This window comes from Calothrix sp. CBUCES-K 9914, assembly GCF_059640475.1.
This window is the reverse complement of the sequence record NZ_JBXXZH010000064.1, coordinates 1-40,983: the sequence shown is the minus strand read 5'-3', so window position 1 is coordinate 40,983 and position 40,983 is coordinate 1. Positions and strand designations below refer to the sequence as shown.

Sequence of the window (40,983 nt, the reverse complement as noted above, 5' to 3'; positions counted from 1 at the left end):
GCGTTGTGTTAAACATCCGCGCAGCATGAATCGTTTCATCTTGACTTAAAGCAAATCCTCCAAAAACTTTGCCGTAAAATGCTATAAGTCGCTTAATAATAGGCGCAAACTCTGGGTCTTCTAACTGCAATGGGTGATTCGTCACAACTCTATATAGTGCCGGACTTTCACGCGCGCAACTTCTATAGGTATAAGCAGCAGTTTTCAATAACTCCCTTTTATCCTCAATGCCTTCAGTACTCTGAAAGTACACATCCAAAAATTGGTGCCAACCTTCCAAGACTACCGCGCGTCGCAATGCTTCGTTTCCAGAAAAGTGATTATATATAGCGCCTGAATTCCTAGCTACCTAGCAACCCGGTTTACCCCTAATCCTGATTCACCTTCTTTATGTAGACAAGCAATGGCAGCTTCTACAATATCTTTCTGTGTTAGCGTTTGCCCTTTCGGACGTGGCATATTGTGATTTGACAATAAAAAACTAATGCTATTAGTTTAAACTAATAGCATTAGTTGTGTCAAGTTGTAGCATAGGCTTCTAGCCTGTGCAGTCTGCACACGGAGAATAGAGTTAAAAGGAATGAACCACAAAGACACAAAGGACACAAAGAAAGAGGTAGGAGGAGAGTCAATTAATCAAACACGTATTTTTCGGCAACTTTCCAGTAACGCGAGAAGCGCTTGAGGTCGATGTAACCGTCGTAGTCAAAGAAGGGGTCTACTTCAAACACTTCTAATTCGAGACTTTTTTCAATTTCATCACAAATCTTGTTAAACCGAGGACTGGGACTATCTGTGGTAACAACTTGAGTCGCGTTGTTTTCCTTGGCAAATGCTAAAACTTCTTTTGCCACGTCACCGCGTCGAATAGTAACAGGTAGTTCTAGCAAGCATTCGTAAATAAACGTAATACGCTTGAGAGAAATTTGCCATTCGTCAAGCAAAGCATCATCCCATACCCAGATAGCAGGGGCGCCTGGGTATTCTTGAAGTGCAGGGTTTTTGGGACTAAGACAGTCACCGTTTACCCAGATTATTGGTTTTGCCATGAGGTCAGTTAAGTAATTGCTACCGGGGTGTTATTGAATTTTAAGCTTGGTAAAAACAAACTTCAACGGTGCCAAGCTTTGAGCGTGTTAAATGCTGTGTATTTACGAGTTGAACTACCACAACAGATTCAGCAGGGTTTCTTGGTGGAGGTATTAAAAACGTGCGGAAAAGTTAGGCACTGCCGCATGTGTCGCTCTTAAACAAAACCTGTTAAAGTAGTATAAAATAAAGTACATTTAATAAATATGCCTGAACAAGTAAAAGAGAAAAAATTATTACAAAGTAACTGGACTGAACCGTCTCAAGACTCTCTTGCATCGATAGTGCTAGAAATAGAAAAAATACCTCAAGAACACTGGTCAAACTTACTGCAAATTATTCGTTTATTTCGTGAAAGTGTAATAAATAAAACACCACCAGCAAATACCACTTCAGAAGTGATAAGTCAATTAACAAATCTAGACCCAGTAGTCAAAGCAGCACGACAGCAAGCGCTTTCCCAACTTCTAGAAACATGGGCTTCAAAAGGAGATGAACAAGAGCAAAAAGAAACCTGGGCAATTCTAAGTCAAGCTTTAGGTGTGAATGACAACAGCATTTCTACCTAACTGAGTCTTGTATGAGCAGGTTTGTTTTATTAGATTCTGGACCTTTGGGAATGTTAACTAATCCCAAAGCAACACCCCTATGTGAAGAATGCAGGCTGTGGTTTACTAATCTAGCATCAAAAAACTACGAAGAGATTTTGCCTGAAATTACCGACTACGAGGTGCGACGTGAATTACTTCGTGCTGGGAAATTAGCTGGGGTCAGACAACTCGACTTACTTAAAACACTGATTCCATATTTGACTATTACCACAGAAACAATGCTTAAAGCTGCTGAATTGTGGGCAGAGTCACGACGTTCTGGAAAGCCAACCGCAGACCCAAAAGAACTTGATGGTGATGTGATTTTAGCAGCACAGGCGATAATAGATATACAAACAGGCACCTTTAAACAATCTCCAGTTGCAGCCTAATTCAATAAATGTTAATGGTGATTCAGGGTTACAATATGTAACCCCAACTAATTAATACTTAGCGTCTGCGTTTGCCTTTTTGCCAGCTTTGACTGTTGTCTTTTTGGACAAATTCACCTTTGGGAAATATTTTGGCTTCTAGTTTTTCGTAGCTGCCTTCAAAGTCGCATTTTCCGTATAGTGGGCATTTTTTACAGTAGACCCCTTCGGTGTAACGTTCTAGGTTCTCGCGGTTGAAGAAGTAGGGTTTGTGGCTGAAGGTGCTTGCTACCCATTGCCATGACATGTTGTTAGAAGCTGGGTCGCCGTCTAATAGGTGTTCGAGAAACCATTTGGCGCCTGCTTGCCAGCGAATTCGGCGCCAGTGAACGATATAAGCGGCTAACCACATTCGCATATGGTTATGTAAGTAGCCTACTTCTCGGAGGTCGCGACTAAAACTATCTATACAAACTAGTCCAGTTGTTCCTTCACGGATATCTTGGGGTAATTCTGTGGCGTATTCGTTGGCGCCATATCCGGTTTTATATTCTTCTTGGTCTTTCCAGATACCGTCACCAAGTTTCATGTAAAGTCTTTGCCAGTAGTCACGCCAGCCTAATTCGTTGACAAATTTAGCTGCTTCGTCTTGGTTGCGAATTTTACTAAAGGCAAAGTCTCTGGCTTCGCGTAACCCTAATACACCGTAACGGATGTAAGGGGATAAACGAGTTACGGCGCCTGTTAAAAAGTTACGTGATTTCGCGTACTTAACGGGTTCAACTTTTTGAAGTGCTGTTTCCGCAGCTTGGCGCCCACCAACAAGTTGACTAATATGGTCGTCGCGTTCTGCTGCTTCAGGAAATTGTTCTTTTAAATATGCTGCCAACTCTTCGCGGTTGGCAAAGTCGCGTCGCATGTCGTTAGTCATTAGTTGATAAATTGGTGTGTAAGTCCTATTAGGGGTAAACTAAAAATAAGTGTTTCGGTTAGTTTAGTTATATTTTTTACCATTGTTGGCAAAAAAGTGAACAATTACTTTGCAAAAAGTTTTATACTCCGTGTTCTCCTAGTTTTTTCTCCGGTTCCATTATTATATTTACTGCTATCGAGGTTTGGTTACGTCATTCCAATTACTGATTTGCCAGGAATGTTATGTATAAACGGTTGTACTTCGCAGTCGTTTGTTCATACACCTATTAGAGGGTATGAGATGCTTAATACAGATAAAGCTTTAAAGGAGTTAATTAACGAAACGATAAATAAAAGCAAAACTTCGATTTTGATTGAAAAATCAAAGTACCGTTTAACGCTTTACTATAACCAAGTGCCGATTAAATCTTACCCAGTCGTATTTGGTGGCAACCCTGTGGGAGATAAATTACACGAAGGGGATAATCGTACTCCCGAAGGATTACTTAAAATTAAAGACTTGTACCTGCATCCCCAGTGGTCAAAGTTTATATGGTTAGACTACCCAAATAGGGAATCTTGGAAAAAACATCTGTTAGCAAAATCAGAAGGAGAGTTTGATTGGTTTTTGCCTGTTGGTGGACAAGTTGGAATTCATGGTGTTCCTCAAGGTAGTGACGGAATTATAGATAAACGCCAAAACTGGACTTTGGGATGTCCTTCGTTAAAAAATAAAGATGTTGATGAATTATACGAAGTTGTGCAGCGAGGTACTGTAGTAGAAATATTACCCTAACTCCGCTCCTCAGCACTCAGCACTCAGCACTATTATGAATTTGTGTATAAACCCTAATTGTGATAAGCCGCAAAATTCTGATACTAATCGCTTTTGTGCGAACTGCGGTTCTGAATTGTTACTTGCTGGACGTTACCGAGTATTGAGGCAACTTGATAACTGTACTTCTGGTGATACATATGAGGTTCGTGAGGTTGGCAGTGATATATGTAAGGTGTTGCAAGTCTTGACTGTTGAAAAACCTCAAGTTATAGAGTCGTTTGAGAAAACAGTAACAGCACTCAAAGCTATAAATTATCCTGGTATCCCAAAAGTTGAGGCAAACGATTATTTTATTTATTTCCCGCGCGATAAATCTGCTCGGTTACACTGTTTCATAATGCAGAAAATCGAGGGTTTAAATTTATATGAATATTTAGCGCAATCAAATAATAACCATATCAACGAACAGCTAGCAGTTAAATGGTTACAACAAGTGGTGAATATTGTCCAACAAATTCATAATGATAATTTACTGCATCTACGCATCAATCCATCAAACTTGATAGTTAAACAAGACGATGAAAATTTAGCATTAATTGGTTTTGGTCAACCTTATATACAATCTGAAAATGTAACTTATAAACCGATTATTGCTTACATTCCACCTGAACAGTTTCACGGTAATATTGTTCCACAATCTGATATTTTTGCCATAGCGCGCGTTTTTGCTTTCCTTGTCACAGGTAAAGACCCTAGTAAACATCTTGATATTTACGAACCGACTTCAAACGAACCAAGCTCAAATGCAAAAACTTGGCGCCATTATGCATCACAAATATCACCAAAATTATTAGATTTACTCGATACGATGATGGACGAAGTGCCTAAGCAGCGTCCAGACACGCACTCAATATTAAAGATATTAACATCGCAGCAGGCGCCATATATAGAATTACCCAACTCAGTTAAACCGTCTTTGTCAACAAAATGGGGAAAGTTTGAAATTAACTTTTTACTATCTTGGATACTGGCAACTATTACAGGTATAATGATTGGTGGTTTAATTGGTTTTATAATTGGCTTCGCAACAGAATTTATGGTTGGCGCCATAACCAAAAATGTAACTATTGGCTATATCTCTGGTGGCGCCATATTTGGTTTGATAACTGGGATATTAGTAGGAGCAGCACAAAGTCTAGTATTGCATCAACATAACTATAAATATAAATGGTGGATGCTAGTAACAATGTTAGGGTTTACAGTTGAAGGAATTTTGAGTGTGTTGACCGGGTATGGTGCCAAAGGTGAAATGATTATCATACCAAGTATTGCAGTTGGATTATTCCAGTGGTTAGTATTGCGGCAACATGTAAGACGTGCGTATTGGTGGATACTAGCAAGTAGCGGTAGTGGTGTTGTTGGAATTGCCGCTTATAAAGGTGTACAATATTCTCTGGGTAATGCTTACAATATTTTCGGTGGTATTCTAGGTTTAGTAGGTTTTGGCTTAATAACAGGAATTTTTATTCTCTTGTGGTGGAAACCTTAACCAAGAATGTAGGGTGCGTTACGGCATGTAACAGCTAGGAACGAAGCGATAATATAATGCCGTAACGCACTATGTAATGATAGTATCTTAGGAATTGATATTTACAATAGAATAAAGCATTTATTAGATAATGCCTCCAGTATATTTGCAAAAATTAATAAATAATCAAAAATACTTGTAGCTCTTGACACAGTAGCTATGTCATAGGTTATTTTAGGTTGATATTTTACAAATGCTTCTTTTTCCTACTTTTTAGGAATTTTAGAATCAAATTTTGGTATCATGTAGAACTACTATATCAATGTTTAGTACTAATTAATAGTCAGGAGTAAGCTATGAAATACACAGGCTTTTGGAAACGATTTGCAGCTGCATTTCTTGATGGAATAATATTATATATTATCTCTTTTCTTGCTGGATTTGCGATTGGTGTAGTGGTTGGACTAACCAGTCGAAATACAGAAGGAGCGCAAATCCTTGGTGGTCTAGCAGGTTTAGTGATAGGTTGGCTTTACTATGCATTACAGGAAAGCTCTCCAAAACAAGCTACACTTGGCAAACAAGCATTAGGTATTTATGTTACTGATATCGAAGGTAAAAGAATTTCATTTGCACGAGCCACTGGTAGATATTTTGCCAAGTATCTTTCTAGTTTAATATTACTAATTGGCTATATCATGGCAGCGTTCACTGAGAAGAAGCAGGCTTTACATGACATGATTGCAAGTACTTTAGTCGTAGAAAAAGGTTAATAGCTTATATTTAATAAGGAAAGCGCAAAGGAGAAAGTGTAAAGCTTTCCCCTTTTCTTTTCATTATATCTTTACTTTTTAAATCGCTGTACCATTTCAGCCACGCGCGTTCCGAGTTTGTGTGCTGTTAACCTATCACCTGGGTCGAGTTCAGCAGGTTTACCACTCATATCTAATACGCTTTGTCCCATTACTCCTAAATATGAACCTAAGCGGTTAATACCGTCATCTTTGCCTAAAAGGAAACTAGATAATTCACCAGGATTAATCCATGTCATACTGTGTTGTGCAGCATTAATTGTCATGTACAATAAAGTACCTTGTTTGTCACCACTTGGCGAACTAGAATATTTACTTCATTTGCGTATTAACCCATCTAACTTTATAGTTAAATCTGATGATGAAAATTTGGCATTAATTGGTTTTGGGTAACCTCATATACAATCTGAAAATGTTACATATAAACCAATTATTGCTTATACACCACCTGAACAGTTTCATGGTAGTGTTGTCCCACAATCTGATATTTTTGCTGTCGCGGGCGTTTTTGCTTTTCTAGTCACAGGTAAAGACTCTAGCAAACACCTCGATATTTACGAACCAAGTTCAGACGAAAAAACTTGGCGCCATTATGCATCACAAATATCACCCAAGTTATTAGACTTACTTGATAAAATGATGGACGAAGTGCCTATGCAGCGTCCAGATACAAATTCAATATTAAAGGTATTAACACAACAGGCGCCATACATAGAATTACCTAACTCTGTCAAACCATCAGTGTCAATAAAATGGGGAAAGTTTGAAATTAACTTTTTACTATCTTGGATACTGGCAACTCTAACAGGTGTAACAATTGGTGGTTTAATTGGTTTTATAATTGGCTTTGCAACTGAGTTTATGATTGGCGCCATAACTAAAAATGTAACTATTGGCTATATATCTGGTGGCGCCATATTTGGTTTGATAACTGGAATATTAGTAGGAGCAGCACAAAGTCTAGTATTGCATCAACATAACTATAAATATAAATGGTGGATGCTAGTAACGACTTTGGGATTTACCGCTGAGGGAATTTTAAGTGTAGTAACTGGATATGGCGCCAAAAGCGAAATGATAATTATACTAAGTTTTGCACTAGGGTTATGCCAATAGTTAGTACTGCAAAAACATGTGAGACGCGCTTATTGGTGGGTATTAGCAAGTAGTGGTGGCGTGATTGGAATTGGCGTTTATAAAGGCGTACAATACTTTTTGGGTAATGCTTACAGCTTATTTGGTGGTATTTTGGGTTTAGTTGCTTTCGCAGTAATTACAGGAATTTCAATTATTGTGCGGTTAAAGTAGGCGAAGAACAATGAATGCGTCCTGAACCGGAAATGTAGAGACCGTACATCAACGGTCTCTACATACTTGTTTCTATGAAATGATGGGCTAGCTAGATTTACTAGATATACTTTCAAGTTTTATTTTGTCTCTACATACTTGTTTCTATGAAATGATGGGCGCCACCCCCCAAATAGCGCTTCTGTATGCTTTTAAGCTGCCGTTCGCTTCTGGTAAGCGCGTTGGATGATATTATTCGCTTGTATGGGAGCTTCAACGAATATCGCGTCCCCAGCTAGGAGGGTGAGAGTACCGTTAGTAGCTGTAATCCGTCTAAGTACTTCCAGATTGTCATTTTCCACGAAGTTGCCGGAATTGGGAGTATCTAGGGCGGTAATGGTGATATCCCCGTTGTTGGTGACAATTACGCCCGTATTTTTGAAGCCGCCGCCACCAGAAGTGAGTTTAATGAGACCTTGGAAAGCAAGAATGGCGCGGAGTTGGGTACTACCAACAGCTAAAGAACCTGTGGTAAACAGTGACATACCATTCTCGACTAATGCGTCTTTAAGGATTAAATTGCCCGTGTTGTTAATCCACACTCCGTTGAGAGAGTCAATCCTCTCGATAGTTCCCACTTGGGTTTTGAGCGGATTGGCGGCGGTGCCAATACCTCGGAATTTAGAAATACCTAGTTGTGCCACTTTTGCTGTCAAAGCTGCACCGTTAGGATTGGCATCTTGGAGATTATTCCCCTGAATCGTGACGGTGCCGTTGGGAGCTTTTACGTCACGCAAGTAGAGATTTGTAGTTCCTGTAGCATCTAGGTTGATGTCGCCTGTGTTGGCAGTGGCATTGATGTAAGTTTGTGAGTTGATTAACTGGCGCTCATTTGTCGATAATACTGCGTCAACATTTCCTCCTGTCGAAGTTAAGTTGATATTGTACTGGTCTACCTTGTTGCGTTCCGGAGTTAGAGGTGTAGCGCTATAGAAAGGTAATCCTTTGATATTCAAAAATAGGCTGCCACGAGCAGTAACATTTAAATCAGCGGTATCAACATTGGCAGCTAATGGCGGATTAGCTGGGCGGAAATTACTAGGTACGAGATTGAGTTGTAGGCGTGTAGTCGCCGAGCCAATTTCAGCATTGGCAGCGGTGAGGTTGAATTTACCCGCTGTGAGAGCGACGTTAGCATTGTTGGCTTTAATCGCACCAGCTTGGTTAAATATGGTAATTTCTCCTGCCTCGGCGTTAATCGTCTGATTAAAGATAATGTTAGATGCACTACTGGTATTGGAAATTGCCAGACGGGCATTTACTGGTAGCAAGCGGGTCAAGCTGACATCATAGCTATTGCCACCATTAGTCGGGCTGCCGAAGGTGCGGGCAGTCTTGAAGACATACTCAGTTGTGACTGCCTCAGCGGGAGTGGTTGCTAGCAGGTTAACTCGATTAATTACCAGGTTTCTCGCAGATTGATTGGTAATGGTGACATCGCTCAACCGTACCGGATCTGCTTGGATGAAAGTGAGTCCGGTTAGTAAGCCTCCTGCTACGTCGAATCTGGCTACAGGCTTCTGTCCTGCTGGTACGGTGATGTCGTCTACCACTACATCGTTGCCGACGATACGAGCGGTGATATTACTGTTCGGCTCTAAGGTGCCATCGGCTCGGATGGTGAGGTTGCGTGTTTGCTTGGCTCCGGTAAGGAAGACGTTGCCATTAAAGTTGATGGTGTCGTCCGGCAGGATGGGATCGGGTTTACCAAAGGGATAGGAAGAGGGTAGAGATTTTGCTGTCACATATAAGTTGCCTGTTGTCAAGTTCATGTTGCGGCTGGATTCAACCGTCGCCACATTTTGGACACTATCGGTCTTTTTGGGTGCGGTGTTGCTGAAGGACAGGTTGTTGCGAGCAGTAATGTATGTGTTTTTACCGACGTTGATGATGGCATCGCCGATGGAAACCTTACTGTTACTCCAGTTACTATTGAAGCCTTGAATGCGCTCGCTACTCGTTAAGGAGCTGCCCGTAGCGCTGGAAACCGTATCCATTAAACTGTAGCTATCAATACTCAAGTCACCCTGAGCAACGAGGTTAGCGTTATTCTCGATCCGGGTGTTGACAATGTTGTTAGAGTTAGCGATCGCATAGGATGCATCTCCATTTGCTCCATTGGACTGTGCTGTCACCTTACCTGTGGTGCGATGGCTCGATGCACTGCCATCGATTAGGGAAATATTATTACCTGCGTTAATCTTGGCGCTGTTGCCAATAATGGTTCTGGCGACTGGATCGGCTTTAGCGGTAGCGATCGCACCATTCGAGGTGACAACACTTACATTTGACGATGTGGCATTGGCATTGAGGGGAATATTCGTAGTTGATCCCAGATACACATCGCGACCTGCCTTAATACTGACGTTATTACCGAGGGAAGTCAGAACTTCCGGTAGCCCATTAGACGTGGCAGTAGCGCGATCGTTAGAGCTAAAGGTTAAACTACCACTGGTAGCAGTTGCGATAGTAATACCCAGTCCATTCGTATTCCCAGTTACTTTCACATCTCGACCAGATGTAACGTTGGCATCGTTGTCAATATAGCCAAACACTACGGGGCTAATTGTGGCGGTGGCTTTAGATGCACCGATGGTAGCGACAAACCCCACGGTTGTACCTGCAGCATTGGCGGTAGCTTGCTCATTCGAGTTAGCAAACAGCAAGACATCATTACTAACGTTGACTACAGACCCTTTACCAATATGAACATCCACTCCGGGCTGGTTACTAAAGGTACGCTGTGTATTCACAGTGGCGGGATTACCCGGAGTACCTAAAGTAATGGTTGCTGTTGCTTCTGAGCCAACCACTGCACCAACCACACCTGCTTCTACCGCCTTAGAGTTGGCAGTGACGCCATTATTCGCGTTGGCAGTGATATTTAGGTTGCGGATGGGCTGTAGGGCACTGACGGGATTGATGCGAACATTATCATCCAGATAGGCACGAGTAGAACCGCTGACTGTAGCACGAGCAATGCTAGACCCTGCTGCTATTCCAGCCACCGCACCACCTGTAGCTTTAGCATCCAAGATGCGGTTAGCCGTGGCGCCAATGTTCACATCTTGGGCGCGAAGAATATTGACACCCTTACCCAGGTAAGCTTCTTGGGTGCTGTTGTCGTTGAGAATCACCACCCTAGCACCAAGAGCAACTAAACCAGCTGTTCCGGCAAAGGCTTCACCTCTAATACCTTGATTTGGCGTGTCTAAACTGGCATTAATCTGAACATTACCGCCAACATTGACGACGGGACTGTTAATAAATGCCTTGGTTGTGTTATTGATGTTGGCGACTGCTACAGCACCACCGACACCCACGGCGCCACCTGCAACCCCACCCACATTAACTTTAAATTCCACTGTGTCTTTGGCGTTGACGTTAACATCCCGTCCGGCAGTAACGTTGGCAGTACCGATGAAGGCAACAGTACCAATCGGAACTACGGTCGTGATGTTGGTGGTGCTGGTTGTGTTAGTGGTGTTGTTTACGGCGGCAGAGACTTTACCGTTTTGAGACGAGTTTTGCACCTGCGTCTTGGCTGGGGCGATCGCACTACCGACGCTATTCGCATCTTGGCTGGAATAGTTACCCAATAGTGTATTCACATTTGTGGGGGCAATTTGTGCATCCACAAAGCTGCTGACGTTAGCATACTGAGGATTGCTATTAGCATCTTTATCTTGGGTGACCAAACTATCGCGAGCCGTTCCATCCAAATTTGCACCGATGCCGTAAACAGAAACAGCTCCAGCTACACCTACTAATGCCCCCGCTGCACTGACAGCAAGGCTATCAACATTCTTGGTGGCAAAGGCATTTACGTCCACATCTTGAGCGGCGAAGATGGTTGCACCGTTGCCAATATAGGCGCTTGTGTCATTCTTGATGATGCCAATATCCACACCACCAGATAATGCACCGCCCAAAGCACCCGCAACACTGCCATCAATAGCGCGAATTCTGGCATTATTAATGGCGCCAATGTTAATATTCTGGGCGCCAACATTGGCACTATCGGTTACAAATGCTTTGGTCTTAGAGGTAATCATCTCCACAGACACCGCACCAGCCACACCTGCATATAACCCACCAGCCCCTGCCACTGAGACGTTAAACACGTTCTCGCTCGACTGTGCCTGCACTACTAGCCCCTTAATGGGTTTGACTGTGGTAGCACTATTACCAATGCCAGAGAGAGTTGTATCCGTGCCTCCCCCCGCTCTGACGCTGGTAAATTGCCCTAAATACGCTTGGGTGTCTTTGTTAATCACTGTCACACCCACAGATGCGCCGATACCAGCCACACCTAACCCTAACCCAGCACTACCAGCTACACCAGTAGTCTTGGTGTCGTTTTTCGCTGCAACTAGCACGTTACCGTCGGCATCGACTTTGGCACGCTCTCCTATGTAAGCGTAGGTTTGGTTGTCAATTGAAACCACCGACACTGCCCCTGCCGCTGCTAACGCTCCCGAACCCGCTAGGGATGCAGCAAAGGAGACGATATTTTCGGTGGCATTAGCTGTTACCTGCACATCTTGCTTGGCATAGAGTTCTGCCCCTGTGCCAATATATGCCTTAGTGTTGTGCTTGAGGACAGTAACATCAACTCCCGGTGTGGCAGCAACTACCCCAGCGATCGCTACACCACCAGCAACACCCAAGTGATAGAAATCACCACCTGCAGCAACTAACACCTCTTGCAAATTAGTTCCGCCGCTGTTATTTATTTTGGCGTTGTTATCAATGTAGGCATTGGTGTTAATGTTTGAAGGACTTACCGTTGCCGCTACTTGCACACCAGCAACAGCAGAGCCGCTACCACCAACCGCTAAGGTTTCTATTGATTCTTGGGAAGTGGCAGTAATAGCGAGTCCGCGCACCTTGCGGGTATTAGCAGTCGCCAAGCGTTGCTGTACTAGGGTGGGGTCTTTGAGGTCGCTCTTGTTGGCATCAATTGCCGGGGCTTTGATGCTGCCCGCTGCGTTAGATTCCGCACTATAGGACTCCGTGTAAGTACCAGTCTTAGCATCAATACTCTCGAAACCAGGAGCAGCAACAGCAAGGGCATCTACAATCGCATTCTTACCTATTAGGGCTTCCGTTGTCTTATTCACCACCGGAACCCCAGCCGCAGCCCCAACACTGGCAGCAGTACCGCCAATCGCCACTGTACCAATAATTACATTCAGTCTAGTTTGGTCATCGGCGGCAATTAGCATGTTAGAGCGGGCAGTGGCAGTGACATTATCGCCTACTACCGCGCGAGTCATCGCGTTGAGGGTGTAAACGCCTGCTGCACCCGCCAGTCCCACGCTACCGCCAATTCCGGCTGCACCTGACACAGAGAGAATATCTTCCACCGATAAGGCTTGTAGGGTGAGATTGTCATTAGCATAAACATTTGCGGCTGTAGCTTTATCTGTAGAACCTGCAATGTATGCCTGGGTATTCTTGGTAATTACACCAACATCAGCACCCGCACCAATACCGACGGAGCCACCGCCAGCCAGTCCACCTGCAGCACTGATTAGCTTGGTTTCATCCTTGGCGAAGATGTTAACGCCACCTTTAGGTCTCACACCGTTCACCGCTGCATTGATAACCGCTCCCTGGTCAATGTAAGCCAGGGTTGTTTCATTGAATATGTTGACTGTTGCAGAGCCAGCAACACCAACAGTACCAGCACCTGCACCACCAACGGCGATTGGTAACAAATCGGTGCGGGAGGTAGCTGTAAGTGACAGTCCGGTGAAATTAGCTGTTACGGCTTTACCAGTGGCATCGCGTTGCCCGGTGAGGATAGCAATTGCCGGACGATTGCTGTTAGCACTGAGGCGGACATTCTTACCCAGGTAAGCTTTGGTGGTGTCAGTGTTAACAATAGTAGAGTTGGAAATACCCACACCACCTGTACCACCAAAGCCACCTGCACCTGCGATCGTCTTTAGGTTGGCATGATGATCCGCAGCCAAGGAAATGTTGCCCTCAGCTAGTATATTTGCATTATCATTAATGAAAGCTTCAGTGTTAGTTTTGCGATTCAGGACAACGGCAGAGCCAGCAATACCAACGGTACCAGCCGCACCAATACCAGCCGCTATCGCCAAGATATTATCTTTGGATGTGGCGTTGATAATTATATTGTTATTGGAATTGACTGTCGTAGGAGTTGCTGCCGTAGAGTCAATATATGCCTTGACATTTTTGTTAACATCTGAAACATTAGCTGCCGCACCTATTCCCGCAGTTTTTGCACCAGCAAAGCTACCAGCGATACTCAGCATGTCTGTGGTATGGTCAGCCCGTAGTAATAAAAATTGGGCTACCACTGCGGCAGCGTAATCAAGATTAATCTTGGCGCCTTTGCCAATAAATGCTTGTGTTCCTGCTCCCTTGATGATGTTGACCACAGCGGATGCTGCCACAGCGGCTGTTCCACCCCCTGCAACCCCAGCACCAAATAAAAGTCGCTTGTCTACAGTCGTAGCATCAATGATTATACCGTTGCCCGTAAACGTGTTTCCTTGGGGGTCTACAATACCGTTACCAAAGCCTTTGGCAGATACAACAGCATTATCGCCAATGTATGCTTTCACCGACCGATCCACACTGCTCACCGCCGCCGAAAGCCCGACTCCTGCCGTTTGTCCACCTGCTGCCGCACCACCAATACCTAACACGTTGGTGTTATCGTGGGCATCAATTTGTAGGCTGCTATTTGTAGTTACCTGGGCACTATTGCCAATAGAGGCTTCCACTTCTGTGGTGATAATTTGGGCTGAGGCTGAACCAGAAGCACCTGTACCCCCAGGTGCAAGGGCGAAGGAGGCGCCAATAGAGTTGAGATTATTGGTGTTAGATGCAAGGATTTGAATGTCGCCAACAGATGAGAGGGTGACGTTGTTGGCAATAAAAGCTTTGACAGTGGCATCAATAATACCCAGATCAATCGCTGCACCTACGGCTGCCTTGCCTTGCAGTGTCCCAGATACTACCCCAGCAATAGACCAGGTTGTCAGGGTATTCTTCGCATCAATTAAGACACCACCTTTAGTTACCGTCGCTTTCGTGTTGCTACCCAGATAAGCCTGTGTATCATTTCTGAGCAGTCCCAGATTCACAGACCCAGCAATACTAGCCTTTTGAGCAGAACCTGCTGCCCCAGCGCTGATGTTGACAACCAGAGCATTAGAAATTGCTGATGTAACGATATTGCCAGCTTGAATAGTTACATTCTCCGTATAAGCTTTGGTAGTTTTATCGAGATAATTCAAAGCAAAAGAACCACCGATACCAGCATCCTTGGCAATTGCAAAGGCTCCTGCCGTTCCCACTAACAGTGAGTTATTGGTAGCATTTATTTTCAGTTTCTCACCAGCGATAATCGTGCCAGAATTCTTAATATAAGCCTGAACATTGGGAGTAAAGAAATTCAGAGCTGTATCCCCAGACAAGCCAAAGCCAAATTGCTTATTCTGCACGGGGTTTTGCGCCGCCGAGCCAAAGCTGTCATCAAATAAGCTGGCAATGTTGTTTGCTACTGCGTCATCCTCTGGAACAGGGGGTTGATACCCTGGAGCTGCTGCCCCTGCCAGGGAGATATTTACAACTTTTTGGTCGGAATTTGCCGTGACGCTGATATCACCACCCGCCGTCACTGAGCCGCGCGCCGTTTCCAAGGAATTGACTGGCAGAGTATCAGTCCCGATATAAGCACGGACAACGGTGTTAATTTTATTGATACCCGCGCTCACACCAATACCGACATTGCCCGCAATCGCCAAACTACCGGAGCCATTGGCATTTAAAAGGTTGTCATTGGCATTAACAGCAACATTTCGTCCCGCCTTAATTGTGGCGTTGGTATCAATGTAGGCGATGGATTGATTATCTAAGTTGACAAAATTAATGGCGCCATCAATACCGAGGCGATCCGATTTGCTGCCAGCCTGGGCTAGGGTGACATGGTAATTAAACGTATCCGCCTTCACTTCAACATCTCGGCTAGCAGACACCTTGGCATCACTAGCAATATAGGCTTTCGCGGCGTTGTTTAAAGTAATGGCATCCACCGAGCCACCAAACCCAGTCGCACCACCACCAGCACCACCAACGTTTTGATTGAGTGCCAAGTTGAGCGTTGAGAACTGACCTGCGACGTTAAGGGTAGTGACACCAGCAAAGGCATTCACCTTCACATCTTGAGTAGTTGGTGGGTTCTGGAGATTTTGATTTATCTTCGCCCCTTCAGCAATATATGCCGTCGCGCCATTATTAATATCGAGAATGTTGACACCACCAGCTATCCCAGCCTTGCCACCCTCCTTAAGCTTACCATCCGACTCCTGAACCGTACCGCCCGAATGAACTAGGGTTGTGGAAATATTACCTAACGTCGTGGAGGTAGAGAGGATAGGGTTAATCAAGCCGTCAAAAAGTACTGTCTTCAGCTTACCCAAGGTAAATTGACCGTCATCCCAGGCAGCAGTAATACCTTTGTTTGGATCGTTCGTCTGGGGCTGACCGCTGGGTAGGGATAGGTTCAACTCGAACAGTTGGAAATTGCGAGCAACTTCGGCATTAGCATTGACTAAGAGTGTTGCTCCAGAATCCACCGTCGCATTTTTACCAATGTAGGCATTTGCTTTGTTAGTGAAGTTGGCGATATTAACCGCGCCACCGACACTACCCGTTTCTGCACCGCCTGCACTCGCTGTGGCGCTAGCTTGGGGATTCTCCCATGCTTTGGCATTGACGGTAACATTACCACCCGCAGATACGCGCGCTCCCTCACCAATAAAAGCATCGGCTGTATTACTACTATTGACAAAGGTAACAGCCGCTGAGACAGCTAAAGAAGGCGCACCAGAGGTTTCAGCAAAATTAACAACCTTGCCTCCACCTGCTAAGGTCTTTTTACCCACCGTTCCCAAAAAGCTACTTTGCAGTTTGCTGCCATAGCCAATGAGTTTACCGCCGAGCGATTGAATGCCTCTACCAGCCCCCTTCGCAGCCGCTCTGATAGTATCTGAATTCTGCTTGGGAGCGCTCACCGATGCCGATGACCGCGTAATATTTTTGGTATCTATAGACTGGGCATCAATTGTAGTGTCTTGGGTGGTGTTAATAGTGCCGTTCATCGAGGTGGTGGCACGAGACTGAAAATCGCTCAGGACGACAGTTACCCCTAACCCCAGCGGTCCAGTTGCCTGGAATCCCATTGCACTAGCTGTATTTTCAAAAGAGTTAGTATTCTTGGCTAAAACATTGGCATTCAGCGCTGTGACTGTTACCCCCTTCTGAATATCAGCAGTGGATGTGGAAATCCCTTTGGCATAGGAAAAGGCGATATCTCCACCAAAGCCACCGGATGGTGTTGAGAGTAGGGTGGGGAGGTCGGGAACGTAGGTAGAAACGGCGACGGTATTATTGACTATTGCCTTCATATCGAAAGCACCCCCCGCCGTGATGTTGGCGCCCTTAGTTCCATCCCCTTTCAGAATGACGGTTGCTGTGGGGGTAGAACTAGCATAGGTTGCCCCTAAGTACGCCCCAATGGTCGTCATTTGGGCATTAGCAAGGGCGTTAGAATACAGTTTGACATTATTGCCAGCAGTAATTTTTGCCCCTGACCCGACGGTAATGGTAGCAGTGGCATCGGCTTTGATAGCAGCAGCTAACAAGCTAAATTGCAATAGTGCGGATTCATCTATCTGGGTGGCTAAGTCAGATTCCGGTGTGATTGATTTAGCCACTACATCTTTAAACGGATCGGCGGTGCCATTGTTGAGATATAAGGAAGGTACTTGAGCCAGACCAACTAATACTAAATCGCGCTTACCATCGCCATTTAAATCAGAGGTGGCAATCGCCCGTGCATTTCCTGCAGCCGTCGGGTCAATATTCACACCCGTACCAGTAAAGGGTGTGCCAGTACCATTGTTTAAAAACAGGCGAATGGGTTCTTTGCTATTGCCGAGAATCAAATCTAGTTTCCCATCACTATTCACATCAGCTAGCGCTAGCGATGCCGTCGTATCAGTACCAGTACCAATATTTATCGCCGTACTACTAAAGGGATTTGCCGTGCCATTATTCAGGAATAACCGCGTTGGCTGTCCATTGTTGCCCAGAATTACGTCAATTCTACCATCACCGTTCACATCTCCTAGCGCTATAGAAGTAGTCGCATCGGCGCCAGTGCCGATATTTATCGCTGTGCTACTAAAAGGATTTGCCGTGCCATTATTTAGGAATAGCTGGGTAAACTTGGGACTATTTGCCTGTCCAGTTTGACCCTGAATCAAATCTAGCCTGCCATCACCGTTCACATCAGCTAATGCGACAGCTGTGGTGGCATCAGTATTAGAGCCAAAGGTTTGGGCAGTACCACTGAAAGGATTATTACTGCCATTGTTGAGGAATACTTGGCTAGGGGCTTGGAAATTACCAATAACTAAATCTAGCTTGTTATCTCCATTCACATCCCCCAACACCACAGACATGGTTTTTTGAGTGGTGATATCAATTGGTGTGGCGCCAAAGAAGGGGTTAGTGGTACTGCTACCATTATTCAGCCATAGTTGAGTAGGGGCGCCATCACTACCGAGAATTAGGTCAAGCTTGCCATCACCGTTGACATCACCTAACGCAAGAGAAGTGGTTTTGTTCGTACCTGTCAGGGTAATTGCATTTACATCCTTAAACGGGTCAACAGTGCCATTATTTAAATAAAGCTGGCTAGGGGCATTGTAGTTACCAACTATCAAATCGACTTTGCCATCACCATTGACATCCCCCAGCACTGTGGCTCGTGTATCGTAAACTAAATTTTTGTCGAGCTTGGCAGTTTTGGTAGTTGCAGCATCCGTGGTGATGGAGACGTTTCTACCATTGATAGTGGCATTGCCAATATCTATCGCTGCGTTGGATTGTTTCTGTTTCAGTACAGCGCTACCGAAGTTTAGTTCTACCCTGTTAGTGACATCCAGGTTCACATCTCCCTGCGAGGTAATAATCACCCCATCCACCACCTTAATGCTATTGCCTGCCTTGACATTCAGATTGCCGACGACGGTGATATTATTCAAAATCACATCGTCGGTATCGTTAATAGTTAGGGGGGCGGTAAATCCGGGTAGGGAATCTATTGTTATGGTATCGGCTCCAGCCCCCGCATTAATTGTTAAGGAAGTGGTGGGAATTGCAAACGTGACGCTGGCAAAGGTGCTGTTTAAACTTTCAATCGTAATTGTGCCAGCCGTTGCCCCAGCCTTGATACGAATTTGGTCAGCTTTCTCTGTTCCCCCAAAGATGCGCTCGCTATCAGTACCTGTGAGTAGAGGTGCTGCATCCTGTGGAGTGATATTACTTAAACTATTAGGCGCCTGTGAGGATGCTAACTGAGCTTTGAGTGGATCTTCTAGTGGGTTCACAGTTGTGACACCGAACTGAGGACTTAGATTACCTGTTGCAGTTCCAAATGGCGATGACTTGGTATCTGTAAACTCCATATTGCTAAACCTCGTAGTAATTCTGTGAGAAAATACAAGAAAAATGTCAAAATTAATGCAAATAGAGATGTTACGTGTAACGTCTCATACGTTGCAAAATTGCCTTTCGGGCTAAAAATACGTCTAGAAATATGAAGGAGAATTAACAAAAACTAACAAAAATTGAATAAATTTGATACTTACAACAGAATCAACTGTTGCAGGTAGCTTGAAATGGCATAATCTTTTTAAAATTGTTCACTTCTGCTCACATTAAGCTAATTCACCAATTTTACAAATCTGAAAAAGTATGAAAAAATGAGAATTGTTCTAGTGTATTATTTACAACAACTCAAATATTGTTAAAAAATTTTAAGATTAGACACGTTAAATACTTCTAATCGAGACCGAAATCGCCCTACAGAAAGACATCAATATGCTTCAACAGCAATATTCACATCACTTTGAGTGTCATGTGGTCAAGTGGTCACTTAAGCAACTGGCACAAGTAGCAAAAAGTATGGTTAGGTATGAAGCATGAAGTTATATCGCTAACATTGATGTTTTCTTGTCCTAACATTCTACGCTCATACTAGTATTCATTTTACTTATGTTAACGATAGATAATTATCTACAACTTCTATAAAACAACGTGCTTTACCTGAACCCTGACTCAAAAATGAATGTAGAAGCAGCGCTAATTAATACTGATAAATTAATTTATACCAAAACTGGCAAACACTTAACTACGCTGCAAACCACTATTTTTCGTGGTGCTTGGCTGGGACAAAAATATGAAGAAATTGCTCAAAGCTGCTACTGTTCTGATATTCATATCAAAATGGTTGGTGCTGAATTGTGGGAATTAGTCTCAATAGTATTAAAAGAACGAGTTACCAAAAAGACATTTCGTGCTGCCCTCGAACGTAACAAAATGCTCTTAACTAGTGATGCGCTCGAACTCCCATCACCCTCGATTCCAATACTGCAAGATTTAGAGTTACCAGATGGACAAGTCAAGCTAGGCTCAAAATTTTATATTTATCGTCCACCGATTGAATCATTTTGTTTCCAAAACATTTTGCAACCCGGTTGCCTAATCCGTATCAAAGCACCACGTCAGATGGGTAAAACTTCATTGATGACAAGAATTCTTCATTATGCTCAATCTCAGGGATGTAACACTGTATGTTTAAATTTTCAGCTTGGTGATCGCAAGATTTGGAAAGATACGGATCAATTTCTCCGCTGGTTTTGCGTCAACGTAGGTCGAGAATTACAATTACCGAATAAGTTAGCGGACTATTGGGACGATTTGTTTGGCAGTAAAATGAGTTGTCGTGACTACTTTAATAATTATCTTCTTGCCCAGAGTGAAAAACCATTGGTGCTGGCACTGGATGAAGCCGATTCTTTGTTCCAATATCCAGAAATTGCGGATGATTTTTTTGCCTTCGTGCGAAGCTGGTACGAGGAAGCGAAAAATCTGCCAGTAGTTGCAAAAATGCGACTTGTACTGGTTCATTCTATCGAAGCCTATACGGCGCTACAGATTCATCAATCGCCGCTTAATTTCGGTTTGCCTGTTGAATTGCAAGAGTTTCAACCAGAGCAGGTATTAGATTTAGCTTATCGTCATGGACTGCAATGGCATCCAGTTGAGGTCGAAAAGTTAATGGCAATGGTTGGTGGACATCCCTATTTACTAAGGGTGGCATTATATCGTATAGCTAACCAAGACATAACCCTTAAACAGCTATTGCAATCAGCAACCACAGAAACCGGATTATACAGTAATCATCTGCGTAGACATTTAAGACAATTGGAACAGCAACCTCAACTTGTTGATGCCTTGAGGACGGTGGTAGAAGCAACGAGTCCTATACGGTTATATTCGATGGAAGTGTTTAAGCTGTATAGCATGGGACTCGTGCGTTTGAACGGCAATGAAGTGGCGCCCCGATGTGAGTTGTATCGACAATATTTTCGTGAGCGTTTAGTGCGTGGCATTAGTTGGGAATGATATTAATGATATTAAGGAATGTGGGTGCCGTTTGAAAGTGACTAAAAAGTGGTTACGGAGAATTTTGGCAAAGATAATCGCTTTCTTTCCTATCTGCATTTGTACGTAAATAGTCCTTCACCAAATGACACCCGAATGTCATTATCTTATCTACATCTATCACCCGGTTTAAATCCCAAATAATCACTGTTTTATCCCAACTTGCGGATGCAAGCAACTGCCCATTCGCGCTAAAACTTATACCACTAATAGTATTAGTATGAGCATTGAGTGTAGCTAGATTGGTGCCGTCTGTGTGCCAAATTTTAATTGTAGTGTCGCGACTAGCTGAAGCAATAAGCTGACCATCTGGACTAAAAGCAAGGGCAGTCACATCTGCACGATGCCCTGTAAGTGTACGCAGCAGTTTGCCATCTAAAGTCCAAAGTTTAATAGTGTTGTCTTGATAAGCAGCAGCTAGCAATTTACCATCAGGGCTAAAGGTAACATCATTTACATTTGCTTGTACATTTGCTTGTTCAGAACCGATGGTGCGTAGGAGACTACCATCCCGTCGCCAAAATTTAATTGTGCCGTCCCAACTGCCAGTTGCTAAAATATGACCGTTGGGGCTAAATGCGACGGTAACGACTTCCTTTTGATGACCTATGAGAGTGGAAAGTAAGATACCATTGGGGCGCCAAAGTTTTACAGTCTTGTCAAAACTAGCCGAGGCTAGAATTTGACCATCCGGACTGAAGGCTAAATCAAATATCCCGGCTTGATGCCCTTTTTTGGCCTCCTCTTTCCCTGGCAGAGTTGCTATTACCTTACCATCTGGTTGCCAAAGTTTGATAATGCCATTATCTTCTGTGGCTGAAGCAATTAGCTTGCCGTTGGGGCTGAAAATAACAGGAACCGTAGTACTATAATGCCCTTTAAAGGTTTTTACTAGCTGCCCTTGAGGTTTCCATAGCTTGACTGTCTTATCAGCACTTGTGGAAGCTAGAAGTTGACCATCTGGGCTAAAGGTCACTTTTACTGCCCAATCACTATGTCCTACTAGGTGAGTAAGTAATTGACTCTCTAGCTGCCAAAACTTAATAGTCGCATCGCTGTTAGTGGAGGCTAACCATTTTCCATCGGGACTAAAAGCAACTTCAAATACCCTACCGCCATAATCATCTAGAGTCTTCAGCAATGTTCCATCTCGCTGCCAAATTTGAATGCTTCGATCCGAACTAGTAGAGGCAATTCTTTGGCTATCTGGGCTAAAGGCAATATGCCAAATTTCATCGCTATGCCCCCGATAGGTATAGATGAGTTTACCATCCCGCCTCCAAAGTTTGACGGTATTATCTTTGCTACCGGAAGCAATTAGCTGACCATCAGGACTAAAGGCGATAGTATGAATGCGATCCCGATGTCCCCTTAGCGTTTTCAGCAACTTTCCATCTAATGACCATAGTTTAACAGTTTTGTCTGCGTCCCCAGTTGCAAGTTGCTGACCATCGGGGCTAAACGCAACCGCCCAAACCGGGCTATTTAATTCCAATGTGCTTACCAAATGACCATCTAATCTCCAAATTTTAGCCTGACCCTGCCAGCTACCAGTCGCAAGAAACTGTCCGTTCTTACTCAAAGCAATTTTCCAGATGCTTTGGTGTGCTTGTATGGTGCGAATTAGGTGCCCATCTCGTTGCCACAGTTTTAAAGTTTTATCTTTACTGCAAGAGACGATAGTTTGACCGTCTGGGCTAAATACAACAGATGTAACCCAATCACGATGTCCTCTGAGGGTATGTAGCAATTTACCCTTAGCCGTCCAAAGTTTGACTGTACCATCTTGACTAGCAGAGGCAAGCCGAAGCCCATCTGGACTTATAGCCACACTGTAAACACTAGCTTGATGTCCTGACAAGCGGTTGTACTCAACTATACCGTAGGCTGCCTGCCGGAGAGCAGATTCAACGGCAGCAACCGTATCAGCATCCTTACTTCCCAAAGCCAACAGTCGTTGTCTTGCCTCAATTGCTGCCACTAAAGCATCTAACCCATGATGTGAGGCAAACAAAGCTTCTGAGGCACGGGAAATTGCTTTAATTTCACTTAGTTTGGCAACCCGATATTGCCAAAACGCCGTTAATCCCAATCCCGATATTACGAGCGAAGCTAAACTAAGAATAGCCAACAAGTACCGTTGCAATTTGGCTGTCTGTTTCTCCTGAATTAATCGTGCAGTTACTTCTTCTGCCCGTGCTAACTCCAAAGCTTGCTGGATTTGCCGCTGTGCTAATTTTTCGCTAGCAGCTAGAAATTGATAGTCTTGGTCAATTAAACTTTTATCTTGCGCCCATATCTGTGCATCGTGCAAAGCTTGCCCGCGTAACAACCGCGACTCATCAACACAGTTGGTATTTAACCACGCATTCAAGGATTCAGTATATGGACGACGTTTTACTAATTGGCGCCCTACCCACTCTAAGTCAAAAATGGCGGCGTAGATTTTGTTGCGAACGGTTAGGCAGCCATCCACTTTAACTACCAGCCCTGACAGCAACAATTCGATTTGTTCATGACTGTTATCAATGAGGACTTTTGAAGATGGGGAAATAACAGGTGTTAAATCTGGGCGTTCCCCATTCCCTAAAATTTGCTGATAAAGTCCTAATAGTCGCCCAGCCCGTTGTTCGTTTCTCAGCAAGCGTGTCGATATAGTTCGCAAGTGTTCTGGTTCATCATAGATTTCCCATTGATAAACGATCCGCGATCTCACTAACTCCTCCACCCATAAAGCTTCGTTACCCGCGCTCAAGCTATCATGTTTAGCGTTGAGTGCTAATTGACACAACTTCTGGGTTAAAAACGGCTGTCCTGCCGTCCAGTCTAAAATTTGCTGTAGCAGGGCTTCCGGTTGAGGTACTTGACCTTTTAACCCTCGCAGCAAAGGTAGAGCTTCCTGAAACTTGAACCCCTTTAATTGGATGGCATGTCCTATATTAAAAGGCGTGCGACTTTTATCGCTAATTAACAGACCAGGCGTAGCAACACCAAACAAGCCAAAGGTTAAACGATTGTAAATAGCCTGTTCTGCCCGTTTGTTGTAGCAGGTGCGGAGCAGGGCAAAAAAATCATCAACAGAAAATTTTAACCCTAGTACACTGTCAATTTCATCAATAAAAATAACAATATTTTGCGTAATTTCTGTTAATAAAACTTCTTCGAGGAAGTCGCTTAACCGCTTCACCAAAGAAAGATGTGAGCGCTCCTGCCACCAAGAGCGTACATTCAGACTTAGCTCAAAATTGTTAGCTAAAATTTTAATAATTGATGCATACCATTGTTCTGGTGTCAACTGTTGACTACCAATGCTAGTCATATCAATTACAGCAGTATGAATCCCCTCACGTTGCAAACGACGCATCGTCCTTACACGCAAGCTAGATTTCCCCATCTGTCGAGCATCCAGAACATAACAAAACTGTTTCTGACATAAGACAGTATATAACTCGTCATCTGCTTGTCGATAAACATAACTAGGAGCATCCGGAGGGAGACTACCGCCTACCTGATACTTGTAGAATGGATGGGTTTGCATAATAGCAATATAAATCAGGGTTAATTTCAAAAAATATCCATCATATTGTGATTTAGTAAAGCCAAATTTCTTATCCAACAATCATTTCTGAGATGAAGCAACATATAGTTTTTTTTACATTGTTAAAAATTATACGTAAACTTTACACTACAACCTTCACTATACCATTAAAGAGAAACATAATATACTCGTGGTTAATTAATCATGCGGTGCCGCAAGCAGTTGTTAATATTGCTGGAACAGATTTTAGTACGTGAAAGCACAATTAGCTTGCGTTTGATTTTTTGTTTGTAATGGCTTTCACGCACCCTACCTATTTAAAGCGCTGCACCATTTCAGCCACGCGCGTCCCAAGTTTGTGTGCTGTTAACCTATCACCTGGGTCGAGTTCAGCAGGTTTACCACTCATATCTAATACGCTTTGTCCCATTACTCCTAAATATGAACCTAAGCGGTTAATACCGTCATCTTTGCCTAAAAGGAAACTAGATAATTCACCAGGATTAATCCATGTCATACTGTGTTGTGCAGCATTAATTGTCATGTACAATAAAGTGCCTTGTTTGTCACCACTTGGCGAACTAGAATGTGTAAAACCAGCAGCGAGTTTATCTTTCCAACCTTGTTGAAACCAAATAGAACTTGCCGCATCAACAAAAGCTTTAAATTGTGCTGCTACACCTCCCATATAAGTTGGTGAACCAAATATAATAGCATCGGCGCCATTTAACTTAGCCAACGTCGCATCATCTTTCCAGCGACCTTCTTGTATTTGTGTACCTGTAATTCGTAGTAACTCAACAGTTGTTCCATCAACTTGACTGGCACCTTCAGCAACAGCTTCAGCCATCAAATGTGTATGACCACTACCTGAAAAATAAATAATAGCGACGGTTCCCATACAATCCTCTTAACATTTTCTAGAGATAGCCGAAACCGATAATAAAAGCAAATACTGTCAAAGTAAAGTAGTTACCAAAAAGTAAGTATACATAACTCTCTTCCCTCTTCCTTCTTCCTTTGCGTCCTTTTTGTCCTTTGCGGTTCGTTACATAGATGTATCAATCGAAGCGATAATATAGAAATACCATAATCGCATTATAAAAACCTAAAATGTACCGCCCTATCTACCTAGACAACCATGCCACAACACCAGTTGACAAACGTGTAGTAGAAGCCATGATACCCTACTTCACCGAACACTTCGGCAACCCATCCAGCATCAACCATCAATATGGTTGGGAAGCAGAAGCAGCAGTAAAACAAACGCGCGATATTTTAGCCAAAACAATAAACACATCACCAGAAGAAATCATCTTTACAAGCGGCGCCACCGAAGCAAACAACTTAGCAATAAAAGGAGTAGCCGAAGCTTACTTCCAAAAAGGGCAACATATTATAACAGTTGCCACAGAACACAACGCAGTACTAGACCCATGTAAATATTTAGAAACACTTGGATTTGAAATTACCATATTACCAGTTCAAAAAGACGGACTAATTAACTTAGACGAACTAGAAAAAGCCACACGTCCCGACACAATATTAGTCTCAATAATGGCAGCAAATAATGAAATAGGAGTCATCCAGCCATTAGCAGAAATAGGTAAAATATGCCGCGCACAGGATATTATCTTCCATACCGACGCAGCCCAAGCAATTGGTAAAATACCCCTTGACGTACAAACTTCCAAAATTGACTTAATGTCATTAACCGCACACAAAGTCTACGGTCCCAAAGGAATCGGCGCCTTATATGTCCGGCGCCGCAACCCGCGCGTTAAACTAGCAGCACAGCAACACGGTGGTGGACACGAACGGGGAATGCGTAGTGGTACTTTATATACACCACAAATAGTAGGATTTGGGAAAGCCATAGAAATAGCTAATCGTGAACAAGAACAAGAAAATAGGCGCCTCACCCAATTACGCAACCAACTATGGGAACCATTCTCAAAACTAGAAGGAATTCATTTAAACGGACATCCTACTCAACGACTAGCAGGTAATCTCAACATAAGCATTGAAGGAGTCGATGGCGCCGCCTTACTTTTAGGACTGCAATCTATAATGGCAGTATCTTCCGGTTCAGCATGTTCATCAACAACAACGGCGCCTTCTCATGTTCTCACGGCATTGGGACACTCAGAAAAGTTGGCTTATGCGTCAATAAGATTTGGAATAGGAAGATTTAATACCGCAGAAGAAATTGATACGGTAGCGCAGCAAGTAATTTCAACGGTGCAAAGCTTGCAACGGATATAACGGATGTAACGGATAGTTTATGGCAGCATCCGTTACATCTGTTGCATCTGTTGCCTATTTTTGATCTAGACGAGTAGCTTGTTCTATGGCAGCTTTTTCTTTTGCCCTTCGCGCGAGTGGTTGTAATTGTGTGATGGTACAACCTGTTAAAATACTCAAGTTTTCTAAACTCATACCCCGCATGAGCATTTCAATGCGCCAAGTTTGCTGCGCTTGATTAATTAAAGGCGCCCCTTCAGGTGTTAAAATCGCGCTAGTCCATTTTTCCCAACGTTGTTGTATATCTGACTGTGATATAGGCGCCCCGGTTTCATTTAAAAATATTGCAGTTCCATTGTCTTTACGACTCTTCAGCCATTTAGTTAAAGGATTATTATTGTAGGAACCATAGCGTTTACTCATTATCCATTGATTAATAGGTACTTGACGGGTAGATTCTTGAGTTGTGATTTGGAGTATGTGCGCGCTCGTATCATAAATTTCATGCACGCGTTGCAAGCTGACTATTTCATCAACAGATAAACCTGCTGCAAATAGTACATATGCCAAAGCATAATCCTGTAATCCTGTTTTTTTAGCTTGCTGTAAAATTTGGTGAACTACATTCGCTGGTAGGTCTGTAACTTCTCTACCCTGAGAAAGAGAATTCGAGTTAGTCTTGACAATACTCATCTCAACACTATTTACAGAAGTAGTTGATGTAGACATGGCGCCATTTAGAAATAGGTTTACCGCATTATCTATAAATGTGTCTCGCTCCCAAAGTTCACTTTGCTCAGTTGTGATAGTAAATTTTGTAACGGCATATCCCAAAATAACTACATTGAGTAAACAAGCAATAGTTTGGGGTGATAAATTAGTACTTAAATTTTCTTGCTCGATTACACTAGCTAAATACTGTCCCATAGTTTGATTCACGTGCGCTAACCCTCGTCCCAACGCGCGACGATTTTCGATAGGGTACTGACTTGCCTCCCCCACCAACGACCGTATCAACTCTGGCACACGCTCCAATGCAAGTAACACTTTATTTACATATTCTCTAAGAACTTGGTAAGTATCCTCAGAAGGACTTGTGGACAGTACAAGCGATTCTCCCAAACTTTTAAAGGCGCCGGATTCCTCAATTAACGCCAAAACTAGCCCGTGCTTATTCCCAAACTGCCGAAAAAGCGTCACCTCATTGACTTCCGCTAACTCAGCTATTTGCCGAGTCGTAGTATTCGTTACTCCTTGAGTAACAAACAATTCAAGTGCTGCTTGCACAATCCGCCGACGGGTAGAACTAGTTTGAGACACCATAAACTATCGCATTATAGATAAATTTGCTCGTACTAAGCACTTTAGTGCTTCTCCTAGAAATATTCCTCAAAATATGCAAGTACCACTTGCAAAAATTCCAAAGCATTGTTAGGATAAAAATGTAAGTAGCACTTGCACATCTCCACTGTAGCCTAAAGCGCAAAACTTCGAGAGTAAATTGCTACATAACCTACCAAAAAAAATTTTATGACAACATCATCTCCCACCGTCCTACAGGATAGAAAATCCGCCACGCCAAGTATTACATACGTACTATTCTTCGCAGCATTTCACGGACTAGCATTACTAGCTCCCTGGTTCTTCTCCTGGCCAGCACTATTTACAGCAATATTTCTACACTGGTTGTTTGGCAGTATTGGTATTTGTTTGGGATATCACCGACTATTAACGCATCGAAGCTTTCAAGTACCCAAATGGTTAGAATATATAATTGCGACCATCGGCGCCTTAGCACTACAAGGAGGGCCAATGTTCTGGGTAAGCGGTCACCGTCTGCACCATGCCCATACAGAAGACATTGAAAAAGACCCATATTCTGCGAAAAAAGGATTTTGGTGGAGTCACATGATGTGGCTATTCTACCCACGTCCAGAATTTTTTAGCCGTGAAATTTATACTAAAGCGGCGCCTGACTTAGCACGTCAACCTTTCTATCAATGGCTTGACCGTAATTTCTTGTTATTACAAATTCCCTTAACATTAGCACTATATTTAATCGGTGGTTGGTCTTTCGTAATTTACGGAGTGTTTGTAAGAGCCGTAGTATTATGGCACTCGACTTGGTTTGTAAACTCAGCAACACACACTTGGGGATATCGCACTTTTGATGATGCCGACGATAACGCGCGTAACTTATGGTGGGTATCAGTATTAACCTACGGTGAAGGATGGCACAACAACCACCACGCTTATCCAAACGTTGCGAAAGCAGGGTTTCGTTGGTGGGAAATTGATGTCACCTGGTGGAGCATTAAAGCCTTAAAGAGTTTAGGTCTAGCCAAAAAGGTTGTAATGCCCCCACAATTGTAAAAAATCTACCTTTAATATTTAAACCGTAGAGACGTTACATGTAACGTCTCTACAAATGCAATATAAACCCAACTGAAATATGAAATAGCCAACTAGCGGTTACTCATTTGTTGCACCTCTTCTACAGATAGTGATAGAGTCTGGGCAACTTGTTCAATGCTCAATCCCATTTGTAACAACTGAGATACTGCGTTTAACCTTGCTTGCCGTTCAGCCTCAGCGCGTTGTCGTTCAGCCTCAGCGCGTTGTTGTTCATCATCCGCGCGTTGTTGTTCAGCATCCGCGCGTTGTCGTTCAGCCTCAGCACGTTGTTGTTCAGCATCCGCGCGTTGTCGTTCAGCCTCAGCACGTTGTTGTTCAGCATCCGCACGTTGTTGTTCAGCATCCGCACGTTGTTGTTCAGCATCCGCACGTTGCTTTTCGGCTTCCTCTGGTAACAACACCAAATTTCCAGCCTCGTCGTAAAACCTTAGCCAAACTGCATTATCATCTTCAATCTTTCCTTGCCAGGTTCCTAACCAAAGCTTCAAACTCTCGCACCATACCCACCCCTGTGGGTTTTCTTCGATTGGTTGATAGCCTTTGTAACTATCCAGGCGCCATCCTTGTAGTGAGTTAACTTTAAAAGGATGGAAGACAAAATAGTCTTTGGTTTTAAATACTTTTTCGTACAAGTCTTTTTTGGTTTCAAGGTCTAGAACTTCTGTTGTGTCAGAAAGTAACTCGACAATCATATCTGGATAACGTCCGTTCTCCTCCCAAACTACCCAACCTAAACGCGCTGGGTCTGGTGGCACATCCAACACTACAAAAAAGTCAGGGCCTTTAAAGTCCTTGTTCTTGACTTGTTGACTGCTATAGTAAATAAACATGTTGCCGCCAACAAAAAAGTTATTTCGTCCTGCAAAGTGATGCCGAAAAGAACGAATTAATGCATTCATTGCAACACGGTGGCGAGTAGTTTCCAATGGCTCTCCATCATCAAATATTAAATCGGTAGGTGGCATTGGGGGTTGCCACTCGGAATCTAAATCATTTACTAAGTCTTGAGTTACTTCAGCAACTTGTTGAGGTGTCATAAAATCTCACTCCGGGTAACGGCGCCACCCATTTAATATTTTGGAAACTTATGTACTATTATATTATCTATGAACTCAACTGGATAAGATAATCTGGAGGCGCCTGTTTGATTGGGTAGCTTGGTTAAGCAAACAAGCGATATAAAGTATTCCCTAATGCAGCACCTGGGCATAATTTTAGATTACTCAGCAATTCGGATACTTCTACAGAATAAGTTAGTACTAAAATACTTTAAAGAACTTTTTTACTAAAGAACATTTGTGACAGAAATTTTAGTGTCACTTGAGTCAACTCAAATTAGTACAGGTAATGCTTCCTAAAAACTGACAACTATTATCTCTGTGCCCTCTGCGCCTCTATGGTAAATATATATACTCCCAACATTAATGGTAGAGACGCGATTAATCGCGTCTCTACAAGGTTTTAATATTTATCCAACCTGCCAAATTTATTAAAAATTAGGTGGGCTTTTTGCTATAACATCTAGCATTCTTTGCAAAGTTACAAAGCAGTTAGGATTATTTGTAAGCGCGTGCTAATAGTGGCAAGATTATAATTCACATTGGCGCTACTATAATTTATCCAACTAAAGACATAACTTGTCCCTTAACCAATGCCATACATAAACTCTTTACCTGAAATCCGTAAATTTATTGCAGAATGCGCTCAAGCAGAAATTCTGTGGTTAGATACTGAAGTTGCTGATTTTAGAACCAAGACTCCTAAATTATCACTAATTCAGGTTCTCGATGACCCTGAAGATATGAGTGGTGAGAGGGTATTTCTTTTGGACGTACTCGAACAACCTGATGCTGTAGCAGATTTTATTAGTCGCATTATGATAAATCCTGCGATTGAAAAAGTATTTCACAATGCGAGCTATGACCTAAAGTATCTTGGTGGTAGCAAAAACGCAAAGAATGTTACCTGCACTTTAGAAATGGCAAAAAAGATTCCCTATCATATATTGCCATTACGGGATTATAAATTGCAAACTTTGGCAAGCGAACTTTGTAATTTTGACGACATTGACAAAGAGCAGCAAACAAGTGACTGGGGAATACGGCCTTTAAGCGACGAACAAATTGAGTATGCTTATCTAGATTGTATTTATCTTGCTCAGATTCACCAAGCATTATTAGAATTAAATGAAGAAATAAGTCCCAATCCACTAACGGATGACATTGTATCTTTAACTGCAAGATACAAGCAAATAGAAGACCAATATAAGGTTTTGCATTCAGAATATGAGCATTTGCAAGAGCGTATCAAAAAAGCAATGCAAGCGCAAAATGTATCTGAAACCTCAGAGTTTAAGTTGAGCAACTACGAACGTACTACGGTAAAAGTTGCTTTTGGTGAACTTGTCAAGCTAGTGGAGCAAGGTATAGATATAAATTTTCCTGTAACTCTTACAAAAGAGATACAAAAAGATTTAGGTAAAAACCTTGAACAACTAAACGTTGATATTGAGAAATCAGCAACTTTACGGCTAACTCCTCAAAAACGTGAAGATGATTTTTGATTTGTTTAACAATGTATTTACTTCAATGTCAAATTAAACACTTACAACTTCAAAAAAGATTGTTTAAATATTTATAGTATATTTATTTAAATTCAAGCCGAATAATACTAAAATTCGATAATGTCTCTAAGGTGAATATCAATATCGAGGATATTAAGCATTTATACTCTGTATTCTTAGCCTTCTTTATTAGGTGGGTTGGGGGAAATCAACTACTCAGGATAATCTACTCATTCTTTATACCGAAATATGAACTTGTGGTTGTTTAAGCGAAAGTCATCAAGGGCAGGCAAAACAGGTATTGTAGTTATCCTGACAGGATTAATTGCCACTACAATCGCTTCTTGTAGCCAAAATAATGATGTGTTAGTAACAGAAATTGGGGTTGCTTCACCAAAAAAAGCACCCCTCAAACCAACTAAAGCTGCTGACTTCTTTGCACAAGGACAACAGCGACAAAGTAGAGGTGATTTACGTGGCGCCATAGCTGCTTATAATCAAGCTATTAAACTCAATCCCAAATCCGGAACCGCATATAATAGTCGTGGTTTAGCTAAGTTTGACTCAGGTGATAAAGAAGGCGCCATAGCAGATTATAATCAAGCGCTGCAAATTAACCCTAATGATGCTCAAGCTTATAACTACCGGGGTAATGTTCGTGCTGCTCAAGGTGATAATAACGCTGCCATCTCAGATTACAACGAAGCGATTCGGATTAGTGTCAATTATGCGGATGCTTATAACAATCGAGGAAACGCGCGTGCGGCATTAGGCGATAGAAACAGCGCCATTGCTGACTACAATAAAGCTTTAGAACTTAACCCTCAGTATTCAGTAGCTTTTAACAATCGTGGAAATGCTCGTGCCGCCCAAGGTGATAGAAACGGCGCCATTGCTGACTACGATGAAGCAATTCGTATCAATCCAAATTTTGCTGCTGCGTATAACAATAGAGGCAACGCACGTGCAGCATTAGGAGATAAACAAGGCGCCATTGCCGATTTAGAGCGTGCGGCAGATTTATTTAAACAGCAAGGTCAAGAGCAATTATCTCAGCAAATTACTAATACTTTAAATCAACTTAGAAAGTAGTTTTTTGCTATTATCACTATATTTATAAACCTGGCGTACATAATTGTAGTCGGGTTTATTTTTATATACTTTCTTTATTTTTAAACTGAAAAATCGTATTTGTAAATACACACATATATAGACAAGATAGATAATATTGTATGAACATAACTGATTAGTTCTCTACTCTAGTTTTTAAGTTCATCAGCGGTATTTAAATATTATTTTAATTGAATCAAAATTTGCATTAAACATATATTAAGGAGTTTGCCATGCAAGGACGTATGTGCTGGTTATCAAAAGATGGTGAAGAGACCGAAAAGATATTGCACTTGCAAACCGAAACAAGTCAAGGATGGCGCCCATATACAACGTTTCCACAATTTGCGGCACCTGACCATCCTTTACCAGGAAGTTCAAAAGGTTTGGCAACTTTCCAAAAACTATTAAAAGCAGGTTGGACTGTAGTCCCTAGTAATAGTGCTGAGTAGAAAGTGCTGAGTACTGAGTGTTGAGTGCTGAGTGTTGAGTGCTGAGTGCTGAGTGTTGAGTGTTGAGTGCTGAGTATAGAAGTAGTAGCGTCAGGCACCTTACTTACGAGACGCGGAGTTAAATTATGTTTGCTTAGGGACTTCCAAAAATTTAATTCTCCCGGAATGTGGGGTGGGCATCCTTAACCGCCTTCTTTAAATGAACGGGCAGGATGCCCTTTCCACAAGAAAATTTGGAGGTTTTTTAATTTGGAAGTCCCTTAATGATGTTTGAGTCGCTCGGCAATCCATATTTTTCTTATTGATTGTCTGGTGACACCTATTTGTGTAGCTTCCCGGTCTAGCGCTTCAATTACCTATATGGGAAAATCGATATTTACTTGTTGCTCATGACCAGGACGACGAATTGTATTAATGTCTAAACAAGATATTATATCCTCACCTGAATTGAATTTTTTATCAAATTCTTCAGCCTTCATATATTTTTATGTCTACTCATTTCTTGTTTATCTTAATGTTTATTATGTTGGGTAACACTGCTACAAAATACTCAGCACTCAGCACTCAGCACTTTTTACTCTTTTAGGAATATTTAAATGTTCTGAGTAGTTCGCGAACTTTTGCTGCTGATTCTTGTTTTAGTGCTTCGGAGGCTATGGTTTCTGCTTCAATAAAGCTTAATTGGGTAATTGCTTTTTTACAGCGAGGAATGGCTTGAGGATTTAAGCTTACATCATCTAGTCCTAGTCCTATTAATATAGGTGTGGCTATTGGGTCTGAACCAAGCTCACCACATAAGCTTACGGCAATTCCGGCTTTATGTGCTGCTTTTACTGCTTGTTGTACCATTCTTAGTACTGCTGGATGAAGTGCGTCGGCTAAACTTGCTACTTGCGGGTTGGTACGGTCGCAGGCCATAACATATTGACTTAGGTCGTTAGTACCAATGCTGAAAAAATCTACTTGAGGCGCCAGTTGGTCAGCTATTGCTACTGCTGATGGTACTTCTATCATTATTCCGACTTTGATTTTATCGTTAAAAGGAATTTCCTTTCGTAGCATTTCGTTTTGCACTTCTATTAAAATGGCTTTTGCGGCTTTTAATTCTCCAATGGTGGCAATCATTGGAAACATAACTTTTATATTACCTTCAGCACTCGCGCGCAATATTGCGCGTAATTGAGTTTTGAATAATTCTGTTCTATCTAAACAAAATCTTATTCCCCGCCATCCGAGAAATGGGTTGTTTTCTGATGGTAAGTTTAAATATGGTACTGGTTTATCACCTCCAATGTCGAAGGTGCGAATTATTAGAGGACGTGTTTCTAATACTTGGGTGATACCTTGATAAACTCTTAACTGTTCTTCTTCGCTAGGTGGTGTTTTACGGTCGAGATATAAAAATTCGGTACGCAATAACCCAACACCTTCTGCTCCCATGCTTATTGCAACTTGAGCATCTGCCACTCCTCCTATATTGGCATATACAACTATCCGGCGCCCATCCGTAGTTATGGCATTTTTATGAGCGTTGCGAAATGCTCTTTGTTCTGAATTTTGCCATGCGGAGCGTTGCGCTTCTATAGCTCTAATAATATCTACACTCGGTTCTACCCATACGTTTCCTGTACCACCGTTAAGCGCGATATTTGTACCATCTGCAACTCTTAATATACCTTCGGGAACACCTACAACTGCTGGAATTCCTAAACTGCGGGCAATAATAGCTGTGTGCGATGTAGCACTGCCTGCTGTCGTACAAATACCTAATACTTTGCTTGTATCTAACTGAGCAGTATCTGAAGGTGTTAGGTCAGTGGCAATTAAAATGGATGGTCGGGTTAAGTTGAGGTGTGCTGCTGCGGTTCCAAGTAATAACCTTAATACCCGTTGTCCTACATCAATAACATCAGCCGCGCGTGAGCGTAAGTAAGAGTCGTAATGAGTACGATATTGATTAGTAAGTTCTTCAACTACAGCTTGCCATGATGAGGCAGCGTTAATACGTCGGACATATATATAATGTTGCAGCGCTTCTAAAATAACTGGGTCGTTTAAAAATAATAAGTGCGCGTCGAATATTGCTGCTTCTGTATCACCTATTTGGGTTGAGGTCTGGGATAGTAGTACTTCAATTTCCTGTGCTGCATCACGAAGGGCTTTTTGTAAAAATTCCCATTCCCCATCTGGGTTGTCTATATAATATTGCTGTGATTGAACGTTTGGAAGTTGATGGCGAACTAAAGGCGCCATTGCATAACGTAAACTAGGAGCGATAGCAACACCTGGTGATGCGGGAATACCTCGAAGCGTTGGCGCCGCTGTTGATATAAATGTTTCATCAGGGGTCGCGTGAATTTGTGACTCATGGAGTGGAGCATCACCCTCACCAAAGTTATTTTCTACCAAAGCTTGTAAAGCAGCTACTGCCGCATCAGCATCGGCGCCTGTAGCAGAAATTGCTAGTTCATGTCCATGCCGTACCCCTAGCATTGCTACTTGGTTAATACTATCCGCGCGCACGTAACCAGTATTTTTAGTTAAATTTTTAACTTTGATTTGCGCTTCAAAACGCGAAGATGTAGCAACGAATTGGGCGGCAGGGCGAGCATGTAGCCCCATACGGTTACTGACTGCTATGTGTATCTCTTTGGTGTATTCTTTGGAAAATGTTTCTAAGGGTTCTTCAATATGCTGTGGCTGTACATTTATACCTAACTGTGAAGCTTTAGCTGCTAAGGCACCACGCGCTTCAGCAAGAACTTGTTCAATGCTACCACCAGCAGCAGCACAAACAACAGCAGCAACGGCGCCTTCAACGAGTGGAGCTTCACAAAGACGGATGTTATTGCGTTGCTCTGGTAATAAAAACTCTAGCGCCATTTCCGCACTCATCAGCGCGCTACCCATATCCATTAGAACAACAACACCAGCATCGCTGTAAACAGTTTCGATGGCTTGATGCACTTGCATGACATCAGTACCAAGTGGGTTTTCAGCATCGTCTACTCCACCAGCAACTGCCAGGGGAACTTGACCTTGAACCATCTGTGCTGCTAGTTCCTGCACACCAAGAGCTAGTTGCTTGCTGTGAGAAACAATGACAATTCCAACCACTGTTTGCCGTTTACTCCTGTTCTTCGTAATAAGCACTTTAGTGCTTGGATAAGATAAGGACTGAAGTCCTTACAACGAGTATTCTTTTATTCTTACAAACTATCGCAAAGACACTTCAACATTAAGAAACATGAAGCGGCGCCTGGGTCTTGATGTCCAACACTACGCTCACCCAAATAACTAGCACGACCTTTTTTAGCTTGCAGCATTGAAGTCTCTTGAAGCGCTTGTTCTGCTCTATCTATTGCTTGCTGCATTGCCACGCGCATTAGTTTACCTTCATTTACAGCTTTTTCATATGTTGTTACTGCTGGATAAAGTATATCAAGCATTGTTTTATCACCTAGCTGAGTTTTACCACGCTCCATCACTCCATCTAAACCAGCTTTGAGTAGGTCTAACATATCACGCTCGTCAAGTTCATCCTTGTCAGCAACCGCAGCCGATGCACGCAGAAAGAATGTACCATACAATGGACCACTGGCGCCTCCAATACTAGAAATTAGAGTCATACTCACTGCTTTTAAGATACTGCCAATATCTCTAGATGAGTAAGTAGGCAGTTGAACAAGTAGCTTTTTAAAGCCACGTTCCATATTGATACCGTGGTCAGCATCACCAATAGCAGCATCTAATTCAGTCAAATATTCTTTATTTTGTTCAATTTTGGTCGCAAATCGCTGCAACCACCGCAAAACTTGTTCAGTATTCATTCGACCTTCTGGTTATAATTATCTATTTTGATTAAACCCCCCAACAAAAACTCGGAGTTTTTACAGGAGCATCCCACAACTTAATCATCTCATCATCTAATTTAAGTAAAGTTATTGAGCAACCTTGCATCTCTAAAGAGGTAATATAGGGACCAATCAAGCTGCGAACGATATGTAAATCCCTACCATCACAAATTTGAACTAACTTTCTATAGATAATATAAAGTTCTGAAATAGGGGTTCCACCCATACTATTAATAAAAGCTAAAAATTTATCGCCTTTTTTAAAAGGTGGGCTAATCAATTCCACGTCAACCCATTTACCGTTGTCCACATCCCACTCGCGAACAGTCCGCTTATACGCTCCATCATCGAGAATCGACAAAGCTAACATCGATGCTATCTCATTCGCTGGTAATATATCTATACGCTTTCTACCAGGTTCACCGTGAATACCAATACCTACCTCCATTTCCGAGGCACCTAAATTAAAAGTTGGAGACATCCGCACAGGAACAGTACACGAAGACAACGCTATCCCCATACTGCGTCCATTCAAACTAACTCGGCGACACAAATCAGCAACTTGCTGTAAATTATACCCTTGCTGTGCCGCTGCACCACAAATCTTCTCAGCTAGTATTGTAGTTCCAACACCTCGGCGCCCTTGAGTAAACAAGCTATCTTTAACAGCGACATCATCATCAATCAGAATATTAAGCACGCGCATACCTTCAGAGTAAGCTATCTCAGTAGCCATCTCGAAGTTCATCACATCACCGCTATAATTTTTAACTATATATATAATACCGACACCGCCATCAACTTGTTTTGCAGCTTCCAACATTTGGTCAGGAGTAGGGGACGTAAAAACCTCACCAGGACACGCAGCATCAAGCATACCCATACCTACATATCCCCCATGCATCGGTTCATGACCACTACCCCCACCAGAAATAATAGCCACCTTACCCTGTACTGGTGCATCCGCGCGGTACACATACGTCGGGTCAAAATTAACTTTTATTAAATCCTCATGGGCAATTGCCATTCCCTCTAGACTCTCGCGTACAAAGTCTTCAGGCTTATTAATCAGCTTCTTCATATGCTGCGACTCCTGACTAGGGGCGCCAATACCCCTTCATTGTCAGATTACCATGTTGCAGGAGACTGAATCAGAAATTCTAACAACGTAATCGTTTTTAATCGCTGTAACAGGTTAATATTTTCTCCATTAGACAAAAATGAATACAAGCAGGCACAATCTACAATAACCAATGACAGGGCGACCTATAATCAAACATCCCATAGACCCTCCTCGTGATAACAATGAAGCAATCAACTTTGAGACTTGGGAGGAACGCCTTAGAGAAAAAGGAGTTCGAGGATTACCAGATAGCGAGTTGGTCAAAAAAATTAATCAGGCACGCACAGGAAACTATGATATTCAAGCAGAGCTAAGACTCGCAGAGCGATATGCTGATACAGGTTATGAAGTCGAAATAGTTCGCCCTACGTCAGAAACACCAGTAGGTGAGGTGCCAGTAATTGATGAACCTCTTAGTCCTGATTTGCGTGTTCGATTTCCGGGGCAAGCTGAAACTGCTAGAGTAGATGTAAAATTCCGTGAACCAGGAAAACCGATTACAAAAAGTAGCCTTAATAAGCAGATAGATAAGGCTAATAATCAGATTAAGCAGTCTAAGGAAGGAAATGGAGACATTATTTTTGATGGCTCGATGGCTTGTTCAGGTGGTTTACACCAGGCAGAAGTCGAAAGATATCTTAATGGTAAAATGAAAGGTAACCGTTTCGCTAGCGATGCTCAATTAAGGAATATTGATTACTTGGAGATAATTTACCCAGAAACGATAAGTGATAAAACCATTTTAAAAAGAAGCTTCTTGGTGCGTACAGCAGATGGAAATGTTAATAGTATTTTTAGTGAGATACTAAAATGAAAAATCAATTTAGAGATATTGTATACAAAACTGACATATTTGGATTTAAAGAAGAAACTGGTTCTTGGGATATCGAATTAGGCGTACCTGATTACCAATATATACCTTTTTTAAATAATTATGTTTATGAGCTAATTCAAGTATTTTTATCGGCATTTGAGAAGTTATGTATACCAATAGAGATTCGTTATAATACTATAAGTTTTGAATTGAATGGCAAAGTTGAAAAAGTACAAGAAGGAGAAGTTTTACTTATTCAAGGGAAAAGTTGTACACAGATTTTGCAAGAACTAAAATTGTCTTTAAGCAATCCAGAAACGTATTTATTTACCACAATTTTTATTGACTGCGACTTACATGTATCTATAGAAGAACCAAAAAATACAATAAACGGAAACATATCAAAATCTTTTCGTATACCAAAAGCAGTTACGTTTTATTTTGGCTTGGTAATGGAACCATCAGAAGAAGATGAAGAAGTGTTAATACCAACAGACAGTAGCATTAGCTTTGAAACTTCAACAGATATTTGGGTAGAGAGGACATTAGACCAGCTAAGTTTACATTGGCAAGATAATCACTTCTATGCAGCAAAAACTCAACCATTGTTAGAAGAAGCATTACGTAAATGGGAAACATTAGTTGGAAAACCAATTTGTGATTGGAACTCTTGCTATTACAATGACCAAATTTTTAGATACGGTTTTAAATCTTCTAATCAACATTCTTAAGTGCAAACCATTTTCAACTTATAACTTTTTTTGCATTCACCAGTCATGTAATAATTTTTTATCACTTTATCTGTTTAATATACAATTGTAAATTTAACAGGTGCCTATTTACTAAGTTATTTTAAATTGTTGGTGCATTAATAAAGCCGCAGCACGTACATATGGGTTAAAGAGCTTCTTCTTGCCATTCTTTTTTCAGTTCTTGTCCCCAGTTAACGTGATAATCGATACTATATAAAACCTCCCACGCATTTTGATACTCTTTTTTGTAATCAGAACGCTTTTCATAGTATGATTCAGATGCTTCATCAAATAAGTTAAATAAGTTATTTAATTGTTTTAAAGAAGTTTTAGGATTTATTAGCATCGATAAAGCTATTTTTTTATCAGCTTGTTTAGATACATTTTGTAAACTTTCGCATATAGGGAGGATGAAATCCCAATACAATATCCTCCCTACTTACTCCTTGCTCAACAAAATCTGCGGCAATATCGTCTTCGGTTCCATTCCACTGGAGCCAAATTTTACCATCCTTGATATCAACGTGTAAAATACAACTGTGAAGCCAATTTTCACCATCCCAACCAACGTAAACTACTTGATAATGGTCACGCTCTGTATCAAAAATAGTTTGTACTTCAACATCACCGTAAGCGTATTTATGCTTACCATGCTCAAGTAACGTTTTTTGTATAATTTGACGGTATTGTGCTAGTTTTTCCATTCAACGATTACCTCCTGTTTAACACCATTTAACAGGCGCCGATTTAGCTTATATGTTAATAATTCTTTCTTTGTGTCCTTTGTGTCTTTGTGGTTCATTCCTCTTTCTTCGCCTTGCGTTATGCAGGGTCTTTTACTGTTCGTTCACCAACGTTCTTTTTGACACATCAATTAGGAATATTTTAGGTGCCTCAAAACAAATATTTACCACTCTTGTCTCTCCCTAGCTTTGCTACGATAAAAACCTTTAGAGAAGGAAATTCTCTCTGTGAACTCCGTGTCTCTGTGGTAAATAAAATTATATTTAATGCACAGGCGAGACGCCTATGCTACAACTTATAAAAAATTCTCCCCTCTCCTCCTAGGATACCAATGGCGAATCAGGGGTGGCACCCATCATTTAATAAAAACAGGCGTGTAGAGAC

At 42.2% G+C, this 40,983-nt stretch carries 30 protein-coding genes; 16 read left to right on the top strand and 14 right to left on the bottom strand.

Features of this window, described 5'->3' with window-relative positions:
• On the bottom strand, nt 1–298 hold a 298-nt coding region (locus AC2JBO_RS16470; RefSeq protein ID WP_496954734.1), incomplete at its 3' end, for a TetR-like C-terminal domain-containing protein.
• 334 nt (nt 299–632) lie between these two features.
• Nucleotides 633–1,049, bottom strand: a complete 417-nt coding sequence (locus AC2JBO_RS16465) for a hypothetical protein (RefSeq protein WP_496954733.1) — start codon at nt 1,047–1,049, stop codon at nt 633–635.
• Between the two features lie 246 nt (nt 1,050–1,295).
• Here AC2JBO_RS16465 and AC2JBO_RS16460 point away from each other — a divergent pair, with 246 nt between their 5' ends.
• Both AC2JBO_RS16460 and AC2JBO_RS16455 read left to right on the top strand, forming a co-directional pair.
• The gene (locus AC2JBO_RS16460) at nt 1,296–1,658 is read left to right on the top strand and encodes a hypothetical protein (RefSeq protein WP_496954732.1); all 363 of its coding nucleotides are present in this window, start codon (nt 1,296–1,298) and stop codon (nt 1,656–1,658) included.
• A gap of 11 nt (nt 1,659–1,669) precedes the next feature.
• Nucleotides 1,670–2,071, top strand: coding sequence for a type II toxin-antitoxin system VapC family toxin (locus AC2JBO_RS16455; protein ID WP_496954731.1), 402 nt, complete (start codon nt 1,670–1,672; stop codon nt 2,069–2,071).
• A gap of 58 nt (nt 2,072–2,129) precedes the next feature.
• On the opposite strand, the gene AC2JBO_RS16450 is transcribed toward AC2JBO_RS16455, so the two are convergent.
• Nucleotides 2,130–2,981 (bottom strand): FAD-binding domain-containing protein, encoded by an 852-nt coding sequence (locus AC2JBO_RS16450; RefSeq protein WP_496954730.1) that lies wholly within the window; start codon nt 2,979–2,981, stop codon nt 2,130–2,132.
• A gap of 96 nt (nt 2,982–3,077) precedes the next feature.
• Between AC2JBO_RS16450 and AC2JBO_RS16445 the strand changes: the two genes are divergently transcribed.
• The 3 genes from AC2JBO_RS16445 (at nt 3,078) to AC2JBO_RS16435 (ending at nt 6,041) form a co-directional block, all read left to right on the top strand.
• A complete protein-coding gene (locus tag AC2JBO_RS16445; RefSeq protein ID WP_496954729.1) occupies nt 3,078–3,758 on the top strand; it encodes a L,D-transpeptidase family protein in 681 nt (226 codons plus the stop codon).
• A 34-nt stretch (nt 3,759–3,792) separates the two neighbouring features.
• Nucleotides 3,793–5,289 carry a protein kinase domain-containing protein gene (locus AC2JBO_RS16440; protein ID WP_496954728.1) on the top strand — a complete coding sequence of 499 codons (1,497 nt, stop codon included), beginning with the start codon at nt 3,793–3,795 and terminating at the stop codon, nt 5,287–5,289.
• 335 nt (nt 5,290–5,624) lie between these two features.
• Nucleotides 5,625–6,041, top strand: coding sequence for an RDD family protein (locus AC2JBO_RS16435; RefSeq protein ID WP_496954727.1), 417 nt, complete (start codon nt 5,625–5,627; stop codon nt 6,039–6,041).
• Between the two features lie 71 nt (nt 6,042–6,112).
• On the opposite strand, the gene AC2JBO_RS16430 is transcribed toward AC2JBO_RS16435, so the two are convergent.
• Nucleotides 6,113–6,346, bottom strand: a complete 234-nt coding sequence (locus AC2JBO_RS16430; protein ID WP_496954726.1) for a hypothetical protein — start codon at nt 6,344–6,346, stop codon at nt 6,113–6,115.
• Here AC2JBO_RS16430 and AC2JBO_RS16425 point away from each other — a divergent pair.
• From AC2JBO_RS16425 to AC2JBO_RS16415, 3 genes are all read left to right on the top strand, one after another.
• Nucleotides 6,345–6,473, top strand: a complete 129-nt coding sequence (locus AC2JBO_RS16425; RefSeq protein ID WP_496954725.1) for a hypothetical protein — start codon at nt 6,345–6,347, stop codon at nt 6,471–6,473. The genes AC2JBO_RS16430 and AC2JBO_RS16425 overlap by 2 nt on opposite strands.
• A 261-nt stretch (nt 6,474–6,734) precedes the next feature.
• On the top strand, nt 6,735–7,196 hold the full coding sequence (locus tag AC2JBO_RS16420) for a hypothetical protein (protein WP_496954724.1): 462 nt from the start codon (nt 6,735–6,737) through the stop codon (nt 7,194–7,196).
• 18 nt (nt 7,197–7,214) lie between these two features.
• Nucleotides 7,215–7,388, top strand: a complete 174-nt coding sequence (locus AC2JBO_RS16415) for a hypothetical protein (RefSeq protein WP_496954723.1) — start codon at nt 7,215–7,217, stop codon at nt 7,386–7,388.
• Nucleotides 7,389–7,579: 191 nt separating this feature from the next.
• Here the strand turns inward: AC2JBO_RS16415 and AC2JBO_RS16410 are convergent, their stop codons facing one another.
• Nucleotides 7,580–18,949, bottom strand: coding sequence for a beta strand repeat-containing protein (locus tag AC2JBO_RS16410; protein WP_496954722.1), 11,370 nt, complete (start codon nt 18,947–18,949; stop codon nt 7,580–7,582).
• Between the two features lie 658 nt (nt 18,950–19,607).
• Between AC2JBO_RS16410 and AC2JBO_RS16405 the strand changes: the two genes are divergently transcribed.
• Entirely contained in the window at nt 19,608–20,951 is a 1,344-nt protein-coding gene (locus AC2JBO_RS16405) for an AAA-like domain-containing protein (RefSeq protein ID WP_496954721.1), read from the top strand.
• A gap of 52 nt (nt 20,952–21,003) precedes the next feature.
• Here the strand turns inward: AC2JBO_RS16405 and AC2JBO_RS16400 are convergent, their stop codons facing one another.
• Nucleotides 21,004–24,528, bottom strand: coding sequence for a WD40 domain-containing protein (locus AC2JBO_RS16400; protein ID WP_496954720.1), 3,525 nt, complete (start codon nt 24,526–24,528; stop codon nt 21,004–21,006).
• A 313-nt stretch (nt 24,529–24,841) separates the two neighbouring features.
• A complete protein-coding gene (locus AC2JBO_RS16395; RefSeq protein ID WP_496954719.1) occupies nt 24,842–25,429 on the bottom strand; it encodes a flavodoxin family protein in 588 nt (195 codons plus the stop codon).
• A 212-nt stretch (nt 25,430–25,641) separates the two neighbouring features.
• On the opposite strand from AC2JBO_RS16395, the gene AC2JBO_RS16390 reads away from it, so the two are divergent.
• Entirely contained in the window at nt 25,642–26,793 is a 1,152-nt protein-coding gene (locus AC2JBO_RS16390; RefSeq protein ID WP_496954718.1) for an IscS subfamily cysteine desulfurase, read from the top strand.
• A 54-nt stretch (nt 26,794–26,847) separates the two neighbouring features.
• Here the strand turns inward: AC2JBO_RS16390 and AC2JBO_RS16385 are convergent, their stop codons facing one another.
• Nucleotides 26,848–28,095, bottom strand: a complete 1,248-nt coding sequence (locus tag AC2JBO_RS16385) for a TetR family transcriptional regulator (protein ID WP_496954717.1) — start codon at nt 28,093–28,095, stop codon at nt 26,848–26,850.
• 207 nt (nt 28,096–28,302) lie between these two features.
• Between AC2JBO_RS16385 and AC2JBO_RS16380 the strand changes: the two genes are divergently transcribed.
• On the top strand, nt 28,303–29,145 hold the full coding sequence (locus tag AC2JBO_RS16380) for an acyl-CoA desaturase (RefSeq protein WP_496954716.1): 843 nt from the start codon (nt 28,303–28,305) through the stop codon (nt 29,143–29,145).
• Between the two features lie 92 nt (nt 29,146–29,237).
• On the opposite strand, the gene AC2JBO_RS16375 is transcribed toward AC2JBO_RS16380, so the two are convergent.
• Nucleotides 29,238–30,224, bottom strand: a complete 987-nt coding sequence (locus AC2JBO_RS16375) for a Uma2 family endonuclease (RefSeq protein ID WP_496954715.1) — start codon at nt 30,222–30,224, stop codon at nt 29,238–29,240.
• A 614-nt stretch (nt 30,225–30,838) separates the two neighbouring features.
• On the opposite strand from AC2JBO_RS16375, the gene AC2JBO_RS16370 reads away from it, so the two are divergent.
• The 3 genes from AC2JBO_RS16370 (at nt 30,839) to AC2JBO_RS16360 (ending at nt 33,312) form a co-directional block, all read left to right on the top strand.
• Complete coding sequence (locus AC2JBO_RS16370) at nt 30,839–31,750, top strand: ribonuclease D (protein ID WP_496954714.1); 912 nt, start codon at nt 30,839–30,841, stop codon at nt 31,748–31,750.
• A gap of 249 nt (nt 31,751–31,999) precedes the next feature.
• Entirely contained in the window at nt 32,000–32,842 is an 843-nt protein-coding gene (locus AC2JBO_RS16365; protein WP_496954713.1) for a tetratricopeptide repeat protein, read from the top strand.
• Between the two features lie 251 nt (nt 32,843–33,093).
• A complete protein-coding gene (locus AC2JBO_RS16360; protein ID WP_496954712.1) occupies nt 33,094–33,312 on the top strand; it encodes a hypothetical protein in 219 nt (72 codons plus the stop codon).
• Between the two features lie 582 nt (nt 33,313–33,894).
• Here the strand turns inward: AC2JBO_RS16360 and ptsP are convergent.
• From ptsP to dhaK, 3 genes are all read right to left on the bottom strand, one after another.
• The gene (gene ptsP / locus AC2JBO_RS16355) at nt 33,895–36,429 is read right to left on the bottom strand and encodes a phosphoenolpyruvate--protein phosphotransferase (protein ID WP_496954711.1); all 2,535 of its coding nucleotides are present in this window, start codon (nt 36,427–36,429) and stop codon (nt 33,895–33,897) included.
• A gap of 92 nt (nt 36,430–36,521) precedes the next feature.
• Nucleotides 36,522–37,142 carry a dihydroxyacetone kinase subunit DhaL gene (gene dhaL / locus AC2JBO_RS16350; protein ID WP_496954710.1) on the bottom strand — a complete coding sequence of 207 codons (621 nt, stop codon included), beginning with the start codon at nt 37,140–37,142 and terminating at the stop codon, nt 36,522–36,524.
• Between the two features lie 31 nt (nt 37,143–37,173).
• A complete protein-coding gene (dhaK, locus tag AC2JBO_RS16345; protein WP_496954709.1) occupies nt 37,174–38,247 on the bottom strand; it encodes a dihydroxyacetone kinase subunit DhaK in 1,074 nt (357 codons plus the stop codon).
• Between the two features lie 172 nt (nt 38,248–38,419).
• On the opposite strand from dhaK, the gene AC2JBO_RS16340 reads away from it, so the two are divergent.
• Together AC2JBO_RS16340 and AC2JBO_RS16335 are read left to right on the top strand one after the other, a co-directional pair.
• Nucleotides 38,420–39,103, top strand: a complete 684-nt coding sequence (locus AC2JBO_RS16340) for a hypothetical protein (protein WP_496954708.1) — start codon at nt 38,420–38,422, stop codon at nt 39,101–39,103.
• Entirely contained in the window at nt 39,100–39,834 is a 735-nt protein-coding gene (locus tag AC2JBO_RS16335) for a hypothetical protein (protein WP_496954707.1), read from the top strand. Before AC2JBO_RS16340 ends, AC2JBO_RS16335 begins: the two co-directional genes overlap by 4 nt.
• 166 nt (nt 39,835–40,000) lie before the next feature.
• On the opposite strand, the gene AC2JBO_RS16330 is transcribed toward AC2JBO_RS16335, so the two are convergent.
• Nucleotides 40,001–40,201: a hypothetical protein gene (locus AC2JBO_RS16330; protein ID WP_496954706.1), complete on the bottom strand. Its 201-nt coding sequence runs from the start codon at nt 40,199–40,201 to the stop codon at nt 40,001–40,003.
• Between the two features lie 28 nt (nt 40,202–40,229).
• On the bottom strand, nt 40,230–40,559 hold the full coding sequence (locus AC2JBO_RS16325; RefSeq protein WP_496954705.1) for a XisI protein: 330 nt from the start codon (nt 40,557–40,559) through the stop codon (nt 40,230–40,232).
• Nucleotides 40,560–40,983 lie beyond the last annotated feature (424 nt).

Bases quoted from the DNA above. Each gene is read 5' to 3' on its own strand.
- AC2JBO_RS16465 (WP_496954733.1), bottom strand. From the start codon at position 1,049: ATGGCAAAACCAATAATCTGGGTAAACGGTGACTGTCTTAGTCCCAAA.
- AC2JBO_RS16460 (WP_496954732.1), top strand. From the start codon at position 1,296: ATGCCTGAACAAGTAAAAGAGAAAAAATTATTACAAAGTAACTGGACT.
- AC2JBO_RS16455 (WP_496954731.1), top strand. From the start codon at position 1,670: ATGAGCAGGTTTGTTTTATTAGATTCTGGACCTTTGGGAATGTTAACT.
- AC2JBO_RS16450 (WP_496954730.1), bottom strand. From the start codon at position 2,981: ATGACTAACGACATGCGACGCGACTTTGCCAACCGCGAAGAGTTGGCA.
- AC2JBO_RS16440 (WP_496954728.1), top strand. From the start codon at position 3,793: ATGAATTTGTGTATAAACCCTAATTGTGATAAGCCGCAAAATTCTGAT.
- AC2JBO_RS16435 (WP_496954727.1), top strand. From the start codon at position 5,625: ATGAAATACACAGGCTTTTGGAAACGATTTGCAGCTGCATTTCTTGAT.
- AC2JBO_RS16425 (WP_496954725.1), top strand. From the start codon at position 6,345: ATGTACAATAAAGTACCTTGTTTGTCACCACTTGGCGAACTAGAATAT.
- AC2JBO_RS16430 (WP_496954726.1), bottom strand. From the start codon at position 6,346: ATGACAATTAATGCTGCACAACACAGTATGACATGGATTAATCCTGGT.
- AC2JBO_RS16420 (WP_496954724.1), top strand. From the start codon at position 6,735: ATGCAGCGTCCAGATACAAATTCAATATTAAAGGTATTAACACAACAG.
- AC2JBO_RS16410 (WP_496954722.1), bottom strand. From the start codon at position 18,949: ATGGAGTTTACAGATACCAAGTCATCGCCATTTGGAACTGCAACAGGT.
- AC2JBO_RS16405 (WP_496954721.1), top strand. From the start codon at position 19,608: ATGAATGTAGAAGCAGCGCTAATTAATACTGATAAATTAATTTATACC.
- AC2JBO_RS16400 (WP_496954720.1), bottom strand. From the start codon at position 24,528: ATGCAAACCCATCCATTCTACAAGTATCAGGTAGGCGGTAGTCTCCCT.
- AC2JBO_RS16395 (WP_496954719.1), bottom strand. From the start codon at position 25,429: ATGGGAACCGTCGCTATTATTTATTTTTCAGGTAGTGGTCATACACAT.
- AC2JBO_RS16390 (WP_496954718.1), top strand. From the start codon at position 25,642: ATGTACCGCCCTATCTACCTAGACAACCATGCCACAACACCAGTTGAC.
- AC2JBO_RS16385 (WP_496954717.1), bottom strand. From the start codon at position 28,095: ATGGTGTCTCAAACTAGTTCTACCCGTCGGCGGATTGTGCAAGCAGCA.
- AC2JBO_RS16380 (WP_496954716.1), top strand. From the start codon at position 28,303: ATGACAACATCATCTCCCACCGTCCTACAGGATAGAAAATCCGCCACG.
- AC2JBO_RS16375 (WP_496954715.1), bottom strand. From the start codon at position 30,224: ATGACACCTCAACAAGTTGCTGAAGTAACTCAAGACTTAGTAAATGAT.
- AC2JBO_RS16370 (WP_496954714.1), top strand. From the start codon at position 30,839: ATGCCATACATAAACTCTTTACCTGAAATCCGTAAATTTATTGCAGAA.
- AC2JBO_RS16365 (WP_496954713.1), top strand. From the start codon at position 32,000: ATGAACTTGTGGTTGTTTAAGCGAAAGTCATCAAGGGCAGGCAAAACA.
- AC2JBO_RS16360 (WP_496954712.1), top strand. From the start codon at position 33,094: ATGCAAGGACGTATGTGCTGGTTATCAAAAGATGGTGAAGAGACCGAA.
- dhaL (WP_496954710.1), bottom strand. From the start codon at position 37,142: ATGAATACTGAACAAGTTTTGCGGTGGTTGCAGCGATTTGCGACCAAA.
- dhaK (WP_496954709.1), bottom strand. From the start codon at position 38,247: ATGAAGAAGCTGATTAATAAGCCTGAAGACTTTGTACGCGAGAGTCTA.
- AC2JBO_RS16340 (WP_496954708.1), top strand. From the start codon at position 38,420: ATGACAGGGCGACCTATAATCAAACATCCCATAGACCCTCCTCGTGAT.
- AC2JBO_RS16335 (WP_496954707.1), top strand. From the start codon at position 39,100: ATGAAAAATCAATTTAGAGATATTGTATACAAAACTGACATATTTGGA.
- AC2JBO_RS16330 (WP_496954706.1), bottom strand. From the start codon at position 40,201: ATGCTAATAAATCCTAAAACTTCTTTAAAACAATTAAATAACTTATTT.
- AC2JBO_RS16325 (WP_496954705.1), bottom strand. From the start codon at position 40,559: ATGGAAAAACTAGCACAATACCGTCAAATTATACAAAAAACGTTACTT.